General features: G+C 64.1%; 51 protein-coding genes and 1 tRNA gene (1 of these 52 cut by a window edge). 27 read left to right on the top strand and 25 right to left on the bottom strand.

What is annotated here, in order from left to right:
* The 3 genes from AC0L24_RS20215 to AC0L24_RS20205 form a co-directional block, all read right to left on the bottom strand.
* A partial coding sequence (locus AC0L24_RS20215; RefSeq protein ID WP_473564098.1) for an ABC transporter permease occupies positions 1-642 on the bottom strand: 642 nt, incomplete at its 3' end.
* The gene (locus AC0L24_RS20210) at positions 635-1,477 is read right to left on the bottom strand and encodes an ABC transporter permease (protein WP_127811298.1); all 843 of its coding nucleotides are present in this window, start codon (positions 1,475-1,477) and stop codon (positions 635-637) included. The genes AC0L24_RS20215 and AC0L24_RS20210, both read right to left, overlap by 8 nt.
* Before the next feature lie 355 nt (positions 1,478-1,832).
* Positions 1,833-2,897, bottom strand: coding sequence for a polyamine ABC transporter substrate-binding protein (locus AC0L24_RS20205; RefSeq protein WP_127266967.1), 1,065 nt, complete (start codon positions 2,895-2,897; stop codon positions 1,833-1,835).
* A gap of 240 nt (positions 2,898-3,137) precedes the next feature.
* On the opposite strand from AC0L24_RS20205, the gene AC0L24_RS20200 reads away from it, so the two are divergent.
* Genes AC0L24_RS20200 through AC0L24_RS20185 form a run of 4 tightly spaced genes read left to right on the top strand, consistent with a single transcriptional unit; the run spans position 3,138 to position 8,058 of the window.
* Positions 3,138-4,076, top strand: a complete 939-nt coding sequence (locus AC0L24_RS20200; protein ID WP_127396482.1) for a GntR family transcriptional regulator — start codon at positions 3,138-3,140, stop codon at positions 4,074-4,076.
* Positions 4,077-4,086: 10 nt separating this feature from the next.
* Positions 4,087-5,370 (top strand): nucleotide disphospho-sugar-binding domain-containing protein, encoded by a 1,284-nt coding sequence (locus AC0L24_RS20195; protein WP_292660148.1) that lies wholly within the window; start codon positions 4,087-4,089, stop codon positions 5,368-5,370.
* Positions 5,371-5,374: 4 nt separating this feature from the next.
* The gene (locus AC0L24_RS20190) at positions 5,375-6,754 is read left to right on the top strand and encodes a glutamine synthetase family protein (protein ID WP_473564097.1); all 1,380 of its coding nucleotides are present in this window, start codon (positions 5,375-5,377) and stop codon (positions 6,752-6,754) included.
* A gap of 2 nt (positions 6,755-6,756) precedes the next feature.
* Positions 6,757-8,058 (top strand): NAD(P)/FAD-dependent oxidoreductase, encoded by a 1,302-nt coding sequence (locus tag AC0L24_RS20185; protein WP_473564096.1) that lies wholly within the window; start codon positions 6,757-6,759, stop codon positions 8,056-8,058.
* Between the two features lie 220 nt (positions 8,059-8,278).
* On the opposite strand, the gene AC0L24_RS20180 is transcribed toward AC0L24_RS20185, so the two are convergent.
* Complete coding sequence (locus AC0L24_RS20180) at positions 8,279-9,049, bottom strand: IclR family transcriptional regulator domain-containing protein (protein ID WP_473564095.1); 771 nt, start codon at positions 9,047-9,049, stop codon at positions 8,279-8,281.
* 119 nt (positions 9,050-9,168) lie between these two features.
* Between AC0L24_RS20180 and AC0L24_RS20175 the strand changes: the two genes are divergently transcribed.
* The 7 genes from AC0L24_RS20175 (at position 9,169) to AC0L24_RS20145 (ending at position 17,218) form a co-directional block, all read left to right on the top strand.
* A complete protein-coding gene (locus AC0L24_RS20175; protein WP_473564094.1) occupies positions 9,169-10,026 on the top strand; it encodes a CoA transferase subunit A in 858 nt (285 codons plus the stop codon).
* Positions 10,023-10,820, top strand: coding sequence for a CoA-transferase subunit beta (locus tag AC0L24_RS20170; RefSeq protein ID WP_473564093.1), 798 nt, complete (start codon positions 10,023-10,025; stop codon positions 10,818-10,820). The genes AC0L24_RS20175 and AC0L24_RS20170 overlap by 4 nt, the downstream gene beginning before the upstream one ends.
* Position 10,821: 1 nt before the next feature.
* Positions 10,822-12,027 carry a 3-oxoadipyl-CoA thiolase gene (pcaF, locus tag AC0L24_RS20165; RefSeq protein ID WP_473564104.1) on the top strand — a complete coding sequence of 402 codons (1,206 nt, stop codon included), beginning with the start codon at positions 10,822-10,824 and terminating at the stop codon, positions 12,025-12,027.
* Between the two features lie 153 nt (positions 12,028-12,180).
* Positions 12,181-13,212 (top strand): BMP family protein, encoded by a 1,032-nt coding sequence (locus AC0L24_RS20160; protein WP_127808760.1) that lies wholly within the window; start codon positions 12,181-12,183, stop codon positions 13,210-13,212.
* A gap of 273 nt (positions 13,213-13,485) precedes the next feature.
* Positions 13,486-14,997: an ABC transporter ATP-binding protein gene (locus AC0L24_RS20155; RefSeq protein WP_292140570.1), complete on the top strand. Its 1,512-nt coding sequence runs from the start codon at positions 13,486-13,488 to the stop codon at positions 14,995-14,997.
* Positions 14,998-15,221: 224 nt separating this feature from the next.
* On the top strand, positions 15,222-16,277 hold the full coding sequence (locus tag AC0L24_RS20150; RefSeq protein ID WP_127808761.1) for an ABC transporter permease: 1,056 nt from the start codon (positions 15,222-15,224) through the stop codon (positions 16,275-16,277).
* A complete protein-coding gene (locus tag AC0L24_RS20145) occupies positions 16,274-17,218 on the top strand; it encodes an ABC transporter permease (RefSeq protein WP_127808762.1) in 945 nt (314 codons plus the stop codon). Before AC0L24_RS20150 ends, AC0L24_RS20145 begins: the two co-directional genes overlap by 4 nt.
* 80 nt (positions 17,219-17,298) lie before the next feature.
* Here the strand turns inward: AC0L24_RS20145 and AC0L24_RS20140 are convergent, their stop codons facing one another.
* A complete protein-coding gene (locus AC0L24_RS20140; RefSeq protein WP_127808763.1) occupies positions 17,299-18,066 on the bottom strand; it encodes an SDR family NAD(P)-dependent oxidoreductase in 768 nt (255 codons plus the stop codon).
* Between the two features lie 289 nt (positions 18,067-18,355).
* Here AC0L24_RS20140 and AC0L24_RS20135 point away from each other — a divergent pair, with 289 nt between their 5' ends.
* Complete coding sequence (locus AC0L24_RS20135; protein ID WP_023811179.1) at positions 18,356-18,511, top strand: hypothetical protein; 156 nt, start codon at positions 18,356-18,358, stop codon at positions 18,509-18,511.
* Between the two features lie 109 nt (positions 18,512-18,620).
* Complete coding sequence (locus AC0L24_RS20130) at positions 18,621-19,562, top strand: LLM class flavin-dependent oxidoreductase (protein WP_127808765.1); 942 nt, start codon at positions 18,621-18,623, stop codon at positions 19,560-19,562.
* Positions 19,563-19,568: 6 nt separating this feature from the next.
* On the opposite strand, the gene AC0L24_RS20125 is transcribed toward AC0L24_RS20130, so the two are convergent.
* The 5 genes from AC0L24_RS20125 to AC0L24_RS20105 all read right to left on the bottom strand — a co-directional run bounded on the left by AC0L24_RS20125 (position 19,569) and on the right by AC0L24_RS20105 (position 27,294).
* Complete coding sequence (locus AC0L24_RS20125) at positions 19,569-20,255, bottom strand: cysteine hydrolase family protein (RefSeq protein ID WP_127808766.1); 687 nt, start codon at positions 20,253-20,255, stop codon at positions 19,569-19,571.
* 99 nt (positions 20,256-20,354) lie between these two features.
* Positions 20,355-22,079: an ABC transporter ATP-binding protein gene (locus AC0L24_RS20120; protein ID WP_127808767.1), complete on the bottom strand. Its 1,725-nt coding sequence runs from the start codon at positions 22,077-22,079 to the stop codon at positions 20,355-20,357.
* 109 nt (positions 22,080-22,188) lie between these two features.
* The gene (gene fhuB, locus AC0L24_RS20115; protein ID WP_127808768.1) at positions 22,189-24,192 is read right to left on the bottom strand and encodes a Fe(3+)-hydroxamate ABC transporter permease FhuB; all 2,004 of its coding nucleotides are present in this window, start codon (positions 24,190-24,192) and stop codon (positions 22,189-22,191) included.
* Positions 24,189-25,049 (bottom strand): ABC transporter substrate-binding protein, encoded by an 861-nt coding sequence (locus AC0L24_RS20110; RefSeq protein WP_127808769.1) that lies wholly within the window; start codon positions 25,047-25,049, stop codon positions 24,189-24,191. Before AC0L24_RS20110 ends, fhuB begins: the two co-directional genes overlap by 4 nt.
* Positions 25,050-25,074: 25 nt before the next feature.
* Positions 25,075-27,294, bottom strand: coding sequence for a TonB-dependent siderophore receptor (locus tag AC0L24_RS20105; protein WP_127808770.1), 2,220 nt, complete (start codon positions 27,292-27,294; stop codon positions 25,075-25,077).
* A gap of 179 nt (positions 27,295-27,473) precedes the next feature.
* Between AC0L24_RS20105 and AC0L24_RS20100 the strand changes: the two genes are divergently transcribed.
* The 4 genes from AC0L24_RS20100 to AC0L24_RS20085 all read left to right on the top strand — a co-directional run bounded on the left by AC0L24_RS20100 (position 27,474) and on the right by AC0L24_RS20085 (position 30,730).
* Positions 27,474-28,265, top strand: a complete 792-nt coding sequence (locus tag AC0L24_RS20100; protein ID WP_164762277.1) for an ATP-binding cassette domain-containing protein — start codon at positions 27,474-27,476, stop codon at positions 28,263-28,265.
* A 65-nt stretch (positions 28,266-28,330) separates the two neighbouring features.
* Positions 28,331-29,302 carry a tonB-system energizer ExbB gene (exbB, locus tag AC0L24_RS20095; protein WP_473564092.1) on the top strand — a complete coding sequence of 324 codons (972 nt, stop codon included), beginning with the start codon at positions 28,331-28,333 and terminating at the stop codon, positions 29,300-29,302.
* 4 nt (positions 29,303-29,306) lie between these two features.
* On the top strand, positions 29,307-29,774 hold the full coding sequence (exbD, locus tag AC0L24_RS20090; RefSeq protein WP_127808771.1) for a TonB system transport protein ExbD: 468 nt from the start codon (positions 29,307-29,309) through the stop codon (positions 29,772-29,774).
* On the top strand, positions 29,771-30,730 hold the full coding sequence (locus AC0L24_RS20085) for a TonB family protein (protein WP_127808772.1): 960 nt from the start codon (positions 29,771-29,773) through the stop codon (positions 30,728-30,730). The genes exbD and AC0L24_RS20085 overlap by 4 nt, the downstream gene beginning before the upstream one ends.
* A gap of 149 nt (positions 30,731-30,879) precedes the next feature.
* Here AC0L24_RS20085 and AC0L24_RS20080 read toward each other — a convergent pair whose 3' ends face one another.
* The 6 genes from AC0L24_RS20080 to AC0L24_RS20055 form a co-directional block, all read right to left on the bottom strand.
* On the bottom strand, positions 30,880-31,200 hold the full coding sequence (locus tag AC0L24_RS20080) for a hypothetical protein (RefSeq protein ID WP_127808773.1): 321 nt from the start codon (positions 31,198-31,200) through the stop codon (positions 30,880-30,882).
* Positions 31,201-31,311: 111 nt separating this feature from the next.
* Positions 31,312-31,572, bottom strand: a complete 261-nt coding sequence (locus AC0L24_RS20075; RefSeq protein WP_127329798.1) for a hypothetical protein — start codon at positions 31,570-31,572, stop codon at positions 31,312-31,314.
* Positions 31,573-31,576: 4 nt separating this feature from the next.
* Positions 31,577-31,831 (bottom strand): hypothetical protein, encoded by a 255-nt coding sequence (locus tag AC0L24_RS20070; RefSeq protein WP_127268063.1) that lies wholly within the window; start codon positions 31,829-31,831, stop codon positions 31,577-31,579.
* A 68-nt stretch (positions 31,832-31,899) separates the two neighbouring features.
* The gene (locus tag AC0L24_RS20065; RefSeq protein WP_127268064.1) at positions 31,900-32,964 is read right to left on the bottom strand and encodes a SagB/ThcOx family dehydrogenase; all 1,065 of its coding nucleotides are present in this window, start codon (positions 32,962-32,964) and stop codon (positions 31,900-31,902) included.
* A gap of 427 nt (positions 32,965-33,391) precedes the next feature.
* Entirely contained in the window at positions 33,392-34,141 is a 750-nt protein-coding gene (locus tag AC0L24_RS20060) for a helix-turn-helix domain-containing protein (protein ID WP_127808774.1), read from the bottom strand.
* A 348-nt stretch (positions 34,142-34,489) separates the two neighbouring features.
* A tRNA-Ala gene (locus AC0L24_RS20055) sits at positions 34,490-34,565 on the bottom strand.
* 256 nt (positions 34,566-34,821) lie between these two features.
* Between AC0L24_RS20055 and AC0L24_RS20050 the strand changes: the two genes are divergently transcribed.
* Positions 34,822-35,112, top strand: a complete 291-nt coding sequence (locus tag AC0L24_RS20050; protein ID WP_023811703.1) for a YggT family protein — start codon at positions 34,822-34,824, stop codon at positions 35,110-35,112.
* 13 nt (positions 35,113-35,125) lie between these two features.
* The gene (locus tag AC0L24_RS20045; protein ID WP_127268066.1) at positions 35,126-35,443 is read left to right on the top strand and encodes a DUF167 family protein; all 318 of its coding nucleotides are present in this window, start codon (positions 35,126-35,128) and stop codon (positions 35,441-35,443) included.
* Between the two features lie 19 nt (positions 35,444-35,462).
* On the opposite strand, the gene AC0L24_RS20040 is transcribed toward AC0L24_RS20045, so the two are convergent.
* From AC0L24_RS20040 to AC0L24_RS20030, 3 genes are read right to left on the bottom strand one after another with little or no spacing between them, the layout of a single operon-like run.
* A complete protein-coding gene (locus AC0L24_RS20040; protein WP_127268067.1) occupies positions 35,463-36,344 on the bottom strand; it encodes a MurR/RpiR family transcriptional regulator in 882 nt (293 codons plus the stop codon).
* A 10-nt stretch (positions 36,345-36,354) separates the two neighbouring features.
* Entirely contained in the window at positions 36,355-37,422 is a 1,068-nt protein-coding gene (locus AC0L24_RS20035) for an ABC transporter ATP-binding protein (protein ID WP_127268068.1), read from the bottom strand.
* Between the two features lie 2 nt (positions 37,423-37,424).
* Positions 37,425-38,159 (bottom strand): SDR family oxidoreductase, encoded by a 735-nt coding sequence (locus AC0L24_RS20030; protein ID WP_127811303.1) that lies wholly within the window; start codon positions 38,157-38,159, stop codon positions 37,425-37,427.
* A 269-nt stretch (positions 38,160-38,428) separates the two neighbouring features.
* On the opposite strand from AC0L24_RS20030, the gene AC0L24_RS20025 reads away from it, so the two are divergent.
* The 4 genes from AC0L24_RS20025 (at position 38,429) to AC0L24_RS20010 (ending at position 43,030) form a co-directional block, all read left to right on the top strand.
* On the top strand, positions 38,429-39,661 hold the full coding sequence (locus AC0L24_RS20025; protein WP_127397148.1) for an ABC transporter substrate-binding protein: 1,233 nt from the start codon (positions 38,429-38,431) through the stop codon (positions 39,659-39,661).
* Positions 39,662-39,821: 160 nt separating this feature from the next.
* Positions 39,822-40,691, top strand: a complete 870-nt coding sequence (locus tag AC0L24_RS20020) for a carbohydrate ABC transporter permease (RefSeq protein ID WP_473564091.1) — start codon at positions 39,822-39,824, stop codon at positions 40,689-40,691.
* Positions 40,688-41,512: a carbohydrate ABC transporter permease gene (locus AC0L24_RS20015; RefSeq protein ID WP_013528984.1), complete on the top strand. Its 825-nt coding sequence runs from the start codon at positions 40,688-40,690 to the stop codon at positions 41,510-41,512. The genes AC0L24_RS20020 and AC0L24_RS20015 overlap by 4 nt, the downstream gene beginning before the upstream one ends.
* A gap of 24 nt (positions 41,513-41,536) precedes the next feature.
* Positions 41,537-43,030 (top strand): M81 family metallopeptidase, encoded by a 1,494-nt coding sequence (locus AC0L24_RS20010; protein WP_473564090.1) that lies wholly within the window; start codon positions 41,537-41,539, stop codon positions 43,028-43,030.
* Between the two features lie 148 nt (positions 43,031-43,178).
* On the opposite strand, the gene AC0L24_RS20005 is transcribed toward AC0L24_RS20010, so the two are convergent.
* The 6 genes from AC0L24_RS20005 to AC0L24_RS19980 form a co-directional block, all read right to left on the bottom strand.
* Complete coding sequence (locus AC0L24_RS20005) at positions 43,179-45,233, bottom strand: M3 family metallopeptidase (protein WP_473564089.1); 2,055 nt, start codon at positions 45,231-45,233, stop codon at positions 43,179-43,181.
* A gap of 95 nt (positions 45,234-45,328) precedes the next feature.
* On the bottom strand, positions 45,329-45,763 hold the full coding sequence (locus AC0L24_RS20000) for a nuclear transport factor 2 family protein (protein ID WP_127269640.1): 435 nt from the start codon (positions 45,761-45,763) through the stop codon (positions 45,329-45,331).
* Positions 45,760-46,404, bottom strand: coding sequence for a carbonic anhydrase (locus tag AC0L24_RS19995; RefSeq protein WP_023811712.1), 645 nt, complete (start codon positions 46,402-46,404; stop codon positions 45,760-45,762). The genes AC0L24_RS20000 and AC0L24_RS19995 overlap by 4 nt, the downstream gene beginning before the upstream one ends.
* Before the next feature lie 148 nt (positions 46,405-46,552).
* Complete coding sequence (locus AC0L24_RS19990) at positions 46,553-47,323, bottom strand: DUF429 domain-containing protein (protein WP_473564088.1); 771 nt, start codon at positions 47,321-47,323, stop codon at positions 46,553-46,555.
* Positions 47,320-48,204: a pyridoxal kinase PdxY gene (gene pdxY, locus AC0L24_RS19985; protein WP_473564087.1), complete on the bottom strand. Its 885-nt coding sequence runs from the start codon at positions 48,202-48,204 to the stop codon at positions 47,320-47,322. Before pdxY ends, AC0L24_RS19990 begins: the two co-directional genes overlap by 4 nt.
* Before the next feature lie 13 nt (positions 48,205-48,217).
* Positions 48,218-48,469: a hypothetical protein gene (locus AC0L24_RS19980; protein ID WP_127269645.1), complete on the bottom strand. Its 252-nt coding sequence runs from the start codon at positions 48,467-48,469 to the stop codon at positions 48,218-48,220.
* A 162-nt stretch (positions 48,470-48,631) separates the two neighbouring features.
* On the opposite strand from AC0L24_RS19980, the gene AC0L24_RS19975 reads away from it, so the two are divergent.
* The 4 genes from AC0L24_RS19975 to AC0L24_RS19960 form a co-directional block, all read left to right on the top strand.
* A complete protein-coding gene (locus AC0L24_RS19975; RefSeq protein ID WP_127269647.1) occupies positions 48,632-49,270 on the top strand; it encodes a LemA family protein in 639 nt (212 codons plus the stop codon).
* Between the two features lie 258 nt (positions 49,271-49,528).
* Entirely contained in the window at positions 49,529-50,380 is an 852-nt protein-coding gene (locus AC0L24_RS19970; protein WP_128287904.1) for a TPM domain-containing protein, read from the top strand.
* 4 nt (positions 50,381-50,384) lie between these two features.
* Positions 50,385-51,266, top strand: a complete 882-nt coding sequence (locus AC0L24_RS19965) for a TPM domain-containing protein (RefSeq protein ID WP_128287905.1) — start codon at positions 50,385-50,387, stop codon at positions 51,264-51,266.
* Positions 51,267-51,274: 8 nt separating this feature from the next.
* On the top strand, positions 51,275-51,635 hold the 5' portion of the coding sequence (locus tag AC0L24_RS19960; RefSeq protein WP_128287906.1) for a TPM domain-containing protein. Its footprint extends 278 nt past the window's final position; only the first 361 of its 639 coding nucleotides appear in the window; the start codon lies at positions 51,275-51,277; its stop codon lies off the right edge, out of view.

Below are 51,635 nucleotides of genomic sequence, written 5' to 3'. Positions count from 1 at the left end.
GCGGGCGCCGGCGGTGAAGACGGCTAGTCTGAGTCCGGCGCCCGAGCGCGTGACGGCCAGCAGCGCGCGGGGGATCACCGCCGGCGCGATGACCGGCAATGTCACCCGCCTGAACGTGGTGAGCGCGGAGGCGCCGAGATCGGCGGAGGCCTCGACGATCGACCAGTCGAAGCTCTTCAGCCTTGCGCGCACCACCGAGCAGACGAAGGCGAGATTGAAGACGACATGGGCGAGGATGATGGTGTGCAGGCCCATGGTCAGATTGAGCATCGAGAAGAACGACAGCAGCGCGATCGCCAGCACGATGTCGGGAATGATCATCGGCGCGAAGATCAGCGCTTCGAGCCCCTTGCCGTATTGCCGGCGCATCTCGATGCCGATCGCCAGCAGCGTGCCGAGCAATGTTGCGATTGCGGTCGACACCAGCGCCACGATCAGCGTGTTGAGCGCAGCGGAGAGGATCGCCGAATTGCCGGCCAGCGAGGCATACCATTTCAGCGAAAAGCCCGACCATGCCGTCGGCAGCCCGCCTTCGTTGAAGGAAAGCGCGACCAGCACGGCTATCGGGATGTAGAGGAAGGCGAAGACCAGGCTCAGCACGAGCCAGAGCGTGCGCCGCGTGGCGGGGGAGCGCTCAGCCATCGGTGTCTCCGCCGGCTTGCGCGGCATGCCCCGAGGCGCGATTGGCGGCCAGCGCCTGCGCCATCAGCACCAGAAGCATGATGGCGATCAGCGCCATCGCGAGCGCGGCGCCGAATGGCCAGTCGTTGGCAGTCAGGAACTGGTCGTAGACGAGGTTGCCGATCATCTGGAAGCGGCCGCCGCCAAGCAGCGCGGGCGTGACGAAATTGCCGATCGACAGCACGAAGACGAACACCGCGCCAGCGGCGATGCCGGGCACGGTCAGCGGCAGGATGACACGGCGGAATGTGGTGGCGGCGGAGGCGCCGAGGTCACGCGAGGCTTCGGCGAGTTCCGGGTTGAGGCGCGACAGCGGCGCGTAGCAGGCGAGGATGACGAAGGGCAAATAGTTGTAGACGAGGCCGGCGATGACCGCGCCTTCGGTGTAGAGCATCGAGGGCGGTTCGCCAGTGTAGCCGAACCAGCGCAACAACTGCGTGATCAGGCCTTCGCGGTTGAGCAGCACGATCCAGGCATAGGTGCGGATCAGGTAATTGGACCAGAACGGCAGCACGGCGAAGAACAGGAATACCGGCTGCCACCGGCGCGGGGCGGCTGCGATGGCGTAGGCGGCGGCATAGCCGATCACCACCGCGATCAGGGTGGCGGTGCCGGCGATGCGCGCCGAATTGAGGAAGATGCCGGCATAGAGCGGGTCGAAGACCAGCCCGAAATTCTCGAGCGTGAAGGTGTATTCGATGCCGCCATAGATGCCGCGCCGGAAGAAGGCGAGCGCCAGCACCAATGCGCACGGCACCACCATCAAGGCCGCGAGCCAGGCCAGTGCCGGGGCCATCAGCAGGGAGGAGCGGGAGGGGAGGTGCTTCACGAAGCACCCCCCTCTGCCCTGCCGGGCATCTCAGCGACCAAAGACCCCCTCACCCGGATTGCCATCCGAATTGCGAAGGGCAATTCGGGGCAATCCGACCTCTCCCCGAGGGGAGAGGAGGTCGCTGGCGCCGGCGCTTTCCTCTTCTCCCCCACGGGGAGAAGGTGGCCGCGAAGCGGCCGGATGAGGGGGTGCTGCGCTGGAGATTGGCGACAGGCCGCGATCCAGCCAATCTCCCCCCTTGAGGGGGAGATGGCCGGCAGGCCAGAGGGGGGCGCGAAGGAACGCAAGCTTGATTCCAGCTACCGAAGTGGCGCGCCGCCTACTGCGCCGCCTTGATCTCGCTGACGATCTTCGAATAGTCGCGCTGGGCGTCGCCGACGTCGCGCAACTGCTCGAACTTGACGAGGTCGGCCACCGGCATCGCCATGTTGGGGAATTTGGCCAGGAAATCGGCCGGCAGGCTTTCCATGGCTGGCTTGTTCGGCACCTTGTAGTCGATGTTCTGCGCCGCCCAGGCGTGGTTCTTGGCGTCGAGCATGAAGTTGATGAACTGGAAGGCGGCATCCTTGTTGGCGGAGGCCTTCATCACCACCATCGTGTCAACCCAGAGGTCGGAGCCTTCCTTGGGAATGACGTATTTGATCTCGGGCTTTTCGGCGATGCCGTAATTGCACCAGCCGTCCCATGCCTGCACCATCAGCGCCTCGCCGGACACCAGCTTGGAATAGAAGGTGGTGTCGTCATAGGCGAGCAGGGTCTTCTTGGCCGAGATCAGCAGATCCTTGACCTCAGCCATCTTGGCCGGGTCGGTTTCGTTGACCGAATAGCCCTTGTCGAGCTGGCCGGCAGCCAGCAGCCAGCGGTCGGTCGCCAGCATGGTGGTCTTGCCCTTCAATTCGTCGGATGGCGCGAGCAGGTCGCTCCAGCTGGTGGGGGCAACCTTCATCAGGTCCGAACGGTAGCAGAGGCCGGTCGTGCCCCAGGTGTAGGGCACCGAGAATGCATTGCCGGCATCGTGCGGCAGCTTGGTTGCCTCGGGATAGAGATTGGTGAGGTTCGGTATCTTGGCGTGGTCGATCGGCTCGGTCAGGCCGAGCTTGTTCAGCACCTCGGCGAAGGGCGAAGAAACGAAGACCACGTCATAGCCCTTGCCGCCGGCGGCGATGAGCTTGCCCATGATCTCTTCATTGGTGGCGTGCACCACCACTTCGCCCGACACGCCGGTGGCGGTCTTGAAGGCGGCCATGGCGTCAGGCGCCATGTAGCCGTCCCAGTTGGAAATGACGAGGTCGGCAGCCGTCGCCGGCGCGGACAGCGCCAAGGCCAGGCCAAGTGCGATCGAAGATGTTTTCAGCGCACGGCGCCGCAGGCTGGTAGCGGTCATGACAGACTCCCATTTCGGTTGATCGTCGAATTGCATTCGCCGGACCAACGCTTGCGACCCTTGCCGCTGCCTCGATCCCGTTCCCTAGGTCTTTTTCTCGCCGATTGCCCTGACAGTACTATTGCAGAAAAAAGTACGTCAATCCATAATTTGCTAAGCGATCGTGGAATCTGGCCGATTGCGTCCGTGCGGGCGATCGGTCAGATCAATGCGGTCATGTCGTTTTCCACGAGACCAGTCATGCAAGCCGCAGCCCGACGACCTCGCACCAACCACCTCGATCTGGCGCAGCGCATCCTGGATGTGGCGCGGCAGCGCGGTTTTGAGCCCGGCGCACGCTTGCCGGAGCAGCAGATCGCTTCGTTGTGCAATGTCTCGCGCACGCCGGTGCGGGCGGCTCTCGGCCTGCTCGCTGAACGGGGTGTCGTGCGCTGGGAGGCAGATTCCGGTTATCACCTGGCCATCGACCTCACCGCGCAGGCTTCAGTCGCCACGGAACTGCCCGCCGCCGAGGAGGACGAGTTGGCCGAGGCGATCCTGCGCGACCGGTCGGCGCGTCGGCTGGACCAGACGGTGACCGTCGCGGGGCTGATACGGCGCTACAGTGCCGAGCGCAAGACGGTACTAAAAGCACTCAACAAACTGACTGAAGAGAATTTGTTGGACCGAGCGCCTGGCCAGTCCTGGCTGTTTCGGCGCACCCCCGACGATCCAGAGGCGCAAGGCGACAGCTATGAGTTCCGCTTGCTGCTGGAACCCGCGGCTATCCTGACGCCGGGCTTCCGGCTGGACGGCGCGCGGGCGGCGACGTTGCGCCAGGCTATGGAAGCGCTGGTGGCGCTGCCGGACGCCGCATTCGATACACGCGAGTTCCAGCGGCTGGACATCGATTTTCACGGCATGCTCGCCGAGGGCTGCGCCAACCGCTTCATCGCCGACGCGCTGGCCGATCACCTCAGGCTGCGCCGGCTGCCGGGCATCTATACCGGCGTCAACGTCTTCCGCTTGCGGCAATCGCTGCGCGAACACCTTGTTATACTCGACCATCTTGAAAGCCTGCAGTATGAGGTGGCGGCCGATTTGCTTCGCATCCACCTGCGGCTCTCCCGCAACCAGCGACCGCAAGCGGCCAGTCGCGGGGCGCCCGCCCTGTTCGGCATGATCAGCCGGCCGGAATGACGAGGATTAATTGACGCGTAAAGCCAGCCCGACCATCGCGCTGTTTCCCGAAGCCAGTTTCGGCGCGGCGTTGAATTGCGTCGGCATCGCGCAGGCATTGCGTGCCAAGGGAGCCCGGCCCGTCTTCATTTGCCATGCCGGCTTTTCCGGCGTCTTTGCCGACTATGGTTTCCAGGAATACCAGCTGCCGACCGACGAGCCGCTGAGCGACAGCGAACGCCAGAGCTACTGGCAGGCTTTCGTGCGCCGGCACCTGCCGCATTTCCGGCTGAGCCCGATCGACCAGCTGGAAACCTATGTCGCGCCGACCTGGCAGGCCATCGTCGACACTGCGGTCAACGCCGAGGCGCCGCTGCGCCAATTGCTGGCGCGGCTGAAGCCGGACGCGGTGGTGCTCGACAATGTCATCATGTTCCCGGCGATATCAGCCGCCGGCTGTCCCTGGGTGCGTGTCGTCTCCTGCGCCGAGACCGAGCTGCCGGATGCCAATGTGCCGCCCTATCTGTCGGGGCTTGGCGCCGACGACCCGCAACGCGCGGCTTTCGAGGCAAGGTATCTGGCGGCTTGCGCGCCCGCACATGACCGCTTCAATCGCTTTCGCATGGATGCCGGCCTGGCGTCGCTGCCGAAGGGCCTGTTCCTCGAGGCGTCGCCCGACCTCAATTTGCTGCTGACGCCTTCGATCGTGCGTCGTGAGCGGGCCGAGCCGCTCGATCCCACGCGCTTCGTCTATCTCGAAGGCTGCGTGCGCTCGGAAGGGCCGTTCGAAGTGCCGGTGTTTCCGCGCAACAAGGGGCCGCTGGTCTATGTCAGCTTCGGCAGCCTCGGCGCCATGGATGTCGGCCTGATCGAGCGCATGCTGGTCGTCTTCGACAGGCTGTCGGCGCGCTTTATTGTCAATGCCGGCGGCCTGCGCGACGCCTACCGTGCGGTGCCGGACAATGTCTATCTCGACGCCTGGTTTCCGCAGCCCTCGGTGGTGGCGAAGTCAGACCTGTTCATCCATCACGGCGGCAACAACAGCTTTTGCGAAGCGCTGCGCTTCGGCGTGCCGTCACTGATCATGCCCTATTGCTGGGACGGACACGACAATGCGCGCCGCGCCGGAGAAACCGGCGTCGGTGACCATATCGGCCGCGACGCCTGGACCGAAGGAGTGTTGGAGAGAGCCATTCTCGGCCTGCTGGCCGACGATGCCATGCGCGCCCGCCTCAAGGACAATGCAGCCCAAATGGCGCTGAAACCTGGAACGGATGTGGCCGCGCAAGCCATACTCTCTCTGATACGGACGTGACGAAATGCCTGACAACAACGCGAATATCTCGCTCTTCAGCGGCAATGACGCCAAGGCCTGGCTGACCCGGCATGGGATCAACGAAGTCGAGTGCCTGGTGCCCGACATGAACGGCGTCCTGCGCGGCAAGGCCTTGCCGACGGCCAAATTCCTCCAGGCGCTGGAAGATCGGGCGCTCTATCTGCCGAGCAGCGCTTTCCTGGTCAGCATCGACGGCCGCTACTCCGGCTCGATCGACGAGGGCTTTGCCTATTCGGACCCCGACATGCGCATGGTGCCCGATGTCTCGACGCTGTGCCTGGCGCCGGGTGCCGCTCCCGGCAAGGCCTATGTCTTCGCCGATGCCTTCCATATGGACGACCGGCCCTGGATGGCCTCGCCGCGCCATGTGCTGCGCGCCGTGCTCGACCTCTGCGCCAGGCGCGGCTGGCGGGCGGTGGTGGCGCCGGAGCTCGAATTCTATCTGACCGCGCCCAATCCCGATCCGGACCAGCCGCTGACTGCGCCGGTCGGCGCCAATGGCCGTGCCGAGAACGTGCAGCATCCCTATGACATGGCCGCACTCGAGGAGTTCGAGCCGGTGATCCGGCGCATCTACGACTACGCCGCGGCGGCCGGACTGCCACTCGACACGCTGATCCATGAATCGGGTACGGCGCAGCTGGAAATCAACTTCCTGCATGGCGACGCGCTGCCGCTGGCCGACAAGGTGCTGCTGTTCAAGCGGCTGACGCGCCAGGCCGCGCAGCAGAGCGGCATGCATGCGACCTTCATGGCCAAGCCGATCGCCGCGCAGGCGGGAAGCTCGATGCATCTGCACATGTCGGTCATCGACGAGGCTGGCAGGACGCTGTTTGCCGGCAGCGACGATGCCGACACCGCAATGTTCGGCCACTTCATCGGCGGCCTGCAGAAATATGTCCCGGAAATCATGCCGCTGTTTGCGCCCAATGTGAATTCGTACCGTCGCATCAGGCCGAACCACAGCGCGCCGGCCAACATCGAATGGTCGCATGACAACCGTTCCTGCGGCCTGCGCGTGCCGGCCGGGGGCCGCGCGGCGCGGCGGGTGGAGAACCGGCTTCCAGGTGCGGATTCCAATCCTTACCTGGCGATCGCCGGCTCGCTGCTTGCCGGCTATCTCGGCGTCGAACAGAAACTGGCGCGCTCGGCCGAAGCGTCGGGCAATGCCTACAAGATCAAGAGCACGCTGCCGAAAACGATGGAGGAGGCGCTCGATCGTTTCGAGGCATGTGAGCCGGTGCGGGAACTGCTCGGCGAGGATTTCTTCCAGACCTATCTGCGCGTCAAGGGCGTCGAGCTCGACCTGTTCCAGGGCGTGGTGACGAGCTGGGAACGCGACCACCTTCTGCTGAAGGTGTGAACATGGCTTCCAGTTCAACGGACTTCAATTCGGGCCTCGATATCGCCAAATCCTATTATGTCGCCACCGCCAATCCGGCGCCGGACCATCCGGCGCTGGTCGGCGACGTCGACACCGACCTGGTTGTCGTCGGCGGCGGCTGCACCGGCCTGTCGGCCGCCCTTCACGCCGCCGAGCGCGGGTTGAAGGTGGTGCTGCTCGAAGGCGGCAAGATCGGCTGGGGCGCGTCGGGCCGCAATGGCGGCCAGATGATCCCCGGCCTGCGCAAGGGCGCCAAGGGCCTGGTCAAACTCTACGGGCCGGAGCGGGCAAAGGTGCTGTTCGATCTTGCCTTCGAGGCACGCGGGCTGGTGCTCGATATCATTGAGCGCCATGCCATCGATTGCGATCTCAGGCTGACCGGTCATCTGGTGGGCGCGGTCAACGGTTCCGACCTCAGGGATCTCGAGGAAGAGGCCGAGTGCCTTGAAAGCGTGATGAAGTTTGGTGACGTCGAAATCCTGTCGGCGGCTGAAGCCCGAGCCAAGGTCCACACATCATACCATGGCGCGATGTATGAGCCGCTCGGCGGCCACATGCATCCGCTGAATTACACGCTCGGCCTTGCCCGCGCAGCGGTTGCGGCCGGCGTCATCATCCACGAGAATTCGGTGGCGGTGAAGCTGGAGCGTGAGCCTTCGATCCGGGTCTCGACGGCAAAGGGATCGGTTCGGGCCAGACATGTCGTGCTGGCGGGGGATGCGCTGCTCAATGGGCTGGAGCCACGCGTCAACAGCCGCATCATGCCGGTCGGCAACTACATCGTCGCCACCGAGCCGCTGGAGGGCAAGCGCTATGTCATCCCGGCCAATGTCGCGGTGTCCGACACCCGCTTCGTCGTCAACTACTACCGCATGTCGGCGGATGGGCGCCTGCTGTTCGGTGGCGGCGAACGCTACACGCCATCACCGCCGGCCGATATCGCCGGCTTCGTGCGGCCGCATATGGAAAAGACCTTTCCGCAGCTCAAGGGCTGCCGCATCGATCACGCCTGGGGTGGGCTGGTGTCGGTGACGACATCACGGCTGCCGCACGTCGGGCACTATGGCGAGGTGTATTTCGCGCATGGCTATTCCGGCAAGGGCGTCATCCTGTCGACGCTGTCGGGCAAGCTGCTGGCCGAAGCGATCACGGGTGATGCCTCGCGGCTGGATTTGTTCTCGACGCTGAGCCCGATGCCGTTCCCCGGCGGCACGGCGTTGCGTGGGCCGCTCTATGTGCTGGGCATGCTGTGGTACGCGATGCGGGATCGTATCAAGCATTGATCAGAGGCAATTGTCGACGTTAGCACTGCCCCTCACCTGCCTGCCGGCATCCTCTCCCCGTCAACGGGGCGAGGGACGCTGTTGTCGCCGGTATCGCCAATGTTGCAGGAAAGGCGATGGCGTTGCGCCAGCTACTTTCTCCCCGTCACTATACGGGGAGAAATGCCCGGCAGGGCAATGAGGGGCGGCGCTGGCGTTTGAAGAGTTTTCGGGCGATTGATTAGACGACAAAAAAATCCTCGATGCGCTGCCTGGCCTCAACCAGCACCGGCAGTATCTCCCGCTCCATCTCCGCCACCGAAAAACGCGCCGACTGAGTCGAGACGTTGATGGCCGCGACCGTGCGCTCCGCGCGGTCGCGGATCGGCACCGCGATCGAGCGCAGGCCGAGCTCCAGTTCCTCGTCGACGATGGCAAAGCCGTCCGCTTTCGCCTTGCCGATGGCGCCGGCCAGCAGCCTGATATCGGTGATCGTCTTCGGTGTCCGTCTTTCGATGGTCGCCTGGTCGAGGAATGCGTCCAATTCCCCTGATGTCAGCCCGGCCAGCAGGATGCGCCCCATCGAGGTGCAATAGGCCGGCAGCCTGGTGCCGACATCGAGCGACACGCTGAGGATGCGGCGGCCGGGAATGCGGGCGACATAGACGACATCCTCACCCGACAGGATGGCCGCAGAGCAGGCCTCGTTCAGTTGTGCTGCCACAGCCTGCATGATGGGCGCGGCGAAGGCCCATAGCGAGGCGCCGCCGAGCCAGGTGCGGGCGACCGTCAGCAGGCGCGGCGAAAGCGAAAACACGCGGCCGGCCTGTGTTGCATAGCCGGTGGCGGTGAGTGTCAGCAGGAAGCGGCGGGCGCCGGCGCGGGTGAGGCCCGCTTCCTCGGCCATTTCGGTCAGCGTCATCCCCGAGGGGTGCCGGGCCAGGATTTCCATGACGGCAAGGCCGCGCTCGAGCGAGCCGACATGATCACGGGAAGCGGCTTGTTCGTCCATCTCAACTCCGCGGACGGCATCGGCGTCAGGATTGACTCCACGCCCTCGCTCAGCGTAGAAAGTATCGCATACAAAACATGTGTTCGCAATACGAACTTTCTGAATCCGGAGCCGATGCGATGGTCAAGTTCCTGCCGCTCAAACAGGCTGTTTCGGAGAACCTGAACAGTGGCGACACAGTCGCCTTCGAGGGCTTCACCCATCTGATCCCGACGGCGGCTGCGCATGAGGCGATCCGCCAGGGGTTTCGCGACCTGACACTGATCCGCATGACGCCGGACCTGATCTACGACCAGATGATCGGCATGGGCATGGCGAAGAAAATCATCTTCTCCTATGTCGGCAATCCCGGCGTCGGCCTGCTGCGCCGCGCCCGCGACGCCATCGAGAACGGCTTTCCGCGCTCACTCGAAATCGAGGAGCACAGCCATGCCGGCATGGCCAATGCCTATGAAGCGGGTGCTGCCGGCCTGCCTTGTGCGGTGTTTCGCGGCTATCGCGGCGCCGGGCTGGCGGCGGTCAACCCGAACATCAAATCGGTGACCTGTCCCTTCACCGGCGAGGTGCTGGCGGCCGTCCCCTCGATCCGGCCTGATGTCACCTTCATCCATGCGCAGAAGGCCGACCGGAAAGGCAATGTGCTGGTCGAGGGCATCATCGGCATCCAGAAGGAAGCGGTGCTGGCGGCCAAACGTGCTGTGGTGACCGTCGAGGAAGTGGTCGACTATTTTGACGATCTGCACCCCAATCTGACCGTGCTGCCGCGCTGGACGATCGCGGCGATATCGGTCGTGCCCGGCGGATCGCATCCGTCCTACGCGCATGGCTATTATGCGCGCGACAATGCCGCCTATCTCGAATGGGACGAGATCGCCGCCGACCGCGAGAAATTCCAGGCGTGGATGCATGCCAACGTGATCGAGAAGAGCGCCGACGATTTCGCGGCCCGGGTCGAGCATTTGAGGAAAGCGGCATGAGCGACAATCCGGGATTCACCCCCAACGAGATGATGACCATCGCCGCCAGCCGCGCGCTGCGGAATGACGATGTCTGCTTCGTCGGCATCGGTGCGCCGTCCGCCGCCTGCAATGTGGCGCGGCTGACGCATGCGCCTGATATCACCCTGATCTACGAGAGCGGCACGATCGGCACCTCGCCCGATGTGCTGCCGTTGTCGATCGGCGATGGTGAATTGTGCGAGACCGCTATCACCACCGTCGCGGTGCCGGAGATGTTCCGCTACTGGCTGCAGGGCGGCCGCATCTCGATCGGCTTCCTCGGCGCGGCGCAGCTCGACAAATTCGGCAACATCAACACCACGGTCATCGGCGACTATTTCCATCCCAAGACCAGGCTGCCGGGCGGCGGCGGCGCGCCGGAGATCGCGACGTCGTCGAAGGAGATCTACATTACCATGGCGCAGACCAAGCGCGGCATGGTCGAGAAGATCGACTTCTTCACCTCCTTCGGCCATGGCGAGGGCGGCGATCATCGAAAGCGTCTCGGCATCGACACTGCAGGCCCGACCTTGCTGATCACCGACCTCGCCATCTGGAAGCCGGATCCGGTGAGCAAGGAATTCACCGTCGTGTCGCTGCATCCCGGCGTCACGCGCCAGCAGGTGCAGGACACCTGTGGCTGGGTGGTTAAGTTCGCCGAGGCGCTTGACGAAACGCCGCCGCCAAGCGAACTCGAACTCAAGACATTGCGCGACCTGCAGGCCCGCACCAAGGCGGCGCATGAGGGAACCGGAAAAGCAAAGGCTGCATGACATGGCCGAGGCCTATATCTGCGACTACATCCGCACACCGATCGGCCGCTTTGGCGGTTCACTGTCTTCGGTACGATCAGACGATCTTGGCGCGATACCGCTGAGGGCATTGGCCGAGCGCAATCCCGGCATCGACTGGCAGGCTGTCGACGATGTCGTCTATGGCTGCGCCAACCAGGCTGGCGAGGACAACCGCAACGTGGCGCGCATGGCGCTGCTGCTGGCAGGTCTGCCGAAGGAGGTGCCAGGCTCGACGGTCAATCGCCTGTGCGGCTCCGGCATGGATGCGCTGACCATTGCAGCGCGCGCCATCAAGGCCGGCGAGGCGGAGCTGATGATCGCGGGAGGCGTCGAATCGATGAGCCGCGCACCCTTCGTCATGCCCAAGGCCGACACGGCGTTCTCGCGCAATGCCGAGATCTACGACACCACCATAGGCTGGCGTTTCGTCAACCCGCTGATGAAGAAGCAGTATGGCGTCGATTCGATGCCGGAGACCGGCGAGAACGTAGCGGAGGAGTTCGCCATCTCCCGCGCGGACCAGGATGCCTTTGCCGTGCGCAGCCAGGACAAGGCTGTCGCCGCGCAAGCCAATGGAAGGCTGGCGAAGGAGATCACAGAGGTGACGATCCCGCAGCGCAAGGGCGATCCGATCGTCGTCGCGAAGGATGAGCATCCGCGCGCGGGCTCTACGGTCGAGGCGCTGGCCAAGCTGCCGACGCCATTCCGCCAGGGCGGTACGGTAACGGCCGGCAATGCCTCCGGCGTCAATGACGGCGCGGCGGCCCTGATCGTTGCCTCGGAAGCAGCGGTGAAAAAGTATGGGCTGACCCCGATCGCCCGGATCCTCGGCGGTGCTGCCGCCGGCGTGGCGCCGCGCGTCATGGGCATCGGTCCGGCGCCGGCGACGCAAAAACTCTGCGCGCGGCTTGGGCTGACACCAAAACAGTTCGATGTCATCGAGCTCAACGAAGCCTTTGCCTCGCAAGGCATCGCCGTGCTGCGCCAGCTCGGCATTGCCGAGGATGCGGAGCACGTCAACCCGAATGGCGGCGCCATCGCGCTTGGCCATCCCCTGGGCATGTCGGGTGCCCGCATTTCCGGCACGGCGGCGCTGGAGCTTCGCGAACGTGGCGGCCGTTATGCGCTTGCCACGATGTGCATCGGCGTCGGCCAGGGCATCGCGATCGCGCTGGAACGGGTTTGATCGGCGGCCCTTGCCTGACCGGCTAAGATCAAGAATCCGGTGCGTGGTCAAATTTGACCACGTGGACAAAAGTCTGGCGTCGTTCCATACTTCCCCGTCTGACATTTCTAGGAACAGCCGGCTCGACACGGCTGTCGAACAGAGGGGAATGCAATGGAAAACCGGAACAATAAATCGCAGATAAAACGCGAAGGGCTTTCGCGACGCAATGTGCTGGAGCTGGGCGCGCTTGGTTTGGCTGCGGCGATGCTGCCGGGCGCAGCCTTCGCGGCGGACAAGAAGCTGAAGGTGGCGGCGATCTTCGCCACGCCGATCGAGGAGCCGTGGGACAACCAGATCCATGTCGCCTTGCAGAGGGCCGAGAAGGAACTCGGCATCGAATACAAATGGTCCGAGAAGGTGCAGACCGCCGATTTCAGCCGCGTCATGCGCGAGTATGCGCAAGGCGGCTATGAGCTGGTGCTGGGCGATGCCTTCGCCGCCGAACGTGAATCGCGCCGCACCGCCAAGCAGTTTCCGAAGACCGCCTGGCTGTTCGGCTCCGGTGCCGGGCCTGCGGAACCCAATTTCGGCGTCTTCGACAACTGGATCCACGAGCCGGCCTATCTCTCCGGGCTGATCGCCGGCAAGATGTCGAAGTCGGGCACGATCGGCGCCGTCGCGGCGATGGGCATCCCGGAAGTCAACCGGCTGGTCAACGCCTTCTTCGCCGGCGCCAGGGAGGTCAACCCGAACATCAAGAAAAAGGTCGCCTTTATCGGCTCGTTCTTCGATCCGCCCAAGGCCAAGGAAGCAGCCGTCGCGCAGATCGACGCCGGCGTCGACGTCATCTATGCCGAGCGTTTCGGTGTCATCGAAGCGGCGGTCGACAAGAAGATCCTTGCCATCTCCAACATGTCCGACCAGTCGAGCCTCGGCCCCGACACGGTCATCACGGGCCCGGTCTGGGACATGTATCCGACGGTCGAGCAGGCGATCAAGCTGGTCAGGGCCGGCGTCTTCACCGCGCAGGACTATGGCGATTTCTCGCGCATGGCCAAGGGCGGCTCGCATCTGGCACCCTACCACAAGTTCGACAAGACGCTGCCGGCGGACGTCAAGGAGCTGGTCGAGAAGAAGAAGGCCGAGATCCTCGAAGGCAATTTCCGGGTGGATGTGGACGAGAATACGCCGGTTTCGGATTGATTCTTTACCCTCCCCCTTGTGGGGGTGAGCGACCGGTTCGCCGCAGGCGAATTCATCGTGCCAGTGGCACGATGAAAGGCCAGCGAACGCTGGGACGCTGCGAAGCAGCGGGGACCCGGCAGGCTCGCCAGTTGTCAGCCCGGCCCTTCACAGGCTCGGGGCGTTCGAAGTCCGAAAAGCCAAGCAATTGGCTTTTCGCCCGCTGCGCGGACACTTCTCACCCCCACAAGGGGGAGCGTGAAAGAACCGCGCCATCTCTCCGCAGGAGCACCCTTGCCCGCCCCCCTCATCGAAATGCGCGGCATCACCAAGAGCTTCGGCGCCGTCAAGGCGAACGAGGCCGTTGATCTCAGCGTGGCACCCGGCGAGATCCTCGGGCTGCTGGGCGAGAATGGCGCCGGCAAGACGACGCTGATGAATGTGCTGTTCGGCGCCTATGCGCCCGATGCTGGGGAAATCCTCATCCAGGGCAAGCCGGTGCGAATCACCAGTTCCGCCGATGCGCTGGCCGCCGGCATCGGCATGGTGCACCAGCATTTTCACCTCGCGCCGCGGCTGACTGTGCTGGAAAATCTTTTGATCGGCATCCCCGGCAAGACAGGACGGATCGACCGCGCCGGCGGGCTGGCGCGGCTGGCCGAGATCGGCCGCCAGCATGGGCTGATGCTTGACCCGAACCTGCCGGTCTCGGCGCTGTCGGTCGGCGAGCAGCAGCGGCTCGAAATCGTCAAGGCTCTGTTTCGTGGCGCCAGGCTGCTGATCCTCGACGAGCCGACAGCGGTGCTGGCGCCAAGCGAGGTCGACGGGCTGTTTTCGGCGTTACGTTCTATGGCGGCGCAAGGTCTCGGCATCATCTTCATCTCGCACAAGCTCAACGAGGTGCGGGCGCTGACGCATCGCTGCACGGTGCTGCGGCATGGCCGCGTTGCCGGCCGCGTCGATGACCCGGCCAACACGACATCCTCGGAGATGGCAACACTGATGTGCGGCCATGAGATCGTGCCGCCGGCGCGGGGGCCATCGACGCCAGGTGCTGATGTGCTGACACTCGACGGCATTTCCACCTCGCATCATTCCGGCACGCCGCTGCGCGACGTATCGCTTGCCGTCCGTGCCGGCGAAATCCTCGGCATTGCCGGGGTGTCGGGCAATGGCCAGCGGGCGCTGGCGGAGGTGATCTCCGGGACACGTTCGCCGGATGCCGGCCAGATGACGATTGCCGGCAGCAAGGTCACTCGGTTTTCGCCGCGCGAGGTGCAGGCGCTCGGGCTCGGACGTATCCCGGAAGACCGCATGACCACAGGGCTGGTGACCAATCTGCCGCTCGCCGATTCGATGGTGCTGCCTCGCATCGGCACCGCGGCGTTCAGCAGCAAGGGCCTGCTCAAGCCGGATGCGATCCGCGCCTTTGCCGAGGCGCAGATCAAGGCCTATGATATCAGGTGCCCTGGGCCGATGACCCAGGCCGGCGCATTGTCCGGCGGCAATCTGCAGAAGGCATTGTTGGCACGCGAGCTTGCCTTCGATCCGAAGGTGCTTGTTGTCTCGCAGCCGACGCGCGGGCTCGATATCGGCGCTGCGCGCTTCATCCACGAAAAGTTCCTCGATATGCGGACCAAGGGCTGCGGCATCATCGTCATCGGCGAGGATCTCGAAGAGCTGCTGGTGCTCTGCGACCGCATCGCGGTGATGTATGAGGGCCGCATCGTCGGCACGCTCGACAGCGCCGATGCGACGATAGCGCGGCTCGGCTTGATGATGACCGGGGCGGAGGGGAGAGCCTAGATGGACCTTCTGGCGGCGCTGACCCCCACCCCTAACCCCTCCCCACAAGGGGGAGGGGGATGCTGCCGCGCGCCGCTCACACAGCTTCCGAGCCCAGACTTCTGCTGTTTTGTCGTGGTCAACGCCTGCGAAAGTTCCCCTCCCCCTTGTGGGGAGGGGCTAGGGGTGGGGGTCCCTCTTCGTCAGAATTCTTGTTCGACAGACAGAACAGAGGGTGCCGCCTAATGTTCCGCCTGGAAGCCCGCACAAGCACACCTGCCTGGTTCAACCTCGCTCTGCCATTGCTGGCGATCGGCGGGACGCTCATCCTATGCAGCGGCCTCATCGCGCTGGCCGGCGCCGGCGTGCTCGAAGCTTATGGCGTGATGTTCACGGCGTCGCTGGGCGACAGCTATGCGATCACCGAAACGATGGTCCGTGCAACACCGATGATCTTCACCGGACTGGCGGTCGCGGTCGCCTTCCGGGCCAAATTCTGGAACATCGGCGCCGAGGGCCAATTGCTGGCCGGCGCGGTGGCCGGCTGCTTCGTCGGTGCCATTCCAATGCCGGGACCACTCGCCATGGTCTTGATGGCGGTCGCCGGTGCCGCGGCGGGAGCCGCAGTCGCGCTGGTGCCGGCGACGCTCAGAGTAAAATTCAAGGTCGACGATGTCGTCAGTTCGCTGCTGCTCAACTCGGTCATCTATTATGCGCTGATGGCGCTGATCGAAGGCCCGTGGAAGGACTCCTTCAGCGGCTATCCGATCTCGCCGCCGATCGAGGATTCGGCCAATTTCCCGGTGCTGCTCGAAGGCACAAGACTGCATCTCGGCGTCGTCGCGGCGCTGATCGCGGCGCCGCTGATCTGGTTCCTGATCGTGCGCACGACGCTCGGCTTCAGGATCAGGGTCACCGGCGAAAACCCGGAAGCCGCCAGATATGGCGGCATCCATGTCGAGCGGGTGCTGATCTCGACGGCGCTGCTGTCCGGCGCGCTGGCCGGGTTGGCTGGCGTCGGCGAGGTCGGCGGCGTGCATTTCCAGGTGATGAGCGACATCTCGCCGGGCTACGGCTATTCCGGCATCGTCGTTGCCATGCTGGCGCGGCTCAACCCGCTCGGCGTGGTGCCGGCGGCGATCTTCCTTGCCGCCGTGATGACCGGCGCCGAGGCGATGTCGCGGGCGACCGGCGTTCCGGCCTTCCTCAGTGACGTCATCCAGGGCACCGCATTGCTTGCCATGCTGGTGGCGCTGCTGTTCACCGCCTATCGCATCCGTCGCGTCGGAGTTGCCCGATGAGCGCGGTATTCGAACAGATATTCCAGGTCGGCTTCCTGGCCGCGATCATCCGCATTGCCACGCCGCTGGCTTTCGCGACGCTCGGCGAAATGTTCTCGGAGCGGGCTGGCGTGCTCAATCTCGGCATCGAAGGCATCATGCTGTTGTCGGCGATGACCGGCTTTACCGCCGCCAGCCTCAGCGGCAGCCTGTGGCTCGGCGTGCTGGCTGCGGTGCTGACCGGCATGCTGATGAGTGCGCTGCATGCGCTGTTCACCGTGGCGCTCGGCCTCAGCCAGCATGTCTGCGGCATCGGCGTGACGCTGTTCTCGTCGGGCCTCGCCTATTTCCTCTACCGGCTGATCTTCGGCCAGCAGTCGGTGCCGCCCAACATCAAGGGGTTTCAGACGCTGCCGATCCCGCTTCTGTCGGACATCCCGGTGCTCGGGACGGCGGTGTTCAACCAGTTCGCGCTGGTCTACATGGCGATCCTGGCCATTCCGCTCGCCGCCTTCGTGCTCTATCGCACGCCATGGGGTCTGTCGGTGCGCATGGTCGGCGAAAATCCGCGGGCCGCCGATTCGGCGGGGATCAGTGTCATCGCCACGCGCTTCCAGGCAGTCATCCTCGGCGGGGCGCTGATGGGGCTGGCCGGCGCCTTTCTGTCGATGGCGCAGTTCAACGCCTTTACCTTCGGCGTGGTGTCGGGTCGCGGCTGGGTGGCGATCGCGCTGGTCGTATTCGGCCGCTGGGATCCGTGGCGCTCGGCGGGCGCGGCGCTGCTGTTCGCCTTCGTCGATGCGCTGCAACTGCGCATGCAGGCCAGCGGGCTCGGGCACATTCCCTACGAGGCGTTCCTGATGCTGCCGTTCATCTTCACCATCGTCGCCATGGCTGTGATGTCGCGCAACGCGGTGGCACCGTCGGCGCTGCTCAAGCCGTTTCGTAGGGAAGAGCGGTAGCAAAGCTTGGGTTCCTCTCCCCCCACCTTCGTGGGGGCGGGAACCCGCATCCTGCCAAGTTCGCGCCTCCTTTGAGCGTTTCACATCGCCGTAAAACCATTGTCAACGAACAGATGCGTGCCGTTGACGAAGCTCGACTCGTCGCTGGCCAGGTAGAGCGCTGCCCTCGCCACCTCTTCCGGCTCGCCGATGCGGCCCTGCTGCGCGGCCAGTGCCGCGTCGGAGACGTCGACGCCGAGCCTGCCGAGGTCGGCGACCTCGCGCAGGCCGTGCGGTGTACGGATGAAGCCGGGGCAGACGGCGTTGCAGCGGATGTTGCGGTCGCGGAACTCGACGGCGATGGCGCGGGCGAACATGTGGCAGGCGCCCTTGGTGGTGTCGTAGAGCACTTCGTTGGGAGTCGCCGCCACCGCCGAGATCGACGAAGTACAGACGATCGAGCCGCCGCCGGCCGCAATCATGCCCGGCAAAACGGCGCGCGTCATCAGGAACATCGAGCGCACATTGACGGCATGCAGCCAATCCCATTCCTGCACCGTGGTCTCCAGGAAGGGCTTTATCACGATGGTGCCGGCGTGGTTGAACAGCACGGTGACCGGTCCGAGTTTTTCGATAGCACCCTTCACGGCCGCTTCGACCTGTGCCTCGTCGGAGACGTCGGCGACAAAATGCTCGGCGAGATGGCCGCGCGCCCTGATTGTCGCTGCGGTTGCGGCGGCCGCCTCGCCGTTGCGGTCGATGATCGCCACCTTGGCGCCTTCGGCGGCGAACAGCTCCGAAGTCGCTCCACCCATTCCCGTCGCGCCCCCCGAAATGATGGCGACCTTGCCGGCCAGTCTTGTGCCCATTTTTCTGCCCCCTGTGTGGCGATTTCGCTTTGCTGGTGGGCGATGCTACCGCGCCCGCGCCGGGCGGCCAATCCACGAATTGAGCGCAGCGAAAGCAAGGCCATAGGTCCATTCGGACGCAGAAGCACAAACGGACGCGCCATATGGATCGGCCGTCCGAGCGCTCCCCCTAAGCAAGTGTCTACCAACTTCCGGCATCATAGGAGAAAATTATTCTGTCTTTAGCCAAAAAATAGCAATCGACAAAGTCTACCAGTTTTATAGATTAACCGCCGAGACGGAGGTCGATATGTCCTATATCCAGAACGCCCAGACGGATCGCAGCGCTCAGCGGTCGGCCAACGCCCAGGCCTTTCGCCCGGCCTATGCCGGGGCTTTCGCCTATCTCGTCTTTGCCCTTGCGTTCGTGTTCACCGGGGCAGTCGTACTGGGCCTTATTCCCTGAGTCGTCAGATCGACCGGGCTTAGCTGCCCACCGCTTTCAGGCAATCGGAGTTGAATGAACCGAATCCTCGGCGTGCTTTCGCGCGCCCGACACCACGGAGGACATGGCAATGCCGATCGAGTTCACGCATATTCCCGGTAAGACCGCCGATGCCGCGGTTCCCTTTTTCTACGACTTTGCCGAGACCGCGACCAAGCTCGGGCTGATCGAGGATGGCGGCTTCCGCAAGATCGTCATCGACGATTCGGCCGGACTGCTGACCAACATGGATCTTGCGGCCCAGGTGCTCGATCGCACCTCGTCGCTGGAAGTCGTGCTCACCCATTGGGCGGGCGTGGTCGAACCGACCGTGGCGGCCCGCCAACTGGCGTCGATCGACAGGAAAAGCGGCGGGCGCCTGGCGCTGAGAATGATCAGCGAGCCGCTGAGCGACGCCGACGCCGAAACACGGCCGGTCGGGCACACCGTCATCTGGCAGCGCATCGACGAATATCTGGTGCTGCTGAAGCGGCTGTGGTCGAACGACCGGCCCTTCGACCACGAAGGAACGTTCTACAGCATCAAGGGCGGCTATGTGCCGCGCAAGGGACCGCACGGCGCCGACCTGGTCATCCGCATGGGCGGGCAGTCCGGAACGGCACTCAAAGTTGCCGGCCGGCATGCCGATGTCTTTGAATTGGCGCCCGGCTCGATCGACGAGATCCGGCAATTGATGGAGCGGGTGCGCCGCTCCGCCGCCGAACATGGCCGGGCCGGCAAGCTGCGCTTCGCGCTTCCGGTCGGGATTCACCAAGGTGCTTCCGCCTCCGGCCACAAGGCGGTCGATGTTGCCGGGCCGCCAGCCCAGGCCGCCCTGTCGCTGCTTGCGTATGCAGCCCTTGGGATCGATGAATTCATGATTGTCGGCGTCGACACGCCACGCGAGATCGCAACGCTCGGCCGGGAAACGATCGCTCTGCTGCGCAATTCGCTGGCGCGTCGCGAACACGAGGCATTCCAGCCTGGGGCATATGCGTCTCGTGCAGGATTGGAGACGCGGGCAACGGGCTGAAGTTCTTCAGCCTTTTGTTGCCTCGGGCCTGTCGCCAAGCCGCGACAGGCCTTCAATGACGGCGGCTGCATCCGCCAGCACTCCGAAGACGCCGTCTTCAACCGTCACCATGTGAAGGGCTGCTTCGTGCGCTTGTCTGTCGCCGCTGGCGCAGGCGTCCGAAATCGTCAGGCATTGGAAATTGCGGTCGCAGGCCTCACGCAGCGTGGTGTGGACGCAGACATCCGTGGTGCATCCGGAAAACAGCAGATGCGTGATGCCTTGCGCGCGCAGCACAAGTTCGAAATCCGTATAGGTGAAAGCACTGTTGCAGGTCTTGTCGACGATGATGTCCTGCGGGGCGACGTCGATCTCCGGAACGATCTGGAATCCTGGACCAGAGCGCAGCAGGATTTCGGTGCCTTCGAGCCCAGCGCGCTTGCGGCGCCATGTCTCGTAGGGCGTCATGTCGGCCATGTCAGCCCGGTAGCCCTGCCTGGTGTGGATGACCCTGACACCGGCCTTGCGGGCGGCTGATATCAGCCGGCTCACGGTCGGCAGGATCACCCTGAGCGGCGAGGGATCATATCCCTGCCTGGCGAAGTAGCCCGTCGTCGACAGGAAATCCTGCTGCAGGTCGATGACGATCAGCGCGGTGGTTTCGGCCATCAGCCTGCCGTCATAGGGAAAGTCGAAGGGCGTCGCCTTGATCATTTTTGGCTCCCGTTTTTCGATCGGCACTTGTTTGCTTGACGCAATTCCGAACGGAAAACCGTTTCACACTTTCCCTGGAATTGCTCCAGCGGTTTCGTATCAGCGCGACGACACCAGATGCTGGGCGTCATGCAGGCGCCGGTAGATGCCGCCGGCGCGGAGCAGTTCGCCGTGCGAACCCTGTTCGACGACGCCCGACTCCGAGACGACGACGATGCGGTCGGCGCCGCGGATCGTTGCCAGCCGGTGTGCGATGACCAGCGTGGTTCGGCCCTCGGCAAGTTCGGCCAACGACTTCTGGATTTCGCGCTCGGTCTCGGTGTCGAGCGCCGACGTCGCCTCGTCGAGGATAAGGATCGGCGGGTTCTTCAGGAACATGCGGGCGATCGCCAGCCGCTGCTTCTGGCCGCCGGACAATTTTACGCCGCGCTCGCCGATGATCGTGTCATAGCCGGCCGGCAGGCCCGATATCATGTCGTCGAGTTGCGCGCGCCGTGCGGCGTCGGTGATGGCCTCGTCGGAAGCGCCGAGGCGGCCATAGGCGATGTTTTCGCGGATCGAGCCCCCGAACAGGAACACATCCTGCTGGACGATGCCGATCTGGCCGCGCAGCGAAGCGAGCGTCATGTTCCTGATATCGATGCCGTCGATGCTGATCGCGCCGGCGCTGACCTCGTAGAAACGCGGCAGCAGCGAGCAGATGGTGGTCTTGCCGGCGCCGGACGGGCCGACGAAGGCGATGGTTTCGCCGGCGTGGATGGTGAGATCGATACCCCTGAGCACCGGCTTGCCGTCGCCATAGCCAAAGCTCACGCCGCGATATTCGATATCGCCCTTGAGGCCGCTTACGGTCACGGCACCTGGCCGGTCGGCGATGTCGGGTTCGGTGTCGAGCAATTCGGTGTAGCGGCGGAAGCCGGCAATACCCTTGGGATAGGTCTCGATCACCGAGTTGATCTTCTCGATCGGCCGTACGAAGACGCCGACCAGAAGCAGGAAGCCGACGAAGCCGCCATTGCTGAGGCCTCCCGTGATGACGAGATAGCTGCCGGCGATCATGACCACGAGCTGGATCAACCTGATGCCCATATAGTTCAGGGAATTGCTGGCCGACATGATGCGGTAGGCGTCGAGCTTGGTCTGGCGGTAGCGCTGGTTGTCATGCGCGAACAGCGTGCGCTCATGCTCCTCATTGGCAAAGGCCTGGACGACGCGCATGCCGCCGACATTCTCCTCGATGCGGACGTTGAAATCGCCAACACGCCGGTAGAGCGCCTGCCAGTTGCGCTCCATGCGGTCGCCGTAGCGCATCGTCACCCAGGCGATCAGAGGCACGATCACCGCCGTGATCAGCGCCAGATGCATGTTGACCGTGAACATCAGCACGAAGGCGCCAGCGAAGGTCATGATGGCGATGAACAGGTCCTCGGGGCCGTGATGGGCGATCTCGCCGATCTCCTCGAGGTCCTTGGTGACACGGCCGACGAGATGGCCGGTCTTGTGGTTGTCGTAGAAGCGGAACGAGAGTTTCTGCAGATGATCGAAGCTCTTGCGCCGCATCTCGGTCTCGATGTTGATGCCGAGCATGTGGCCCCAATAGGTGACGACCGCCATCAGCACCGTGTTGAGCAGATAGATCACCAGCAGCCCGGCAGACGCGATGATGATCAAGGTCCAGTCCTGCTGCGGCAGCAGCTGGTCGACGAAGGTGCGGACCGCCATGGGAAAGCCGAGTTCAAGCAGGCCGGCCAGCACCGCGCAGGAGAAGTCGAGCGCGAACAGCCCCTTCCAGGGCGCGTAGTAGGAAAGGAAACGTCTGATCATCGAGGTGAACCGCAAGCTGTCTTGACGGGCGCGGTGAGCGCGCCGGCCGTCATCGGTGGGCGCTGCTTACAATCGGCAGCGCAAGGGCGGCAATATGCCAGGACGGACTTCATTGCCTGCCTTTCCACATCAGCGCCATGAAATAGGGGCCGCCGACGAAGGCGGCGATGAGGCCGGCCGGCACTTGCCAGGGAAAGATCAGCGTCCGCCCTGCCCAGTCGGCGGCAACGAGGATCAGCCCGCCTGTCATGGCCGAGGCCAGAAGCTGCGGCACGGCGCGGCGGAAGCCGAGCATGCGTGCGAGGTGCGGCGCCATCAGGCCGACGAAGCTCAGCGGGCCGATGACCAATGTCGCGGTTGCGGTGGCCAATGCGGTGAGCGCAAGCAATGTGGCGCGAACGCGTCCCAGTCGCAGGCCAAGGCCACGCGCGGCGGTTTCGCCGAGCGGCAGTATATCGAGCCAGCGCGCGGTCAGCGGCGCCAGCGCGAGGACGGTGACCGCGACCGTTGCGGCGGTGAAGGCATCCGTTGGCGTTGCGCGATAGGTCGATCCCGACAGCCAGGCGAGCAGGAAGTCCATGCGCGGATCGCCGCTGGCCAGAAGCAGCGCGGCGAAGGCGGACGCGACCGTCGCAACGGCGACGCCGGCAAGCAGCAGCCGTTCCGGCGACAGGGCATTGCGTCGCCCGACCAGCACGACGATCGTCAGCGCCAGCAAGGCGCCCGCCAAGGCCGCGCCGAGCATTGTTGAGCGGTCGAAGCTGTCGCTGAGCAGCAGCAGCGCCAGCACGCCGAAAGAGGCGCCGCCGGAAATGCCCAGGACCTCGGGTGCGGCCATCGGGTTGCCGGTCATGCGCTGCATCAGCGTGCCGGCGACGGCGAGCAGGACGCCCGCCGACAGGGCGACGACGACGCGAGGCGCGCGCAGGGCAAGCAGCTCGGTCAAATCCGCGGATGCGATCCAGTGCCAACCGCCTGCGCCACGGCCAAAGCCGATGGCGAGGACAACCGCGAGGATGAGCGCCAGCAGGCCCGCGATCAACGGCAGGCCGTTTGTCGGCAGGCGTATCGACGACACCATGTCGGCCTGCCTTTCGGGGGTGGTTCGCATTCGCGGCAACAGGAACAGCAGCAGCGGCGCGCCGAGCAAAGCGGTCGCGGTGCCGGCGGGGATTTCGCCGGTGAACGGCAGATGCTGCACCAGGCGGTCGGTGAGCCAGAGCAGGGCACCGCCGACCAGCGGCGACCAGACCAGACGGCGGCCAAGCGTGCGCGCTCCGGCCAGCCGCGCCAGCGCCGGGGCGGCGAGTGCCACGAAACCGATGACGCCGACCTCGGCGACGACCAGCGCGCTGAGCGGGACGGCGACTGTCATGCCGGCAAGGCGGATGACGGCCGGCCGGGTGCCGAGCGATGCCGCGCCGTCGTCGCTGAGGTCGAGCAGGCGTAGCGGTCGCCAGAGCAGGAGCGCGGCGCAGATGCCGGCCAGCAGCCATGGCGCCAGAACAAGGACCGCCGCGTCGCCATTCTGCACCAGCGAGCCGCTCTGCCAGATGAACAGCTCCTCGGTGTATTCGCGGTTGAGCGCCATCAGCAGCGCGCCGGCCGAGCCGAAAGTGAGGCTGACGACGAGGCCGGCGATGATGATCGACACTGGCGAAAAGCTGCGCCCGCGCGCCAGTGCGAAAACGGCTGATGTGGCGAGCGCGCCGCCAGCCAGCGCCACGCCTTCGCGGCCGCCTTCCAGCAGCCATGGTGCGTAGAGGGTGGCGGCCGCCAAAGCGAGGCTCGCTCCGGCATTGGTGCCGATCGTGGTCGGCTCGGCCAGCGGGTTGCGCAGCACATGCTGCATGATGACACCGGCGAGACCAAGTGCCGCGCCGGCCAGCATGCTGACGGCGACACGCGGGAGGAAGGCATAGCGATACAGCAACTGCGCTGGATCGGATGTGTCGGGAGCGGTGAGCGCCTGCCACCACAGGTGCGTCGGGAAAAGGTTGATGAGATCGAAGATGGTCAGCATCAGTGCCAGGCCCGCGGGCACGGCCACCAGCAGGATGAGCGCGCCGATGCCGTCGCGCTGTCGCGGCAGGGACATTGCCTGAGCGATCATGCCGCTGCCACGAATTCGGCGAAACGCGCGGCAGCAGTGAGACCGCCGAACGGCCAGACTGGCGGAATGGTCCGCACCTGGCCGTTCCGGACGCAGGGCAGATTGGCCCAGAGCGAGCTGCGGGCAATCCTGATCCTGACGTGCGGCGGGATCGGATCGAGCGAGATCAGTTGCGCCCCGCCGACGGCGACCAGTTCCTCGATGCCGACCGTCGAAAAACCCCATTCATTGGTGGCGCCGGTCCAGGCGTTGACGAGGCCGAGCCGGTCGAGGACATCCTGCAGCAGGCTGCCGGCGCCGTAGACGCGGACATGGCGATCGTCGAACATGCTGACGACGCAGACCGGTTTTTGCACCGCCCGCTCCAGCCTGGCACGCGCTTGGGCGATCGAGGCTTCGGTGCGCCCGACAAGGTTTTCTGCTTCCGTCCTGCGGCCGAGCATGTCGCCAAGCTGCAGCGTCACCTGTTGCGCCTGCGCGTAAGGTGGAGCCTTGCCGCTGTAGAACGGCACGTTGAAGGTCGGCGCCAATCTGGTGAAGCTGTTCTCGTCCAAGCCATAGCCATAGGCGCCGACGATCAGGTCGGGCCGCAGTTCCCGAAGCAGTTCGAGATTGGGCTCGCTGCGCGATCCCAGGTCGATGGTGGCCTGCGGCAGCGCCGGGCCCTGCACCCAGTCGCCATAACCCCTGGTGTCGCCGACGGCGAGCGGCGACAGGCCGAGCGAGACCACCAGTTCGGCCGATGTCCATTCCAGGCAGACGACGCGGGCAGGTGCCGCGCGTGCCATGCCGCCCGGCAAAGCGAGGCCGGTCGCGGCGAGGCCGGCAAGATACTGGCGCCGTGTCAGCGCCGCCATTTTGGGCCGGCCCGCCACATTGCTTCTACCATGTGTATTTCACCGAACCGTTGATCCTGCGGCCTTCGCCGTAGAAGCAGCCGAAGCCCGAGGAGAAACAGGAGGCGACATAGCGTTTGTCGAACAGATTACTGGCATTGAGGCTGAGCGTGGCGTTCTGCCAGGCGTAATGCACCGCCGCGTCGGCGAGCACGACCGACGGAACCTTGAAGCTGTTGGCGTCGTCGCCATAGGTCGAGCCGACATAGCGGACGCCGGCACCCAGGCCGAGACCTTCGAGCTTGCCGCTCATGAAGGTGTAATTGGCCCAAAGCGATGCGGAATGGGCCGGCACGCCGAAGGGCATGTTGCCCTCGTTGCTGACCCAGACGCCGTTGACGTCTTCGACAGCGGTCGCCTTGGTGATCCTGGTGTCGAGGTAGGTGTAGGCCGCTCTCAGATCGAGGCCCGCATCCAGGCTCGCCACGGCTTCCAGTTCCACGCCGCGCGAACGGATCTCACCGGTCTGGAACAGATCGTTGGGTGAGCCCTCATTACCGGAACGCACGACATTCTGCCGGGTCAGGTCGAAAACCGATGCCGTAATGAAGGAGTTCCAGCCGGTCGGCTGGTATTTCAGCCCGATCTCGTACTGCCTGCCGGTCTCGGGCACGAACAGATTGCCGTCGCTGTCGGCGCCGGCCACGGGCTGGAACGATTCGGAGTAGCTGACATAGGGCGCAAGCCCGTTGTCGGCGAGATAGACGAGCCCCGCCCGGCTGGTGAAGGCGTTGTCCTTCTGCTCGGGAATGTAGCCGCCGGCCAGATTGTCGTAGACCTTGGCGTCCGACCAATCCTGGCGGCCGCCAAGGGTCAGCCGCCAGTTGCCGAGCTTTACCTGGTCCTGCGCATAGAGACCGACCTGCTGCTGGGTGGTGTCGGTATCGGTATAGGGCGTCAGATCGGTGATCGGGTACCCGTAAATCGGATCGAAGACGTTGAAACCGTCCTCGACGGTCCCTTCCGAGGCATAGTCGCGGTAAGTATAGCGTTTGTAGTCGAGGCCGACGAGCAGCGTGTGGGCGAGCGGCCCGGTGTCGAAATCGGCTTGTGCCTGGTTGTCGATGGTGACGCCGCTGAGTTTGGTGCCGCCGGCATCTGCATAACGGTAGTAGTCGCCGCTTGAAGGTTCCAGGCCGTCCGAGTCCGTCAGCCCGCCACCAAAGACGCCCTCCTCGGTGTGGGTGAGGTGGACGTAGCGGGCATGCTGCCGAACCTGCCAGGTTTCGTTGAAACGGTGGTCGAATTCGTAGCCGATCGAAGCCTGGTCGTTGTTGTAGGAGTCGAAGCCGGGTTCGCCGACGAACATGCTGTTCGGCAGGTACTTGCCGTCCTTGCCCGGTATGACCGTGCCGTAGGCAGGCAGATACTGCATCGCCCAGCCCGAGCGATCGCGCTGATAGTTGGCGAGGATGGTCAGGCTGGTGTCGGCATCGGGCTGCCAGGTGATCGCCGGCGCGATGAAGATGCGGTCGTCCTTGACGAAATCGGTCTGCGTGTCGCCCATGTGAGCGGCACCGGTGAGACGAAACAGCAGCGACTTGTCGGCGTTCACCGCGCCGCTGAAATCGAACTTGCCTTCATACCGGTTGAAGCTGCCACCACCGAATTCGACCTCGCGCAGGTTTTCCTCGGTTGGCCGCTTGCTGACATAGTTGATGATGCCGCCGGGGCTTGCCTGGCCATAAAGTACCGACGCCGGTCCGCGCAGCACCTCGTAGCGTTCCGCGCCATAGGAATCGAGTGCGGTGAACAGGGTGAAATTGCTCTCCTTGAGCTGCAGCCCGTCCCTGTAGAAGACGCCGCTGGCGTTCGAAATGCCGCGCAACTGCAGGCCGAGGCCGCGATTGTCGGTGCCGTAGAGATTGCCGGTGGCGCCGGGTGTGTAGCGCAACGCGCTGTTCAGGCTGTCGACGGCCTGCGCTTCCATCTGGTCCCTGGTGATGACCGATATCGATTGCGGCGTCTCGATCAGCGGCGTGTCGGTCTTGGTGCCGGTGGAGCCCTTTGTGGCAACGTAGCCCTTGACCGGCCCGAAAGCGCTTTCGACACGTTCCTGGACTTTGATCGGGTCTAGGGTGGTGGTGACCGTCTCCTGGGCCAGTGCATGGCCGCAGCCAAGCAGGGCCGGCAGCGACACCGTTGCGATCAGCAGGCGCTTGCGCGCTATCCGGTTCCGCCAAATCGGTCCATGTCCTGAAATCATCTGGTGCGCCCCTGTTTCCAAATTTCGTGCCGATATTGCCGGTCGCGCCGATTTGTTGATCGTTGCAGTCATCTTCAATGTTGACTAGTAAGGTCATGTTTCATAGTCAACCGGGCACGACCCGTCGAAATGCCGGAATCTGGAAATGCGGGCGGCCGCACTGGAGAAAAGCCATGAGCATGGCTGGAATTGATGCCCAGACTGCCTTCCATATCGACGCGGTGCGCTTTGCCGTCGGCGAGCGGACGCTGCTCGGTCCGGTCTCGCTCGAATTGGAGCGCTCGCGCGTCTATGGGCTGATCGGCCACAATGGTTCGGGCAAGTCGACGCTTATCAAGCTCATGGCGCGCCAGCAGCCGGCGAGTTCAGGCGCCATCACTTTCGCCAGACGTCCGTTGCCGCAATGGGGCGCCCGCGAATTTGCCCGCGCGCTTGCCTATCTGCCGCAGACGACGCCTGCGGCGACCGGCCTGACCGTGCGCGAACTGGCGACGCTCGGGCGCTATCCCTGGCATGGCGCGCTTGGCCGTTTCCGCGCCGAGGACAGGCAGCATGTCGAGGAGGCGCTGGCCCTGACCGATATGGAGGGTTTTGCCGACCGGCTGGTGGACGAATTGTCGGGCGGCGAGCGCCAACGCGCCTGGCTCGCCATGCTGGTGGCGCAGAACGCCGGCGTCATGCTGCTCGACGAGCCGATTTCGGCACTCGACATCGCCCATCAGGTCGAGGTGCTCGGGCTGGTCAAGGAGCTCAGCCGCAAACGCGACCTATGTGTCGTCGTCGTGCTGCACGATCCCAACATGGCGGCGCGCTACTGCGACGAACTGATCGCGCTCAAGGACGGCAAGCTGCTGACGCGCGGCACGCCAGGCGAAATCATGCGCAGCGATGTGCTGAAAGGCATTTTCGGTGTGGAGATGGGCGTGTTCGCGCACCCCGTCACCGGCCAGCCTGTCGGCTATGTGCAGTGACAATATCTGATGCGGCGGCGGGAAATAGAAGGCGGCAGGCCGCTGTGAGAACAAGGAAGAAGCTGTTGTCGAGAACTGGTTTGTTGGCGGCGTTGGTCGCATCCGTCATCCTGTCGGCCGGCAGCGCGATGGCCCAGGAGCAACCCGCCGGTGCCGCGCCGGCGGTCGAATCCCCCACCCCGGCTGCTCCCGCGGCCCCAGCGCCGATTGCACCCGCACCCGCCGCACCGGCGGGCGCTCCGCCGGCCACGATGGCGCCTTCGCAGCCAGGCACCCAGCCGAACACGGCCGCGCCGTCCGAGGCCGGACCTTCGACGGCGATGGAGTTGACCTTGCCGCATGATCTGTCGCCATGGGGCATGTTCATGGCGGCCGACATTGTCGTCAAGGCGGTGATGATCGGGCTGGCCTTTGCCTCCCTCGTCACCTGGACGATATGGTTGGCCAAGTCGCTGGAGCTTTTCGGCGGCAAGCTGCGCATTCGTCGCGCCGTGCGGGCGATCGGCGAGGCCGCCACGCTGAAGCAGGCCAGCCGTACCCTTGACCGCAGCGGCGGTCCCGGCGCGCTGCTGGTGCGGGCGGCCGAGGAGGAGACCGCACTCTCGGCCGGCGCGCTCGATCATGTCTCGGGCGACGGCCTCAAGGAACGGGTCACGTCGCGCCTGTCGCGCATCGAGGCGGCGGCGGCGCGGCGCATGTCGCGCGGCACCGGCGTGCTGGCGACGATCGGCTCGACCGCGCCCTTCGTCGGCCTGTTCGGCACTGTCTGGGGCATCATGAACGCCTTCATCGGCATCTCGCAGGCGCAGACCACCAATCTCGCTGTGGTCGCGCCGGGCATCGCCGAAGCGCTGCTGGCCACCGCGATGGGCCTGGTCGCGGCCATACCGGCCGTCGTCATCTACAACGTCTTTGCCCGCTCGATAGCCGGCTATCGGCAGATCCTCGCCGATGCTGCCGCCGGGGTCGAACGGCTGGTCAGCCGCGACCTCGACTTCCGCACCGTCGCGCCGGCAACGCCACTGGCGGCGGAGTAGCGCCATGGGAAGCAGAATCCGACAGACCATTGATGACGATCTCGAGGAAAGCCACGAGATCAACGTCACCCCGTTCATCGATGTCATCCTGGTGCTGTTGATCATCTTCATGGTCGCGGCACCGCTGGCCACGGTGGATGTCAATGTCGACCTGCCTGGTTCGACCGCAACGCCCGCGCCGAGGCCCGAGACACCGCTGTTCCTGACGCTGAAGGACGATCTGACGCTGGCGATCGGCAATGACAGCGTGCCGCGCCCGGCTTTCGCCACGACGCTGGACGCCAAGACCAAGGGCGACAAGCAGACACGCATCTTCCTGCGCGCCGACAAGGCGGTCGCCTATGGCGACCTGATGGAGGCGATGAATCTATTGCGCGGTGCCGGCTATCTGAAGATCGCGCTGGTCGGCCTGGAGACGGCTCCCGCGTCCAATGCCCCGGCGCCCGCAGCCACTGGTGCGGCGGCGCCATGACGCAAGCGGTCGCCGTGCCCTCGGTCCAGCTGTCGCGCTTCGGTTGGCGCGACCTTGGCTTGTGGGCCGGTGCTGCCGCGCTGGTCCTTGGAGCCCATGTCGCGGTCGCCTATGCAGTGCAGAACCTCACAATGGTCACCGAAGCGGATGGCGGTCCACCCCCCGCGCAGATGATCGAGATGGCACCGATGGTGGTGATGCCGGCCGTGGAAGAGCAGGTCGCCGCGCTGGACGCGGTGACGCCAGATCAGACCGAACCGACACCGACGACCGAGCCGACACCTGAAGAACCGGTCGAAAAGGCGGAGCCGGTTGTCGAGCCGCCGGAAGCGGTCGCGCCAGACGAGGCCGAACCCACCCCGACCGAACCTACCCAGGCCGAAACGGCCGAACAGGTCGATCAGCCGCCGCCGGATGAGGTCATCCCGGATGTGGTCGAGGCTGTCACGCCAGACGTCGTCATTCCCTTGCCGCAGCCGAAACCGGTCGAAATTGTCAAAGACAAGAAACCGGTCGAGGCCAAGGCGAAGAAGCCTGTCGAGAAGCCCAAGCCGCGGCTTAAGAAGGAGAAGGCGGCTCCGCCGAAGACGGCAACCTTCGCCAGCGCCGACGCACGGCCCGCGGCCAAGACCGCCGCGCCGAAGGCGGCGGAATCGACGTCTCGCTCCGGCGACTCCAGCAAATGGGACTCCCGTCTGGGCGCCTGGATCAAGCGGCACACACGCTATCCCAGCTCTGCCAAGGCCCGACGCGTGGAGGGCAGGCCATATGTCGCATTCACGGTCGACTCGTCCGGCCGGGTCCTGTCTGCCAGGCTCTCTCGTTCCTCGGGGGATGCGGATCTGGACCGTGCGGCGCTCGCCGTGCTGCAAGGCGCCACGGTGCCGAAACCGCCACCGGAACTCGGCTCGCGTCTGAGCCGTACAGCGCCGTTCGTGTTCAGCCTGCGCAACTAGAGCAGTTCACCGTTTCACGGAAACGGCTAACTGCTCTAATTCTTTGGTTTGACGCAATTCCAAGGGAAAACGCTCTGCGTTTTCCCGGGAAAACCGTTTCACACTTTTCCTGGAATTGCTCTAGGACCGAATTTGTTCGGGCCGGCCTGTCAATAGGCCAGTGACAGACTCAGGGCCTCGACCTGTTCGAGATAGAAACGGCATTTCGTGCGCAAGGGCCCGAGGCCCGGGTCATCGGCGCCGTTGATCTCGATGGTCTGCATCATGAAGTCGAAATGGGCGTGGAAAGCGTCCACTGTACCCCAGAGACTGTCGGCCTGGCAGCTGTCGGCAATCGCCGTCGAGACGAGTTGGCGGGCCTCGACCCGCGCCGCGTCAGGCGATGGCGGCCGCCTGGCGACCAAGACGTCGAGCCGGCTGAAAACGCTTTCCCTGGCATCGACGCTTCTGATGTTGGCTATCATGTTCATGTGCAGGTCCCCTGGGCATTCCAGACGCGCAATAGGTTCCGGTCTGAAATTGAAAAACTGGTGATCAGAGCATTTTCAGCGGCCGCGTCGCGTTTTGGCGGGCGACATGCATCAAGCTTGAGCGACCGGATGCCGGTCCTGCGGGCAGGATGCAATCAGGGCCGGGATTGCGGTTGCATCGGAGGGGTGGCCCCTGATGATGTTGGCGACCTCGGCATCGGCCTGCTCGAACCAGTAGACCATGTCGGCGCGGCGCAGGTCCGTCGCGGCCTTCTTCAGCAACGGCAGCAGGCTTTGCAACGCGCACAGCGTCTCCCAGCGGTTTGGCCGGGAGGTCGAGCCGGCCACCGCGCATGCGGCTGACGATTGCATGTCGCTACGCTCTCCGTGGCTGGGCGGCCCGAGTGTCCTTTGCCTGCGCCTTGGGGTGCAGCGGGTTGCCGCTGAGCTGCGCATGCCTGGCCGGCCGTGCGCCGCGAAGAACGTCGAAGGCCTCTGCATAGGCCATGCCCAGCAGATAGGAGATCATCGGAAAACGGCTTGCTTCGGCCATCTGCACGAGCTCATTGGTCATCGACGAAATATATTGAAGGCTATCGATTTCCGACTGGCGTAAGGATTGATTTGGCACGTGCTGCTCCTGTCTCCGGTTATACCCTGGGGAACGCGTTACTGGCTGTGATGCACATAGTTGGTCGACTAATTGATGGACTGGCCCGCCGTGGACGGATCTCTTTCCGGCGTCGAGAGGGTCAAGGCATAGATCGGTGCGTCGGTGAAACTGTCGAGACCAAGCAGCCGCTTGATGGCGGAATGGCTGAGCGCGGCTGTCGGACATGCCGACAGGCCATGATTGGTCGCTGCCAGCATGATGTTCTGGCCGATATGGCCGGCCTCGATCAGCACGACACGATAGGCGTTGGCGTCCTCATATTTCCACATCGTGCGATCGAGCTTGGCGCAAAGCAGGACAAGGCACGGCATGGCGTCGGCCCACTCCTGTCCGCCGACCAGTTCGGAGATTTTCGGCAGATGGTTTGCGGAAATCCTGCCAAGGTCGTGATCCGCGGCGGAATAGTGATAGACACCGGGTTCGAGGCCATCGACGCCGAGCGCGACCACATAGGCCTCATAGGGATTTCGCGCGCCGCCTGAAGGGGTCATGCCGAGCGGCAGGGTGCCAACGCAATTGGCGGTCTCGCCGATGATGCCGAGCCCTGCGAACAGGCAATCGGAAAGCTGTTTGGCCGTGATGGTGGGCTGAGCCGCCGTGCGGTTGGTGCGGCGCCGCGCCATCAAGCTGAGAAGTTCATTGTCTTCCAGTGCATTCGGCAGCTGGATGGCGCCTGCGGAATTCTTGAGCATGAGGTTCGGCTGCGGCGTATGGCCGGCGCGTTCTATCTGCCGCTCTTCCGCTTGCTCGATGGTCATGTATTCGCTGTCCTGGACGCAGAAATGCATCAGCGCCGTCGGAAGCCCCCAACTCCATTGTCCTGAAAACTGTTCCTCCTGCTCGGCGAGAGGCGATCCGGCTGTGACCAGCGCGGAGAAATCGAGCAACTGGGGAACGACAGCCTTCAACTCGGACTTCGACCATCCATGGGCGCGGGCAATGTCCGCCGTCGATGCCCATTTGTCCCACGATGCGAGAAGGCCGACCATCTCGGGGCTGCATTCAAACACGCTTCTGGTCAGGAAGTTGCATGCCGTGACCTTGTTCGGTCCGGGGTAGAAAACAAGCGTTTTCGAAGAGCGCATTTTCATGAAGCTGGTTGCCATCTGCGGAGCCGAGGCGCCGACAAGCAAGACGCTCGTCGGCGCAGAACGGCTTCAGCGTTTGTTGTAGTGCATGCCCTGCGAAAAGAAGACGGTCTGCGTGCCGGCGGCAATCGTCAGCTTCGGAGCATTGGTCACTTTCTTGGCCATTTTCATCCCTTTCCTGACCCCATTTGGGATCCGTTGAAAGACCCCCGGAACGGGATCCGCGTGAAGAAAGGTAAGGTCGGAAGAGTTAATGGTTTGTTAAAATTATAGTAAAACAACGAGCCTAAGACGAACCCGTGGATTATCTTTCCTGGCATTAAAGTGTAAAATATCGATTTTATTCACATACAGAGTAGACAATCGTTGGCATACGCTTAATCGGCATACGCTTATTCTTATTTGGCGTAAGACACGGCGATCCGAGGGGTTAGCCCAACCCGTCCCGGGTGAGGCTGACAACCAGTTGATCGACGCCCGGATCGTCGAGATTGATGACATGCGCCATGCTGATGGCATCCCTTGGGTGGATGTTGGCAATGTCGCGCCGCATGATGACGGACACGAATGCCGGGCCGGCCTCCGTCAGAAGCATGGCCTTGCCCATCAGCACCGGTTCGGAGATGGGAGCCCATTGCACGGAGATCAGCGACGGCTCCCCGGTCTGGCGGCGATTGATGCCGCTGAAATAGATCCAGTTCAGCCGCGAGATCGCCACGCCATAGTGATTGCCGCGCGCTCGTGCCCAGGTCGATCCCCGGCGCTCCGACCATCCGGTGACCCTTCGGAAGGTGACCAGTTCGGCTTCGCGCCGCACGAAGGTCACCGAGCGTATCAGGAGGTCGAGGCGGCCCGGGATCGAGAAATAGGTGAAATAGGTGCCGCCCGCGATCGAAGGACTGGGAGGGCGGATCATCTGGTTGAACAGGCTCTCGGAAACCGGCGGCAGGCCACGCATCGCCAGCTCGGGTGCGCCGGGATCCTGGTACAGTTCGGCTTCGTCGATCCGAAAGTAATCGCATATCAGCTTGGCGGTAGCTTTGTTGGGAACGGTCTGCCCTTGCAGATAGCGTTCGAACTGCGTGCGATTGATGCGCAGCTCACGGCATACCGCACTTACGGAGGCATGGTCCTTGCACAGCCGTCTAAGGTTTGCAGCGAGATTGTCGCGAATTGACACGTCTTTGCTTCCGCAGGCGGATTTTTCATTTCGACTCGAAATCGATATAGCGTCTCCGGTCGCCCCCGCCGAAACGCCCTGGTCACAACGCACAGAAAAAACTGATTTGGTAACGTCAATTTAGTGGGGTGGTTTCCAAAAAAAACGGAAACAATCAGCGAGCTCTTCCGCCATAAGTCCAATTGACAAAAGTTTTGCCGGATATTGCGAAATAGGCGATGTAGCGCGGCCTTTTAAGGCGCGCCGGCACAGCAAATGCCAACCGCGGGGGCAAGCCGGGACGAGCGTCGCGGACTGCATCTGGCGCGGAGATGGGCATCTGGCGCGGAGCGTGGAGAATTATTCCGCTGGTGGAGCTGAGGAGGATCGAACTCCTGACCTCGTCATTGCGAACGACGCGCTCTCCCAGCTGAGCTACAGCCCCGTCCAGCGGATGGGCGCATTTATCGGGCGCCGCGGTTTCCTGTCAAGGCGGAGGTTTGCCGAAATCCAGTGCCGTCAAGCGTCGATCTGGCGCCGGCGGAAAGCGGCCCTTGCCGGTTTTGTGTATTCGCGCCTTCGTTGGGGTGTCGGCGACATGCCCTACAGTCCGACCGGGCCGGTATTGGCGCCCCACAGAAAGGCGGCCCTTGCCGGTTTCGCGTGCAATGGCTACATGTCGGCAACAATTGGAGACCGGCATGCTCGCCCTCATTCAAACAATCGTCATGGCGCTTGACCTCTACTGGTGGATCATCATCGCCTCGGCGATCTTTTCCTGGCTCTACGCCTTCAACGTCGTCAATTCGAAGAACCAGTTCGTCGGTTCCATCGGCAACATGCTCTACCGGCTGACCGAGCCGGCGTTGCGGCCTATCCGCCGCTTCATGCCGGACCTTGGCGGCATCGACATCTCGCCGATCATCCTGCTTCTGATCCTGTTCTTCCTGCGGCAGTTTCTGCTCACCACGGTGGCGCCTCTGATCCTGTGAGCAGGATGACCTTATGAGCACGCCGTTTCGCCTGCGCGAAAACGGCGCCGAGCTGTTTGTCCGGCTGACGCCAAAGGCTGCGCTGGACAGGCTCGAAGGCTTCGAGGCCACGGCGGACGGGCGAAGCCATCTGAAAGCGCGCGTCCGCGCCGTGCCGGAAAACGGCGCCGCCAATCATGCGCTCGAAAAGCTGCTGGCCAAGGCTCTGGGCGTGCCCGGGTCCGCTGTCTCGGTTGTCGCCGGCGGCACCGCGCGGCTGAAGACCGTGCGCATTGAAGGCGATCCGGCGAAATTGGCGAAAAGCATCGAGGCGCTCGGCCATCAATCCTGATGTCCTTGGCCGCAGGGGTTCAATCGCCCAATGGCAAACGCGGATCGTCGACTTTCAACGTGTTCACGCTCTGCTTGATGCGGCGCAGATTCTCCAAAACCCTCGGTCCGCGCGTCTCGGCGACCGAGGTGACGATCATGTCGACGATCGACAGCAGCGCATAGCGCGACGATGTCGGCTTATAGATATTGCCGTCCTCGAGCGACTGGAAATGGATGACCGTGTCGGCGACCTTGGCGAGTGCGGAGTCCGGCGGGGTGATGGCGATCGTGGTGGCGCCATATTGCTGGGCGACCTGCACCGCATCGATGACCGATCTGGCATAGCCGGAGACGGAGAAGGCGATCAGCGTGGTGTCGGGGGTGGCAACGGCGGCGTACATGCGTTGCAACTGTCCGTCGATCTGCGCCAGCACCGACACGCCAAGCCTGAACAGCCGGTTCTGCATTTCGGTCGCCATCATGGACGAAATGCCACCGGAGCCGATGCACAGCACATTACCGGAAACAGCGATGCGTGCGGCGACGGCGACCAGCGTCGTCATGTCGAGGTTCTCGCTGGCGCGCTGGATGGCCGATATCGCCGCTTCGGTGATGGCGGAAGCGATGCGCTGTTCGCGGGCATCGCGGCTCAACGGCTCCGGCGACAGATACTGGCCGCCGATGGCGATGGCTTGCGCCAGATAGAATTTGAAGTCGCGCAGGCCCTCGCAGCCGAGGTTGCGGCAGAACCGCGTCACCGTCGGCTCGCTGACACCGACGCGCAAGGCAATTTCCGAAATCGCCGCTTTGGAAACGAAATCGAGGTCTGCCAGCACGAAGCCGGCCAGCTTGCGATCCGACTTGGTCCCGTCCTGCGACATCAGCTGCAGGCGCGTGATGATGTCGGCCGGCGTCTTCATGCTGCTATTCTCATAGAGGCAGGCCCGTTGCCTTGTCGAACAGATGGATGTTGCCGGGGTCGACCGAGACCGGCAGCAGGTCTCCCGGCCTGACCGGCACCCTGTCGCGGAACACGGCGCGTACCGTATCAGCACCGATAGCGCCATAGACATGTGTTTCGGAGCCGGTGGGCTCGACGACATCCACTCTGATCGCCATCGCGTCGACAGCCTCGCCGACGATAAAATGCTCGGGCCGGATGCCAGCCTCCACCGCGCTGTCCGCCGGCACCTGTTTGCCGGCAAGCGCAAGCCGCCCGCCACCGGCCGATTCGAACCAGGTTTTCTCAAGCGTCGTCTTGAGCGAACCGGACACAAAGCTCATCGACGGCGAGCCGAGGAAGGAGGCGACGAACTTGTTGGCAGGCCTGTCATAGAGTTCCAGCGGCGCCCCGACCTGCTGGATTCTGCCGCGGTCCATCACGACGATGCGGTCGGCCATCGTCATGGCCTCGATCTGGTCGTGGGTGACGTAGACGATCGTCGATTTCAGCCGCTGGTGCAGCGCCTTGATCTCGACGCGCATCTGCACGCGCAATTGCGCGTCGAGGTTGGACAGCGGCTCGTCGAACAGGAACACCGACGGCTCGCGCACGATGGCGCGGCCCATGGCGACGCGCTGGCGCTGGCCGCCCGACAGCTGGCGGGGATAGCGGTCGAGATAGGAGAAGAGATTGAGGACGCCGGACGCTTTCTTGACCTTCTCATCGATCACCGTGCGCGTCTCGCCGCGGATCTTCGGGCCAAAGCCGATATTGTCGGCAGCCTTCAGATGCGGAAACAGCGCGTAGGACTGGAACACCATGGCGATGTTGCGCTGCTGCGGCGGCAGCGCATTGGCGCGCACGCCGCCGATCAACAGGTCGCCGGAGGTGATCGTCTCCAGGCCGGCCAGCATGCGCAGCAAGGTCGACTTGCCGCAGCCGGACGGGCCGACGAGGACGACGAACTCGCCGCTCTTGATATCGAGGCTGATGTTCTCGAGGATCTTGTGCTGGCCGAAGGATTTCGACAGATCGCGAAACTCGACATCGGTCATTGTCACGCTCCCAGGATGTCGTCGATGAAGGGCAGGCAGCCGGCGGTCAGTCCCGCGTCCACGGGCATCACCACGCCTGTTATTCCCGATGCGCGATCGGACGCAAGGAAGGCGACGGCTTCCGCCACTTCCGCGGCGTTGACGATGCGGCCGAGCGGATAGAGCCGCTGCAATTTGCCGAGGATTTCGGGATCCTTGGCAAGGCGGTGGTCCCAGGCGGCGGTGCGGATCGATCCGGGGCAGACGACATTGGCGCGCAGGCCGCTGCGGCCGAGCTCGACGGCGATCGCCTTGGCATAGGCGTTGATGCCGGCCTTGGCGGCGGCATAGGCCGGATTGCCGAAATGCGCGATGGCGTTGACCGAGGAGATGAAGACGACGCTGCCCGAGCCGCGGCCAGCCATCGCCTTGACCAGCGGGTCGGCGAAATTCATCACGCCAGTCAGGTTGAGATCGAGTTCCTGCTCTATTCTGTCGGGATCGAGCGCCGAAATCGTCTCGGCACGCGTCCAGCCGGCATTGTTGATGAGAATGTCGGGCACACCATCCCGGTCGAGGATCGCGCCGATCGCCGTCGCTATTGATGCCTTGTCGAGAAGATCGAAGACATGGCGGGAGGCAAGGTGCGGACTGTTCAGCGCCTCGCTTGACTGATCGCAACCGACGACCCTGGCGCCTCTTTGCGCCATCAGCGCCACGATGGCCGTGCCGAGACCGCCGCCGGCCCCCGTCACCACGACGGTCTTGCCCTCGAACTCGGCCCTGCTTTCGAACTCGGCCCTGCCTTCGAACTCGGCCCTGCCCTCGAACTCGGATTGCGAAACCACCGTGCGTCATCCTCCGGGAGTTCTGACAAATCGCATAAGGCCTAGGCCTGTAAATGTAATTAAGCAACACAATTATCCGCTTGCACGCCTTCAAATCATCGATAATGTAGGAAAGTCACATAAATCTTCTGCTCCGGCACGGAGAGGCGCGCAGGCGCAACACCAATGGGAGAGATCAAATGAGCCTTGCAAAATGGACTGTCGGCCTGATGGCCGGAATGAGCATGCTGGCAATTGCGGCGCAGGCGGATGCGGGCGAGGTGCGGGTCACCGTGGCCGAGTACAGCGCCAAGACTGCTCCCTATTTCGCCGACGTCAAGAAGGAATTCGAGGCGGCGAACCCCGGCATCACCGTCAAGTTCGAAGTGGTGCCGTGGGATGTGCTGCTGCAGAAGCTGACCACCGACATCACCGCCGGCACCAATGCCGATCTGTCGATCATCGGCACGCGCTGGCTGATCGACTTCGTCCAGCAGGATGTCGCCGAGCCGCTCGACGGCTACATCAAGCCCGACTTCAAGGACCGCTTCATCGACACCTTCCTGTCGCCCTCGATCATGGACGGCAAGACCTACGGCCTGCCGATCGCGGCCTCGGCGCGCGCCATGTACTACAACAAGGAGCTGTTCGAGAAAGCCGGCATCGCCAAGCCACCGGCAACCTGGACCGAGCTGCAGGAAGATGCGCGCAAGATCAAGGCCCTGGGGTCGGGCACGTTCGGCTTCGGCCTGCAGGGCAAGGAGATCGAGACCGACGTCTATTACTATTATGCGATGTGGTCGCAGGGCACCGAGATCCTCAACAAGGACGGCACTTCGGGCCTGAGCACGCCAGGTGCGCTTGAGGCCGCCAAGCTCTACAAGTCGATGATCGACGAAGGCCTGACCGAACCCGGCGTCACCTCCAACAACCGCGAAGACGTGCAGAACCTGTTCAAGCAGGGCAAGGTCGGCATGATGATCACCGCACCCTTCCTGTCCAACCAGATCAAGGACGAGGCGCCGAACCTGAAATACGGCGTGGCAGCCATCCCCGCCGGCCCGACCGGCGCGCGCGGCACCTATGGCGTGACCGATTCCATCATCATGTTCAAGAACTCCAAGAACAAGGACGAAGCCTGGAAGCTGCTCGATTTCCTGTTCACCACGGAGCAGCGCGCCAAGTTCACGCAAGGCGAAGGCTTCCTGCCGGTGAACAAGGAAGAGGCCAAGATGGACTACTACGTCAACAATGCCGATCTGGCGGCGTTCACCGCGCTGCTGCCCGACGCCCGCTTCGCGCCGGTCATCCCGGGCTGGGAAGAAGTCGCCCAGATCACGTCGGACGCCATGCAGAAGATCTATCTCGGCGGCGACCCTGAGGCGGGCTTGAAGGACGCGGCCGCCAAGGCCAACACCGTGCTGAAGAAATAGAGGCCGTGCTGAAGAAATAGGGCGTATCTCCCTGCGCCCGTGGCGCGCCCCAGACTCAGGCGGGGCGCGCCACACCTAGGTTCCCGGCCCGGTGCGGCGGATCCGAAATTCGCATAAGCAGAACCTTCTGATCCAGCACGCCGAGGTTGCAGGCCAGCAGATGCAAAATCGTTTCTTGCCCTATCTCCTGACCTTGCCCAGCGTGTTTCTGGCGGCGGTGGTCATCTTCTGGCCGGTCTGGGACCTGATCCAGATCTCGACGCATGAGGTCAGCCGCTTCGGCCAGCTTCGCGACTTCAACGACTTCGCCAATTTCGCGGCACTCGCTGCCGATCCCGATTTCACGGCCGCGCTCTGGCGCACCGGCCAATGGACGGTGATGGTGGTCGGCGGTGCGCTTCTCTTGTCGATCCCGGTGGCGATGATCCTCAACACCGATTTCTATGGCCGCGGCATCGCCCGCGTCATCATCATGCTGCCCTGGGCGGTATCGCTGACCATGACCGCGGTGGTCTGGCGCTGGGCGCTGAGCGGCGAAAGCGGCATGCTCAATTCGGCGCTGATCGGCCTCGGGCTCATCGATCACAACATCCAATGGCTGGCGAGCGCCGAGACCGCTTTCCCGATGCAGGTGCTGATCGGTATCCTGGTGACGGTGCCGTTCACGACGACGATCTTTCTCGGCGGGCTGTCGTCGATTCCGGACGATCTCTACGAGGCGGCGGCGCTCGAAGGGGCGACGCCGCTGCAGCAGTTCCGCGAAATCACCTTTCCGCTCCTGAAACCGTTCATCAACATCGCCATCGTGCTCAACACCATCTACGTCTTCAATTCCTTCCCGATCATCTGGGTGATGACGCAGGGCGGCCCGGCCAACTCGACCGATATCCTGGTCACCCATCTCTACAAGCTGGCCTTCCGCGTCGGCAAGCTGGGCGAAGCATCGGCGGTGTCGCTGGTGATGTTCGCCATATTGCTGGTCTTCACCATGATCTATGTGCGGCTGGCGATGCGGGAGCAACGCACATGACGAGCAAGCTGAAACGCTCCATCATCGCCTGGCTGCTGCTGGCGCCGCTGATCGTGGTGACGCTCTTTCCCTTCGCGGTGATGTTCCTGACCGCGGTCAAGCCGAGGCAGGAAGTGCTGTCGCCGACCTGGTGGCCGAGCGAATTCCGCTGGTCGAATTTTTCCGATATGTGGGTGGCGACCGGCTTCGGCCAGGCGTTGCTCAATTCGCTCTACGTGTCTGTGATCGCCACGGTCGGCGCCATCCTGATCTCGGTTCCGGCGGCCTATGCGATGTCGCGCTTCCGCTTTGCCGGCTACGGCGCCTTGCGCCAGTTCCTGCTGATTTCGCAGATGATCTCGCCGATCGTGCTGGTGCTTGGCCTGTTCCGGCTGATGGCGGCCTGGGGCCTGGTCGAGAGCACGACGGCGCTCGGCTTCATCTACATGGCCTTCAACGTCGCCTTCACGGTGTGGATGCTGCAGAGCTATTTCGACACCATTCCGCGCGATCTCGAGGAAGCCGCCTGGATGGAGGGCGCCGGCCGCTGGCTGACCTTGCGCAAGGTGTTCCTGCCGCTCTGCCTGCCGGCGATCGCGGTGACCGCGATCTTCACCTTCATCAATGCCTGGAACGAATTCGTCGTGGCGCTCACCATGCTGCGCAGCCAGGAAAGCTATACGCTGCCGATCCAGGTGTTTTCGCTGGTCGCCGGCCGCTACACCATCGAATGGCACCACGTCATGGCCGCGACGCTGCTGGCGACCTTGCCGGTGGCCATCCTGTTCATCTGGCTGCAGCGCTACCTCGTTCGCGGGCTGGCGCTCGGGGCGGTCAAATAACGCCTATTCACGGACGGAGCTTTCATGCGCATTTTCACCGCCTCGCTGGCGACGGAAACCAACACCTTCTCGCCGGTGCCGACCGATAGGGCCTCGTTCGAGATGGCCTTCTATGCCGGGCCCGGCAAACATCCGGACACGCCGACGCTGTGCTCCTCGCCGATGGTGGCGCTGCGCCGGCGGGCAGCGGCCGAAGGCCTCGATGTCATCGAGGGCACCGCCACCTGGGCGGAGCCGGGCGGCCTGGTGCAACGGCAGACCTATGAGGCGCTGCGCGACGAGATCCTTGGCCAACTCAAGGCAGCGCTGCCGGTCGATGCCGTCATCCTCGGCCTGCATGGCGCCATGGTGGCGCAAGGCTATGACGATTGCGAAGGCGACCTGCTCGAACGGGTTCGCGCAATTGTCGGGCCGGAGGTGGTGATCGCCGTGGAACTCGATCCGCACAGCCATCTGACACCGAAGCGCGTGGCGGCCTCCGACATCCTCGCCTACTTCCTCGAATTTCCGCACACCGATTTCTATGAGCGCGGCGAACACGTCGTCGAGCTTGGCCTTGCGGCGGCGAGGGGCGAGATCAAGCCGGTCATCTCGAGTTTCGACTGCCGCATGATCCAGGTGCTGCCGACCAGCCGCGAACCGATGCGCTCTTTCGTCGACCGCATCAAGGCGCTGCACGGCAAGGATGGTGTGCTGTCGGTCTCGGTCATCCATGGCTTCATGGCGGCCGACGTGGCCGAGATGGGCACGCGCATCCTGGTCGTCACCGACGATGACAAGGCCAAGGGTGACGCGCTGGCGGAAAGGCTCGGGCGGGAACTCTACGCGCTGCGCGAAAAGACGGCGATGACGATGCTGAGCGCCGCCGACGGCATCGACCGGGCGCTGGCCGTGCGCGCCGAGAATCCGGGCAAGCCGGTGGTCATCGCCGATATCTGGGACAATCCCGGCGGCGGTGTGCCCGGCGACGGCACCTTCGTGCTGCGCCAGATGCTGGCGCGTGGCCTGGACAGGTTCGCCGTGGCGACGATCTGGGATCCGATCGCGGTCACCTTCTGCCTGGCGGCGGGCGAAGGCGCGGTCATCGATCTGCGCTTCGGCGGCAAGGCCGGTCCACAGGCCGGCGAGCCGATCGACGCGCGCGTGCGCGTGCTGAAAGCGGTTGCGGAGGGCTGGCAGAGTTTCGGGCCAAGCCGGGTGACGCTGGGGCCGACGGCGCTGGTCCGCCTCGAAGGCACCGAGGTCGACATCATTCTCAACACCAACCGCACACAGACCTTCGAGCCGGATATCTTTTCCAACATCGGCGTCGATCCGATGACCAAGGACATGCTGCTGATCAAGTCGACCAACCATTTCTACGCCGGCTTCGAGCCGATCGCCGCCGAGATCATCTATGTCTCGGCGCCGAGTTCGTATCCCAGCAATCCGGCGGTGACGAATTATACCAAGCTGACGCGGCCGGTGTGGCCAAGGGTGACGGATCCTTGGAAGGATGCTGGCAATCTCCCCCCTTGAGGGGGAGATGTCGCTGAAGCCGACAGAGGGGGTCGCCTGACGTAATGCGCCAACCTTCTTCTGCCGCAGCAGGCCGAGCCCGGTCGAACCGACCCCCTCTGGCCGCTTCGCGGCCATCTCCCCCTCGAGGGGGGGAGATTATCCGGTGCTACACCAATCCCCGCTTCACCATCATCGCTTCGGGCGACGGCATCTTGCCGCGAAATGCGGTGTAGAGTTCTTCCGGATCCTTCGAACCGCCGGCGGCGTAGATGTTCTTGCGCAGCCGTTCGGCGAGCGCCGGGTTGAAGGGGTCGCCGGTCTCCTCGAAGGCGGCGAATGCGTCGGCATCGAGCACTTCCGACCACATGTAGGAATAATAGCCGGCCGAATAGCCTTCGCCGGAAAAGACATGGCCGAAATGCGGGGTGCGGTGGCGCATGGCTATGGTGTCCGGCATGTGCAGCTCTGCAAGCGTTTCGGTTTCGAAACGAAGTGGTGCTTCAGGCGCATCCGGCCGTGCGTGATAAGCCATGTCCATCAGCGCGGATGCGGTGAACTCTACTGTTGCAAAGCCAGCGCCAAAAGTCCGCGCGGCCAGCATCTTGTCGAGCAGCGCCTTGGGCATCGGCTTGCCGGTCTTGACGTGCAGCGCGTGTCTTTCCAGCACCGCCGGCACGGTCAGCCAGTGCTCGTAGAGCTGCGAGGGCAATTCGACGAAATCGCGGCTGACCGAGGTGCCGGCTACCGACGGCCAGGTGACGTCGGTCAGCATGCCGTGCAGCGCGTGGCCGAACTCGTGGAACAGCGTCTTCGCCTCGTCGACCGACAGCAGCGCGGGCTCGCCGGCCGGCGGCTTGGCGAAGTTCATGATGTTGTAGATCACCGGGCTCGCACCGTGGCCGAGCCTGTAGCCGGACTGCAGCGCGCTCATCCAGGCGCCGGAGCGCTTCGAGGGCCGGGCGAAATAATCGGCGAGGAACAGGCCGCGCTCGCTGCCGTCGGCATTTTTCACCACGAAGACGCGGGCGTCGGGGTGCCAGGCAGCGATGCCCTTCTTCTCCTCGAAGGTGATGCCGAACAGCCGTGTCGCCACATCGAAGCAAGCGTCGATGATGCGGTCGAGCTGCAAATAGGGCTTCAGTTCCGCCTCGTCGAAGGCGAATTTTTCCGCGCGCAGTTTCTCCTGGTAGAAACGCCAGTCCCAGGCAGCAAATTTTTCGTTGCTGCCGGCCTCCGTCGCCAGCCGTTGCAATTCGATCTGGTCGCTTGCTGCCTTCTCCAGCGCCTTTTCCCACACCGGATCGAGCAGCGCGTGCACGGCCTTCGGCGTCTTGGCCATGGTGTCATCGAGCTTCAGCGCGGCGAAGGAGGCGTAGCCGAGCAGCTTTGCCTTCTCGGCGCGCAGGCGCAGCATGTCGCGCACCACGTTCGTGTTGTCGGTGGCGCCGCCATTCTGGCCGCGCATGGTGAAAGCGCGGAAGGCGATCTCGCGCAGATCGCGGCGCTCGGAGAAGGTCGAGAACGGCTCGTAGATCGAGCGCGACAGGGTGACGGCGTAGCGGCCCTTCTGGCCGCGTATCTCGGCGGCTTCGGCCATCGAGCTTTTCACGAAGTCCGGCAGGCCGGCAAGGTCGGCCTCATCGAGGAACAGTGCCCAGTCGCTCTCGTCGGCCAGCACATTCTGGCCGAAGCTGGTACCGAGCGAGGACAATTCCTCGCTGATCTTGGCCAGCCGCTTCTTGCCGTCGGCATCGAGTTTGGCGCCGGAGCGGACAAAACCCTTCCAGGTCTTTTCCAGGACCCGCAGGGTCTCTGCGTCGAGCTTCAGGCTCTCGCGGCGCTGGTAGAGATCGTCGATGCGGGCAAACAGCCGCTCATTCATCGAAATCGCCGAGAAATGCCTGGACATTTTCGGCGAGATGTCGCGCTCCAGCGCTTGGATCGTCTCGTTGGTGTAGGCGCCGGCGCGGCACCAGAAGATCGACGAGACGCGATCGAGCGCTTCGCCGCCGAGTTCCAGCGCGGCAAGCGTGTTCTCGATGGTCGGCGCATCCTTGTTGCCGGCGATCGCCTCGATCTCGGCCTCGTGCGCCTTCAGCGCCGCGTCGAAGACCGGGGAAAAGTCGCCATCGCCAATGCGCGTGAAATCGGGCAGGCCGAGCGGCCCTTGCCACGCGGTCAGCGGATGGGCGGCGAGGTCGACGGCTTTCGTGGAAGGCATGGACAGTCTTTCGATCGTTGACGGGGAGAGGTTTGGTCGTCCCCGATGTAGGGCGAGGCCTCGCAAGGCGCAACGGCTCGGCCCTCAGGATGGCGTCAGAAGCCGTCGCACGTCTCGGCGATTGCCGCTTGCGAACTGGCGGTGATGCGGTCGTCGGTCACCGCGAAAGTCTCATGCATGAGCTTGTCATTGTTGGGAAAGTCGTAGCAGGCGACCACGGTGGTGACCCCGCCTTCGCTCTTTTCGATCCGATGCCGGATCGCTGCGCCCGCAACCGCACCTTTCCATTCGTCCATCGAGGCGATGAATTCCTGCTTGCTTTGCACGATGCCAAGGTCGTCCAGCTTGATGCGGACATCATCGGCGAGCAGGTCGGACAGTTCGGTGCGGTCGGCGACCAGCAGCGCCGAATACCAGCGGCTGATGAGGGCACGATCATCGGCGCGGGCGGCAATAATCGCTATCAGCAGCGCGGCCGCCGTCAAAGCGGCCGACCTGATGTTTACCACCTTGCGCGCCGCTGTGTTCATCCCAGCTCCGGCCGTTCGAAATCGCCGGTTTCCTTGTTCATCGTCCAGAGTTCGCCGGTCGAGATATCGAACCAGGCCCCATGCAGCGACAGTCGCCCCTTGCCCTCGAGAATCGAGACGCAGGGAAAGGTTCTGAGGTTGGCGATGGAATAGCGGATCGAGATGCGCTCCAGCGCGGTCTGGCGCTCCGACGCGGTCATGAAGGTGCTGGAGGAGACGGTTTCGGCCGCCGGCGCGATCAGGCTCATCCACTTGCCGATGAAGTCGCCCGGCGAAAGCGGCGCGGAATTGGTGTCGAGCGCTGCACGGATGCCGCCACAGCGGCCATGGCCCATGACGACGATGTTCTTGACCTTGAGGCTCTGCACGGCGAATTCAAGCGCCGCCGAGGTCGAATGGAACTCGCCATCGGGAGCATAGGGCGGCACCAGATTGCCGACATTGCGCAGCACGAAGAGTTCGCCGGGCCCGGCGTCGAAGATCGCCTCGGGCGCCGAACGCGAATCGCAGCAGGCGACGATCATCGTCTCCGGCGCCTGGCCTTCCCGAGCGAGATCGCGATAGCGCCCGCTCTCTGTGAGATAGCGGCCATTCATGAAATTGCGGTAGCCGGCGAGAAGATGTTCAGGGAGATGGGACATGGGCGGCGTCTGGAGCCTTTCCGGGTTGGATGCGGCAGCTCGTTGCGGTCTAGAGAGGCTCTAGCGGCAAAAGCCGGTCGCGAGCAATGCAGAATTATGAGGGCTGGCTAGAAATGCCATGCATCGAGCGCAACCTTGGCCAACAGCGTTACGCCCAGATGGCGACAGGAATGCCAAAGCTGTCGCGGCCCGGCGGGTCGGGCAGCGGCCGTGCCTCACCGCTGGCGATGCGACCGGCGATCAGCATCATCGCGGCCGCGTCGAGGAAATCGTCGGCGGCGGCGCCGCGCGGTGGCGGCTGGTCGAGAAAGGCCGTGTCATACCCATGCCGGCAAAGCAGAGCCTTGCGTTCCGCCATGCCGGCCGGATTGATGCTGCCCTTGACTTTCTTCGGCAGTTGCATGGCCTGATCGCCGTTCAGGCGGCAGAAAGCGACTTCCGGATGCGATTCGAACACACGGCCGCGCAGACCGGGTCGCGCGATCAGCAGGGCGTCGATCTCGCGGATCTTGGCAAAAATGCCGAAGGCCTGGATCGAGACGCCGCGCGGCGGGTCGGATGTGGTCAGGGCCACCTCGCTTGCCCTGATGTGCGCGGCATACCAGGCTTCGATGGTGGTGAAATCATTGGTCTCCGCATAGAGCGCGGCGCGGGAGGGGATCGAGAAGACGCTGGATTGGCGTGCCCCGAGCAGTGGCCGCACCAGCGCTTCGGGGCCGCGCCCGCCCTTGCCCGACAAGTCGGGCAGGCCGATCGGCATGTCGACAGCGATGACAGCGTTTTCGGGAAGGGATGCGAGCAGGGCGGTGAAGGTTGCGAAGACACCGACCGACGGTGCCATGCCAGAAGCGCGCCGGACGGCGATCCAGCCGGCCTTGCAGCCGTCGACGCCGACAAGCACGGTCTCAGTCGACGTCACGCCCGGCGGCCCCGCCCCGGATGCGTGAGGTGGCGAAGCTGGACCATCGCCATCGGATGCGACAGGCTCTGCGCATCGGTTTCGAGCTGCAGTTCGTCGCCGCCGCGCTTGGCGGTGCGCGCCAGGATCTCGTAGACCGCCGCCGTCGTCGATTGCAGCGCCTTGACCGGCGGCTGGCCGGACAGGATACGTGCCAGATAGACGGCCGCCGTCAGATCGCCCAGGCCATTCGGCGGCTTGTCGATCAGGCGATGTTCGGCGAGCAGCGCCTGGCTGCTATCGAGCAGCAGATTGCCGGTGCCGCCCGTCATCATCGACGGCGCAGAGGTGACCAGCATGGTCGATGGTCCGGCGTGGAGCGCTGCCGCGATCGCCGATTTCAGGTCGGGCAACACGGCGCCGGCCATCCATTCCAGTTCGTAGCGGTTGGGGGTGGCTATGTCGGCGATCGGCATCAGCCGGTCGCGCATGGCGATGGCTGTCGGCTCGGGCACGTAGAGGCCGCCCGAATCACCCATCACCGGATCGCAGATATAGACGGCGCCGGGTGTCCTTGCCTTCACCGCGGCGACCAGCGAGGCGACGGCCTCGGCCTGGCCGGCCTCGCCGAGATAGCCGGACAACACGGCGCCGACTTCACCCAGCCATGGCGCCCGCTCGAGATCGGCCATCAGCGCCTTGAACTGGTCGAGCGGCGGTACGATCCGCGTTGCCCGTCCATGCCCGGGATGCCAGGGCAGGATGACGGTCGGCACCGCCCAGACCGGGAACCCCAGGGTCTCCAGCGCAAACACGGCGGCACGGTTGCCGACCGAGCCGCGCGCGACATGGCTGGAAATGACGATGACCGCACGCGGCGCGTCGGTTTGTTCGGCGCTCATTGTCGTTTGATTCCTAACTGCCCCGGATGACGTAAAGCACGAGCCAGACCATCAGGCCCAGCGCCAGCAGCAGGCCCAGCGTGCGGCCAAAGCGGGTGCCCCAGACTTCGATCGGATCGGCGCGATCGGCATCGGCCGCGGTGACGTGATCGCGCATGCCTTTCGCGGCCCGCCCCGCAAACGAGTCGCCCGCCGGATTTGTCTCGTGCGCGATGCGCTCGAGGATACGGCGCGATTCCTTCTCGCTGTCCTGGCGCTCCGCCATGATGATGTCCCGTTTTGCGGACCTTATCGCGTTCGTACGGCCAATCACAGACCCTTGCAGCGGCATTGGGCATGGCAGGCGAGGGGCTGCCGGCCCGGGCGGTTTTCTTGCGCGCTGATTGTGGTAATGCTTCGCGTGCAACTTCTACCGAGGGACCCCATCATGTTTGCCCAGCGCCTTGCCTCGCCGTCCATTTTCCGCACGCTGCCCGCCTTCCTGATGATGGCGATCGTGCTGCCGCTGCTTGCCGGCTGCGGCTACAACACCATCCCCACAGCGGAAGAAAACGCCAGGGCGGCATGGAGCGAGGTGCTGAACCAGTATCAGCGCCGCGCCGACCTCATCCCCAACCTGGTCGAGACGGTGAAGGGTTATGCCTCGCACGAAAAGGATACGCTCGACGCGGTGGTCGAGGCACGCGCCAAGGCAACGCAGATCACGGTAACACCGGAAACGCTGAAGGATCCCGAAGCCCTCAAGAAGTTTCAGGATGCCCAGGCGGGGCTGACCAGCGCGCTGTCGCGGCTGATCGCGGTCTCGGAGGCCTATCCCGACCTCAAGGCCAATCAGAATTTCCTGGCGCTGCAAGCCCAGCTCGAAGGCACCGAGAACCGCATCGCGGTGTCGCGGCGCGACTACATCCAGGCGGTCAGGGACTACAATCTGACGCTGAGGACCTTCCCCTCGGTGCTGTGGGCGACCTTCTGGTTCCGCGGCAATGAGCCCTTCGCCAATTTCACTGTCGCCGAAGACAAGATGCAGCCGCCGAAGGTCGATTTCGGCACGAAGCAGGGCGGGTGAACGTCGACTGTCATCGGAATAAATCCCGCGAAATGACGGGCTGCTGGCGTGCAAACACCCCCCTCTGTCCTACCGGAACCGGCCCTTCGCTGCCGCTTCGGGCGTTCGTCGTTCGGAAAGCCAAGCAATTGGCTTCCCGTCCGCTACGCGGATCAGTCCTCACCCCCCTCAAGGGGGGAGATTGGCAGCTTCGGCGCTGACGCCGATCTTGCGACGTTGAAAATTGGAGAAAGCGGAGATGGCGGCCAATCTCCCCACTTGAGGGGGAGATGCCCGGCAGGGCAGAGGGGGGCGCCCCGGAATGCAAGCCTAGGGTTCCTTTTCGCTCTTCTAAGCCTCCTCTTCCTCCCCTTCACCGCCCTCGCCGCCGATCTCCCCGCGCTCACCGGCCGTGTCGTCGACAATGCCGGCATCATCGATGCCGCGACCAAGGCGGCGCTGACACGGAAGCTTGCCGATTTCGAGACAAAAGGCTCCGACCAGATCGTCGTGGCGACGATCCCGAGCCTCGAGGGCGAGGAGATCGAGCCTTACGCCAACCGCCTGTTCCGATTCTGGAAACTTGGGCAGGCGAAGGAAAACAACGGCGTGCTGCTGCTGGTTGCGCCGAACGACCGCAAGATGCGCATCGAGGTCGGTTATGGGCTGGAAGGTACGCTGACCGACCTGCACACCAAGCTGATCATTGAAAACGACATGGTGCCGGCGTTCCGCGCCGGCGATTTCTCCGGCGGCATTAGCAAAGCCGTCGACGACATGGTCATGGTGCTGGAAGGCAATCCGGAGGAGCTGGAGGCGCGCGGCGAGCGCAACCAGCAGGCGCCCTTCGAGTCCGACGACCTGTTCTTCACCGTGTTCATCGGCATATGGATAACCATTATGGTCGGCAGTCTTGCTGTCTCCATCTTGCCGCCGATCTTCGGCCAGAAGCTTGGTCCCGGCCGTTACCGCTGGCTCGGCATGACCTTCGAGCCAAGCCGGCGATCCTCCCGTAGTGGCTGGTCGTCGGGAAGTTCCAGCGGCGGCTGGTCTTCGGGGTCAAGCAGCGGTGGAGGCTTTTCCGGCGGCGGCGGTTCGTCCGGCGGCGGCGGCTCGTCGGGAAGCTGGTGATGGCATGACGATACCCAGCATCAGCCTGTCGGAACGCGACCGCCTCGCCTCGGCTGTCCTGATTGCCGCGGTCGTGCTGTTCTCCTGCGTCATGGCCTACGCGGCCGACCTGCCGGCGCTGACCGGCCGTGTCGTCGACAATGCCGGCATCATCGATGCCGGGACGAAGGCGGAGCTGACGCGGAAGCTTGCCGGTTTCGAGACAAAAGGTTCCGACCAGATCGTCGTCGCGACGATCCCCAGCCTCGATGGCGAGGAGATCGAGCCCTACGCCAACCGCCTGTTCCGCTTCTGGAAACTTGGCCAGGCGGGCGAGAACAATGGCGTGCTCCTGCTGGTTGCCCCGAACGACCGCAAGATGCGCATCGAGGTCGGTTATGGGCTGGAAGGTACGTTGACCGACCTGCATACCAAGCTCATCATCGAAAACGACATGGTGCCGGCCTTCCGCGCCGGCGATTTCTCCGGCGGCATCAGCAAAGCCGTCGATGACATGGTCATGGTGCTGGAGGGCAATCCCGAAGAACTGGAAGCGCGAGGCAAGCGCAATCCCGCCGATGACGGCACGTCCATCGATCCGATCGTTGCCGTGTTCCTGATCCTGTGGGCGACGATGTTTTTCGGCGGGTTGGCGATGGCGTTCCTGCCGCCGATGTTCGGCACGAAGCTGTCGCCGGGCGTGTACAGATGGCTGGGCATGACGTTTCGTTACGGCCGTGGGCCGAGCGGGTACTCGGGCAGCCGTGGCTGGACAACGGGTTCGTCTTCGGGCGGCTGGTCGTCGGGGAGCTCCGGTGGTGGCTGGTCTTCGGGATCAAGCGGCGGTGGCGGGTTTTCCGGTGGCGGCGGCTCATCGGGTGGTGGCGGTTCTTCAGGAAGCTGGTGAGACATATCATGGCAACACGACCAATCAGCCCGCAGGATCATGAGCGCATCGCAACCACGATCCGCGCCGCCGAGGAGAAAACCGACGGCGAGATCTACTGCGTCGTGGCGCATGCCAGCGACGGCTATTTCTTCCCGGCCGCCTTCATGGCGACCGTGTACATGCTGATCGTCAGCCTGGCGGTCGGCTACGGTCTGGAGGCCTGGTGGCTGTCGATCCGGCTGCCGCATTTCGTCCTCGCCCAGCTCCTGGCGCTTGCCTGCGTGCTGGCCTTGTTGTGGGCGCTGCCCGGCCTGCGCATCCATCTGGTGCCGAGGCGGCTGCGCTACCAGGCGGCGCACGCCAACGCGATCAAGCAGTTCCTTGCCC

Source organism: Mesorhizobium sp. WSM4809, from assembly GCF_055811655.1.
The sequence above is the reverse complement of the archived record's forward strand: the minus strand, read 5'-3'. Positions and strand labels throughout refer to the sequence as shown.

Coding starts and splice junctions, on each gene's coding strand:
- AC0L24_RS20210 (WP_127811298.1), bottom strand. CDS start 1,477: ATGGCCCCGGCACTGGCCTGGCTCGCGGCCTTGATGGTGGTGCCGTGC.
- AC0L24_RS20080 (WP_127808773.1), bottom strand. CDS start 31,200: ATGAACATGATAGCCAACATCAGAAGCGTCGATGCCAGGGAAAGCGTT.
- AC0L24_RS20000 (WP_127269640.1), bottom strand. CDS start 45,763: ATGAACACAGCGGCGCGCAAGGTGGTAAACATCAGGTCGGCCGCTTTG.
- AC0L24_RS20015 (WP_013528984.1), top strand. CDS start 40,688: ATGACGAGCAAGCTGAAACGCTCCATCATCGCCTGGCTGCTGCTGGCG.
- AC0L24_RS20025 (WP_127397148.1), top strand. CDS start 38,429: ATGAGCCTTGCAAAATGGACTGTCGGCCTGATGGCCGGAATGAGCATG.
- AC0L24_RS20180 (WP_473564095.1), bottom strand. CDS start 9,049: ATGGACGAACAAGCCGCTTCCCGTGATCATGTCGGCTCGCTCGAGCGC.
- pcaF (WP_473564104.1), top strand. CDS start 10,822: ATGGCCGAGGCCTATATCTGCGACTACATCCGCACACCGATCGGCCGC.
- AC0L24_RS20020 (WP_473564091.1), top strand. CDS start 39,822: ATGCAAAATCGTTTCTTGCCCTATCTCCTGACCTTGCCCAGCGTGTTT.
- AC0L24_RS20100 (WP_164762277.1), top strand. CDS start 27,474: ATGGCTGGAATTGATGCCCAGACTGCCTTCCATATCGACGCGGTGCGC.
- AC0L24_RS20040 (WP_127268067.1), bottom strand. CDS start 36,344: ATGAAGACGCCGGCCGACATCATCACGCGCCTGCAGCTGATGTCGCAG.
- pdxY (WP_473564087.1), bottom strand. CDS start 48,204: ATGAGCGCCGAACAAACCGACGCGCCGCGTGCGGTCATCGTCATTTCC.
- AC0L24_RS19975 (WP_127269647.1), top strand. CDS start 48,632: ATGTTTGCCCAGCGCCTTGCCTCGCCGTCCATTTTCCGCACGCTGCCC.
- AC0L24_RS20190 (WP_473564097.1), top strand. CDS start 5,375: ATGCCTGACAACAACGCGAATATCTCGCTCTTCAGCGGCAATGACGCC.
- AC0L24_RS20050 (WP_023811703.1), top strand. CDS start 34,822: ATGCTCGCCCTCATTCAAACAATCGTCATGGCGCTTGACCTCTACTGG.
- AC0L24_RS20005 (WP_473564089.1), bottom strand. CDS start 45,233: ATGCCTTCCACGAAAGCCGTCGACCTCGCCGCCCATCCGCTGACCGCG.
- AC0L24_RS20065 (WP_127268064.1), bottom strand. CDS start 32,964: ATGAAAATGCGCTCTTCGAAAACGCTTGTTTTCTACCCCGGACCGAAC.
- AC0L24_RS20110 (WP_127808769.1), bottom strand. CDS start 25,049: ATGGCGGCGCTGACACGGCGCCAGTATCTTGCCGGCCTCGCCGCGACC.
- AC0L24_RS20085 (WP_127808772.1), top strand. CDS start 29,771: ATGACGCAAGCGGTCGCCGTGCCCTCGGTCCAGCTGTCGCGCTTCGGT.
- AC0L24_RS20200 (WP_127396482.1), top strand. CDS start 3,138: ATGCAAGCCGCAGCCCGACGACCTCGCACCAACCACCTCGATCTGGCG.
- AC0L24_RS20135 (WP_023811179.1), top strand. CDS start 18,356: ATGTCCTATATCCAGAACGCCCAGACGGATCGCAGCGCTCAGCGGTCG.
- AC0L24_RS19965 (WP_128287905.1), top strand. CDS start 50,385: ATGACGATACCCAGCATCAGCCTGTCGGAACGCGACCGCCTCGCCTCG.
- AC0L24_RS20010 (WP_473564090.1), top strand. CDS start 41,537: ATGCGCATTTTCACCGCCTCGCTGGCGACGGAAACCAACACCTTCTCG.
- AC0L24_RS19995 (WP_023811712.1), bottom strand. CDS start 46,404: ATGTCCCATCTCCCTGAACATCTTCTCGCCGGCTACCGCAATTTCATG.
- AC0L24_RS20105 (WP_127808770.1), bottom strand. CDS start 27,294: ATGATTTCAGGACATGGACCGATTTGGCGGAACCGGATAGCGCGCAAG.
- fhuB (WP_127808768.1), bottom strand. CDS start 24,192: ATGATCGCTCAGGCAATGTCCCTGCCGCGACAGCGCGACGGCATCGGC.
- AC0L24_RS19980 (WP_127269645.1), bottom strand. CDS start 48,469: ATGGCGGAGCGCCAGGACAGCGAGAAGGAATCGCGCCGTATCCTCGAG.
- AC0L24_RS20205 (WP_127266967.1), bottom strand. CDS start 2,897: ATGACCGCTACCAGCCTGCGGCGCCGTGCGCTGAAAACATCTTCGATC.
- AC0L24_RS20175 (WP_473564094.1), top strand. CDS start 9,169: ATGGTCAAGTTCCTGCCGCTCAAACAGGCTGTTTCGGAGAACCTGAAC.
- AC0L24_RS20045 (WP_127268066.1), top strand. CDS start 35,126: ATGAGCACGCCGTTTCGCCTGCGCGAAAACGGCGCCGAGCTGTTTGTC.
- AC0L24_RS20145 (WP_127808762.1), top strand. CDS start 16,274: ATGAGCGCGGTATTCGAACAGATATTCCAGGTCGGCTTCCTGGCCGCG.
- AC0L24_RS20130 (WP_127808765.1), top strand. CDS start 18,621: ATGCCGATCGAGTTCACGCATATTCCCGGTAAGACCGCCGATGCCGCG.
- AC0L24_RS20160 (WP_127808760.1), top strand. CDS start 12,181: ATGGAAAACCGGAACAATAAATCGCAGATAAAACGCGAAGGGCTTTCG.
- AC0L24_RS20035 (WP_127268068.1), bottom strand. CDS start 37,422: ATGACCGATGTCGAGTTTCGCGATCTGTCGAAATCCTTCGGCCAGCAC.
- AC0L24_RS20170 (WP_473564093.1), top strand. CDS start 10,023: ATGAGCGACAATCCGGGATTCACCCCCAACGAGATGATGACCATCGCC.
- AC0L24_RS20120 (WP_127808767.1), bottom strand. CDS start 22,079: ATGATCAGACGTTTCCTTTCCTACTACGCGCCCTGGAAGGGGCTGTTC.
- AC0L24_RS20125 (WP_127808766.1), bottom strand. CDS start 20,255: ATGATCAAGGCGACGCCCTTCGACTTTCCCTATGACGGCAGGCTGATG.
- AC0L24_RS20185 (WP_473564096.1), top strand. CDS start 6,757: ATGGCTTCCAGTTCAACGGACTTCAATTCGGGCCTCGATATCGCCAAA.
- exbD (WP_127808771.1), top strand. CDS start 29,307: ATGGGAAGCAGAATCCGACAGACCATTGATGACGATCTCGAGGAAAGC.
- AC0L24_RS20150 (WP_127808761.1), top strand. CDS start 15,222: ATGTTCCGCCTGGAAGCCCGCACAAGCACACCTGCCTGGTTCAACCTC.
- AC0L24_RS20075 (WP_127329798.1), bottom strand. CDS start 31,572: ATGCAATCGTCAGCCGCATGCGCGGTGGCCGGCTCGACCTCCCGGCCA.
- AC0L24_RS20140 (WP_127808763.1), bottom strand. CDS start 18,066: ATGGGCACAAGACTGGCCGGCAAGGTCGCCATCATTTCGGGGGGCGCG.